At 59.1% G+C, this 57,671-nt stretch carries 54 protein-coding genes (2 of these 54 only partly in view); 17 read left to right on the plus strand and 37 right to left on the minus strand.

Annotated elements, in window-relative coordinates; all coding sequences use genetic code 11:
- A protein-coding gene (locus OOT43_RS15025) for a macrolide family glycosyltransferase (protein ID WP_266021372.1) crosses the window boundary here: on the plus strand, positions 1-1,197 show its 3' portion. 24 nt of this gene lie to the left of the window's left edge; only the last 1,197 of its 1,221 coding nucleotides appear in the window; its start codon lies beyond the left edge, outside the window; its stop codon occupies positions 1,195-1,197.
- Positions 1,198-1,277: 80 nt separating this feature from the next.
- On the opposite strand, the gene OOT43_RS15030 is transcribed toward OOT43_RS15025, so the two are convergent.
- From OOT43_RS15030 to uvrA, 5 genes are all read right to left on the minus strand, one after another.
- Entirely contained in the window at positions 1,278-1,652 is a 375-nt protein-coding gene (locus OOT43_RS15030; protein ID WP_266021373.1) for a hypothetical protein, read from the minus strand.
- A gap of 88 nt (positions 1,653-1,740) precedes the next feature.
- Positions 1,741-1,962: a (2Fe-2S)-binding protein gene (locus tag OOT43_RS15035; RefSeq protein WP_317134004.1), complete on the minus strand. Its 222-nt coding sequence runs from the start codon at positions 1,960-1,962 to the stop codon at positions 1,741-1,743.
- Positions 1,963-2,141: 179 nt separating this feature from the next.
- Positions 2,142-2,672: an REP-associated tyrosine transposase gene (locus tag OOT43_RS15040; RefSeq protein ID WP_266021374.1), complete on the minus strand. Its 531-nt coding sequence runs from the start codon at positions 2,670-2,672 to the stop codon at positions 2,142-2,144.
- 84 nt (positions 2,673-2,756) lie between these two features.
- Positions 2,757-3,809 (minus strand): FRG domain-containing protein, encoded by a 1,053-nt coding sequence (locus OOT43_RS15045; RefSeq protein WP_266021375.1) that lies wholly within the window; start codon positions 3,807-3,809, stop codon positions 2,757-2,759.
- A gap of 228 nt (positions 3,810-4,037) precedes the next feature.
- Positions 4,038-6,881, minus strand: a complete 2,844-nt coding sequence (gene uvrA / locus OOT43_RS15050) for an excinuclease ABC subunit UvrA (RefSeq protein ID WP_266021376.1) — start codon at positions 6,879-6,881, stop codon at positions 4,038-4,040.
- 167 nt (positions 6,882-7,048) lie between these two features.
- Here uvrA and OOT43_RS15055 point away from each other — a divergent pair, with 167 nt between their 5' ends.
- The 4 genes from OOT43_RS15055 (at position 7,049) to ssb (ending at position 12,759) form a co-directional block, all read left to right on the plus strand.
- Positions 7,049-9,766, plus strand: a complete 2,718-nt coding sequence (locus OOT43_RS15055; protein WP_266021377.1) for a cation-transporting P-type ATPase — start codon at positions 7,049-7,051, stop codon at positions 9,764-9,766.
- Positions 9,763-10,710: a bestrophin family protein gene (locus OOT43_RS15060; protein ID WP_266021378.1), complete on the plus strand. Its 948-nt coding sequence runs from the start codon at positions 9,763-9,765 to the stop codon at positions 10,708-10,710. The genes OOT43_RS15055 and OOT43_RS15060 overlap by 4 nt, the downstream gene beginning before the upstream one ends.
- 94 nt (positions 10,711-10,804) lie before the next feature.
- Positions 10,805-12,199 carry an MFS transporter gene (locus OOT43_RS15065; protein WP_317134005.1) on the plus strand — a complete coding sequence of 465 codons (1,395 nt, stop codon included), beginning with the start codon at positions 10,805-10,807 and terminating at the stop codon, positions 12,197-12,199.
- Between the two features lie 35 nt (positions 12,200-12,234).
- Complete coding sequence (ssb, locus tag OOT43_RS15070) at positions 12,235-12,759, plus strand: single-stranded DNA-binding protein (protein WP_266021379.1); 525 nt, start codon at positions 12,235-12,237, stop codon at positions 12,757-12,759.
- Between the two features lie 30 nt (positions 12,760-12,789).
- On the opposite strand, the gene OOT43_RS15075 is transcribed toward ssb, so the two are convergent.
- Both OOT43_RS15075 and OOT43_RS15080 read right to left on the minus strand, forming a co-directional pair.
- The gene (locus OOT43_RS15075; RefSeq protein WP_266021380.1) at positions 12,790-14,001 is read right to left on the minus strand and encodes a glycosyltransferase; all 1,212 of its coding nucleotides are present in this window, start codon (positions 13,999-14,001) and stop codon (positions 12,790-12,792) included.
- 270 nt (positions 14,002-14,271) lie between these two features.
- On the minus strand, positions 14,272-14,988 hold the full coding sequence (locus tag OOT43_RS15080) for a DUF2490 domain-containing protein (RefSeq protein WP_266021381.1): 717 nt from the start codon (positions 14,986-14,988) through the stop codon (positions 14,272-14,274).
- 1,155 nt (positions 14,989-16,143) lie between these two features.
- Here OOT43_RS15080 and zwf point away from each other — a divergent pair.
- Positions 16,144-17,625 (plus strand): glucose-6-phosphate dehydrogenase, encoded by a 1,482-nt coding sequence (zwf, locus tag OOT43_RS15085; protein WP_266021382.1) that lies wholly within the window; start codon positions 16,144-16,146, stop codon positions 17,623-17,625.
- A gap of 132 nt (positions 17,626-17,757) precedes the next feature.
- Here the strand turns inward: zwf and OOT43_RS15090 are convergent, their stop codons facing one another.
- From OOT43_RS15090 to OOT43_RS15100, 3 genes are all read right to left on the minus strand, one after another.
- The gene (locus tag OOT43_RS15090; protein ID WP_266021383.1) at positions 17,758-18,855 is read right to left on the minus strand and encodes a thaumatin family protein; all 1,098 of its coding nucleotides are present in this window, start codon (positions 18,853-18,855) and stop codon (positions 17,758-17,760) included.
- A 234-nt stretch (positions 18,856-19,089) separates the two neighbouring features.
- Positions 19,090-20,055 (minus strand): hypothetical protein, encoded by a 966-nt coding sequence (locus OOT43_RS15095; protein WP_266021384.1) that lies wholly within the window; start codon positions 20,053-20,055, stop codon positions 19,090-19,092.
- An 86-nt stretch (positions 20,056-20,141) separates the two neighbouring features.
- A complete protein-coding gene (locus OOT43_RS15100; protein WP_266024943.1) occupies positions 20,142-20,264 on the minus strand; it encodes a type II toxin-antitoxin system RelE/ParE family toxin in 123 nt (40 codons plus the stop codon).
- Between the two features lie 709 nt (positions 20,265-20,973).
- On the opposite strand from OOT43_RS15100, the gene OOT43_RS15105 reads away from it, so the two are divergent.
- A complete protein-coding gene (locus OOT43_RS15105) occupies positions 20,974-21,507 on the plus strand; it encodes a type II toxin-antitoxin system YhaV family toxin (protein WP_266021385.1) in 534 nt (177 codons plus the stop codon).
- 196 nt (positions 21,508-21,703) lie between these two features.
- On the opposite strand, the gene OOT43_RS15110 is transcribed toward OOT43_RS15105, so the two are convergent.
- Together OOT43_RS15110 and OOT43_RS15115 are read right to left on the minus strand one after the other, a co-directional pair.
- Positions 21,704-22,090, minus strand: coding sequence for a type II toxin-antitoxin system VapC family toxin (locus OOT43_RS15110; protein WP_266021386.1), 387 nt, complete (start codon positions 22,088-22,090; stop codon positions 21,704-21,706).
- Positions 22,087-22,323, minus strand: coding sequence for a type II toxin-antitoxin system Phd/YefM family antitoxin (locus OOT43_RS15115; protein WP_266021387.1), 237 nt, complete (start codon positions 22,321-22,323; stop codon positions 22,087-22,089). Before OOT43_RS15115 ends, OOT43_RS15110 begins: the two co-directional genes overlap by 4 nt.
- Positions 22,324-22,468: 145 nt before the next feature.
- Here OOT43_RS15115 and OOT43_RS15120 point away from each other — a divergent pair.
- Positions 22,469-23,574, plus strand: a protein-coding gene (locus tag OOT43_RS15120; RefSeq protein ID WP_394358016.1) for an IS3 family transposase whose coding sequence is annotated in 2 segments (ribosomal slippage) — positions 22,469-22,727 and positions 22,727-23,574 — 1,107 coding nt in all. Because the reading frame shifts where the segments join, the coding sequence is not laid out codon by codon here.
- Here the strand turns inward: OOT43_RS15120 and OOT43_RS15125 are convergent.
- The 3 genes from OOT43_RS15125 to OOT43_RS15135 are packed head-to-tail and all read right to left on the minus strand — an operon-like array spanning position 23,542 to position 28,656.
- A complete protein-coding gene (locus OOT43_RS15125) occupies positions 23,542-26,505 on the minus strand; it encodes an ATP-binding protein (protein ID WP_266021389.1) in 2,964 nt (987 codons plus the stop codon). The two genes, OOT43_RS15120 and OOT43_RS15125, sit on opposite strands and share 33 nt — an antisense overlap.
- Positions 26,502-27,209, minus strand: coding sequence for a DUF4194 domain-containing protein (locus OOT43_RS15130; protein WP_266021390.1), 708 nt, complete (start codon positions 27,207-27,209; stop codon positions 26,502-26,504). Before OOT43_RS15130 ends, OOT43_RS15125 begins: the two co-directional genes overlap by 4 nt.
- Positions 27,196-28,656, minus strand: coding sequence for a DUF3375 domain-containing protein (locus tag OOT43_RS15135; RefSeq protein ID WP_266021391.1), 1,461 nt, complete (start codon positions 28,654-28,656; stop codon positions 27,196-27,198). Before OOT43_RS15135 ends, OOT43_RS15130 begins: the two co-directional genes overlap by 14 nt.
- A 139-nt stretch (positions 28,657-28,795) precedes the next feature.
- Here OOT43_RS15135 and OOT43_RS15140 point away from each other — a divergent pair, with 139 nt between their 5' ends.
- Complete coding sequence (locus tag OOT43_RS15140) at positions 28,796-29,299, plus strand: DUF3489 domain-containing protein (protein ID WP_266021392.1); 504 nt, start codon at positions 28,796-28,798, stop codon at positions 29,297-29,299.
- Positions 29,300-29,426: 127 nt separating this feature from the next.
- Here OOT43_RS15140 and OOT43_RS15145 read toward each other — a convergent pair whose 3' ends face one another.
- The 7 genes from OOT43_RS15145 to OOT43_RS15175 all read right to left on the minus strand — a co-directional run bounded on the left by OOT43_RS15145 (position 29,427) and on the right by OOT43_RS15175 (position 34,738).
- Positions 29,427-30,605 carry a Fic family protein gene (locus OOT43_RS15145; protein WP_266021393.1) on the minus strand — a complete coding sequence of 393 codons (1,179 nt, stop codon included), beginning with the start codon at positions 30,603-30,605 and terminating at the stop codon, positions 29,427-29,429.
- Between the two features lie 129 nt (positions 30,606-30,734).
- Positions 30,735-31,025, minus strand: coding sequence for a cupin domain-containing protein (locus OOT43_RS15150; RefSeq protein WP_266021394.1), 291 nt, complete (start codon positions 31,023-31,025; stop codon positions 30,735-30,737).
- Positions 31,026-31,102: 77 nt separating this feature from the next.
- Positions 31,103-31,297 carry a DNA methyltransferase gene (locus OOT43_RS15155; RefSeq protein WP_266021395.1) on the minus strand — a complete coding sequence of 65 codons (195 nt, stop codon included), beginning with the start codon at positions 31,295-31,297 and terminating at the stop codon, positions 31,103-31,105.
- A gap of 763 nt (positions 31,298-32,060) precedes the next feature.
- Entirely contained in the window at positions 32,061-33,185 is a 1,125-nt protein-coding gene (locus tag OOT43_RS15160; RefSeq protein WP_266021396.1) for a hypothetical protein, read from the minus strand.
- Positions 33,182-33,667, minus strand: a complete 486-nt coding sequence (locus tag OOT43_RS15165) for a PIN domain-containing protein (protein ID WP_266021397.1) — start codon at positions 33,665-33,667, stop codon at positions 33,182-33,184. Before OOT43_RS15165 ends, OOT43_RS15160 begins: the two co-directional genes overlap by 4 nt.
- Positions 33,668-33,685: 18 nt before the next feature.
- Positions 33,686-34,162: an ImmA/IrrE family metallo-endopeptidase gene (locus OOT43_RS15170; protein ID WP_266021398.1), complete on the minus strand. Its 477-nt coding sequence runs from the start codon at positions 34,160-34,162 to the stop codon at positions 33,686-33,688.
- Between the two features lie 27 nt (positions 34,163-34,189).
- The gene (locus OOT43_RS15175; RefSeq protein ID WP_266021399.1) at positions 34,190-34,738 is read right to left on the minus strand and encodes a helix-turn-helix domain-containing protein; all 549 of its coding nucleotides are present in this window, start codon (positions 34,736-34,738) and stop codon (positions 34,190-34,192) included.
- A 379-nt stretch (positions 34,739-35,117) separates the two neighbouring features.
- On the opposite strand from OOT43_RS15175, the gene OOT43_RS15180 reads away from it, so the two are divergent.
- Genes OOT43_RS15180 through OOT43_RS15195 form a run of 4 tightly spaced genes read left to right on the plus strand, consistent with a single transcriptional unit; the run spans position 35,118 to position 37,646 of the window.
- Positions 35,118-35,570 carry a DUF2924 domain-containing protein gene (locus OOT43_RS15180; protein ID WP_266021400.1) on the plus strand — a complete coding sequence of 151 codons (453 nt, stop codon included), beginning with the start codon at positions 35,118-35,120 and terminating at the stop codon, positions 35,568-35,570.
- The gene (locus OOT43_RS15185; protein ID WP_266021401.1) at positions 35,567-36,811 is read left to right on the plus strand and encodes a recombinase family protein; all 1,245 of its coding nucleotides are present in this window, start codon (positions 35,567-35,569) and stop codon (positions 36,809-36,811) included. Before OOT43_RS15180 ends, OOT43_RS15185 begins: the two co-directional genes overlap by 4 nt.
- Entirely contained in the window at positions 36,808-37,173 is a 366-nt protein-coding gene (locus OOT43_RS15190) for a site-specific recombinase resolvase (protein WP_266021402.1), read from the plus strand. The genes OOT43_RS15185 and OOT43_RS15190 overlap by 4 nt, the downstream gene beginning before the upstream one ends.
- 8 nt (positions 37,174-37,181) lie before the next feature.
- Entirely contained in the window at positions 37,182-37,646 is a 465-nt protein-coding gene (locus tag OOT43_RS15195; protein WP_266021403.1) for a hypothetical protein, read from the plus strand.
- Between the two features lie 106 nt (positions 37,647-37,752).
- On the opposite strand, the gene OOT43_RS15200 is transcribed toward OOT43_RS15195, so the two are convergent.
- The 4 genes from OOT43_RS15200 to rhuM form a co-directional block, all read right to left on the minus strand.
- Entirely contained in the window at positions 37,753-38,046 is a 294-nt protein-coding gene (locus OOT43_RS15200) for an antitoxin of toxin-antitoxin stability system (protein ID WP_266021404.1), read from the minus strand.
- A gap of 157 nt (positions 38,047-38,203) precedes the next feature.
- Positions 38,204-38,467, minus strand: coding sequence for a hypothetical protein (locus tag OOT43_RS15205; protein ID WP_266021405.1), 264 nt, complete (start codon positions 38,465-38,467; stop codon positions 38,204-38,206).
- Entirely contained in the window at positions 38,464-38,844 is a 381-nt protein-coding gene (locus tag OOT43_RS15210; RefSeq protein ID WP_266021406.1) for a YggL family protein, read from the minus strand. The genes OOT43_RS15205 and OOT43_RS15210 overlap by 4 nt, the downstream gene beginning before the upstream one ends.
- Before the next feature lie 17 nt (positions 38,845-38,861).
- Positions 38,862-39,170 (minus strand): RhuM family protein, encoded by a 309-nt coding sequence (gene rhuM / locus OOT43_RS15215; protein WP_266021407.1) that lies wholly within the window; start codon positions 39,168-39,170, stop codon positions 38,862-38,864.
- A gap of 485 nt (positions 39,171-39,655) precedes the next feature.
- Between rhuM and OOT43_RS15220 the strand changes: the two genes are divergently transcribed.
- The gene (locus tag OOT43_RS15220) at positions 39,656-40,000 is read left to right on the plus strand and encodes a thermonuclease family protein (RefSeq protein WP_266021408.1); all 345 of its coding nucleotides are present in this window, start codon (positions 39,656-39,658) and stop codon (positions 39,998-40,000) included.
- A 67-nt stretch (positions 40,001-40,067) separates the two neighbouring features.
- Here the strand turns inward: OOT43_RS15220 and OOT43_RS15225 are convergent, their stop codons facing one another.
- The 9 genes from OOT43_RS15225 to OOT43_RS15265 all read right to left on the minus strand — a co-directional run bounded on the left by OOT43_RS15225 (position 40,068) and on the right by OOT43_RS15265 (position 48,579).
- Entirely contained in the window at positions 40,068-40,556 is a 489-nt protein-coding gene (locus OOT43_RS15225) for a hypothetical protein (protein ID WP_266021409.1), read from the minus strand.
- 215 nt (positions 40,557-40,771) lie between these two features.
- Entirely contained in the window at positions 40,772-41,614 is an 843-nt protein-coding gene (locus tag OOT43_RS15230) for a trypsin-like serine peptidase (RefSeq protein WP_266021410.1), read from the minus strand.
- A 94-nt stretch (positions 41,615-41,708) separates the two neighbouring features.
- Positions 41,709-42,814 (minus strand): IS3 family transposase gene (locus OOT43_RS15235; protein ID WP_394358017.1). Its coding sequence is split into 2 segments (ribosomal slippage): positions 41,709-42,556 and positions 42,556-42,814, totalling 1,107 coding nucleotides; the frame shifts between segments, so codons are not numbered across the junction.
- Between the two features lie 79 nt (positions 42,815-42,893).
- Positions 42,894-43,844: a hypothetical protein gene (locus OOT43_RS15240; RefSeq protein WP_266021413.1), complete on the minus strand. Its 951-nt coding sequence runs from the start codon at positions 43,842-43,844 to the stop codon at positions 42,894-42,896.
- A gap of 71 nt (positions 43,845-43,915) precedes the next feature.
- Positions 43,916-44,731, minus strand: coding sequence for a hypothetical protein (locus tag OOT43_RS15245; RefSeq protein WP_266021414.1), 816 nt, complete (start codon positions 44,729-44,731; stop codon positions 43,916-43,918).
- A 123-nt stretch (positions 44,732-44,854) separates the two neighbouring features.
- On the minus strand, positions 44,855-46,504 hold the full coding sequence (locus OOT43_RS15250; RefSeq protein ID WP_266021415.1) for a hypothetical protein: 1,650 nt from the start codon (positions 46,502-46,504) through the stop codon (positions 44,855-44,857).
- Between the two features lie 198 nt (positions 46,505-46,702).
- Positions 46,703-47,218, minus strand: coding sequence for a metal-dependent hydrolase (locus OOT43_RS15255; RefSeq protein WP_266021416.1), 516 nt, complete (start codon positions 47,216-47,218; stop codon positions 46,703-46,705).
- Positions 47,219-47,250: 32 nt separating this feature from the next.
- Complete coding sequence (locus OOT43_RS15260; RefSeq protein WP_266021417.1) at positions 47,251-48,009, minus strand: NAD-dependent epimerase/dehydratase family protein; 759 nt, start codon at positions 48,007-48,009, stop codon at positions 47,251-47,253.
- Positions 48,010-48,102: 93 nt separating this feature from the next.
- On the minus strand, positions 48,103-48,579 hold the full coding sequence (locus tag OOT43_RS15265) for a hypothetical protein (RefSeq protein ID WP_266021418.1): 477 nt from the start codon (positions 48,577-48,579) through the stop codon (positions 48,103-48,105).
- Between the two features lie 412 nt (positions 48,580-48,991).
- Between OOT43_RS15265 and OOT43_RS15270 the strand changes: the two genes are divergently transcribed.
- Positions 48,992-50,097 (plus strand): IS3 family transposase gene (locus OOT43_RS15270; RefSeq protein WP_394358016.1). Its coding sequence is split into 2 segments (ribosomal slippage): positions 48,992-49,250 and positions 49,250-50,097, totalling 1,107 coding nucleotides; the frame shifts between segments, so codons are not numbered across the junction.
- Between the two features lie 278 nt (positions 50,098-50,375).
- Here OOT43_RS15270 and OOT43_RS15275 read toward each other — a convergent pair.
- Both OOT43_RS15275 and OOT43_RS15280 read right to left on the minus strand, forming a co-directional pair.
- Entirely contained in the window at positions 50,376-51,620 is a 1,245-nt protein-coding gene (locus OOT43_RS15275; RefSeq protein ID WP_266021419.1) for a Fic family protein, read from the minus strand.
- Between the two features lie 107 nt (positions 51,621-51,727).
- Positions 51,728-55,093, minus strand: a complete 3,366-nt coding sequence (locus OOT43_RS15280; protein WP_266021420.1) for a sacsin N-terminal ATP-binding-like domain-containing protein — start codon at positions 55,091-55,093, stop codon at positions 51,728-51,730.
- Between the two features lie 75 nt (positions 55,094-55,168).
- Between OOT43_RS15280 and mads1 the strand changes: the two genes are divergently transcribed.
- The gene (gene mads1, locus OOT43_RS15285; protein WP_266021421.1) at positions 55,169-55,381 is read left to right on the plus strand and encodes a methylation-associated defense system helix-turn-helix domain-containing protein MAD1; all 213 of its coding nucleotides are present in this window, start codon (positions 55,169-55,171) and stop codon (positions 55,379-55,381) included.
- On the plus strand, positions 55,378-57,671 hold the 5' portion of the coding sequence (locus OOT43_RS15290; protein WP_266021422.1) for an ATP-dependent helicase. 619 nt of this gene lie beyond the right edge of the window; the window shows 2,294 of its 2,913 coding nt (coding positions 1-2,294); its start codon is at positions 55,378-55,380; its stop codon lies beyond the right edge, outside the window. Before mads1 ends, OOT43_RS15290 begins: the two co-directional genes overlap by 4 nt.

Genomic DNA, 57,671 nt, shown 5'->3' on the forward strand with positions numbered 1-57,671 from the left:
ATACCCTCGACGGGACACGTCAATCCGACGCTTCCGGTCATACGCGAGCTCGTCAGCCGGGGCCACGAGGTCGTCTACGTCAACACCGAAAGCCACAGGGCCGCCATCGAGGCGACGGGAGCGAAGTTCATTCCGTACCCGGAGTCGGACTTCATGGAAAGCTATATGGATGAGAGCGCCGGTCGAGGCGATATCGTCCGGAACATGTACGATCTGGTCAGGTTGAGCGAAAAGCTTTATCCCTATTGCCAGGAATTGATCCGATCGGAAAGCCCCGACGGTTTGATACACGACTCCCTGGCAAGTTGGGGAATGCTGGCCGGAAAGCATGCCGGAATCCCCAGGGTGGCGTTCTTCACCACCTTTGTGCTGACAGCAAAAACCTATCGGCCGAAACTGAGGGTGGCGCTGGATTTGCTTGTCAAATATTGCCTTGTTATTCCCGAATATTTGCTATTTTCGGCAAGGATGAGGGCTCGGCAGGGCATATTTCCAGCCTCCCTGCCGGCTGCCGGCATGTGTATTGGCGACCTCAACATCGTTTTTACATCGCGGGAATTTCAGCCGAGCGGCTTGCTGTTTTCGGAAGATTACAAATTTGTCGGTCCGACAGTTCAGCACAGGAAAGAACATGCCGACTTCGATTACTCGAGCCTGAACAAGCGCCCGCTCGTCTACATCTCGCTGGGAACGCTGGCGCGCAATCCCGGGTTTTTCCGGACATGTTTTGAAGCGTTCGGCCAGGAAGACGGTCTTTTTATCCTGTCCGTCGGGAAGCAGGCTGACATATCGGAGCTCGGCGCCGTTCCCGGCAATTTCATAGTCAGACAGTCGGTACCTCAGCTCGGCATTCTGCAAAGAGCCGATATATTCGTGACTCATGGCGGACTCAATAGCGTGCATGAAAGCCTCATGCATGGCGTGCCGATGATCGCCATCCCCCAGCAGCCGGAACAGGCGGTGGTCGCCGTGGAAATGGAAAGGCATGGGGCAGGAATTGCGCTGCAGACGTCGCCGCCTTATGGCACGGTGGACGCCGAGAGTTTGCGGAAAGCCTTGAAAACCATCCTGTCGTCGCCGGACTATCGGAAGCGGGCCCACAGTCTGGGAAACAGCCTGGACCGTTCCGGAGGCGTGGAGGCTGCGGTCGAACATATTGCCGGATATCTGGGAGAGCGCAGGTCTGCTGCGGCTTGAGCCGAAAGTAACTTCGGCCAGCCGCGGATAAAGCTATTGCCCAGCCAGACTAGGTGGATGGATGAGCGGGGATTCTCCCGTCAGCCTTTTGCTTCCAGCAGCTCCGCAACAAGTTTGAGCTGAGCCGAATACTGAGGCATTGCCGGAATCTTCCAGGCTCTTCCCGTCACCTGGGCGAGCAGGTTATTCAGCCAGAGCCTGTTGGACCGTGCCTGCTGGATGACGAATTGATGGGACGATTCGTCGCCGACGATATAAAAGTTTTCAAGCCACACTTCAATCGTTTCCGATTCGCCCGCAAGGTTGATTGCGACGTAAGCTTTTCGTGTCTCGATGTCGAACGCAAAATAAGTCAGCTCCGCGATGCCCTTGAGAATAATGTTTGCGACCCACAAAACCAGGAATTTCGGGGTCCACTTGATCGCGAGTTTGACGAGGCTGGCTTTGTAGCTCATATCTCGAATTTATAGAGGGTGACGGGGCATTCGAATTGTAGCTGCACTTTGCTTCGGCAGGCAAGAGGGAGGCAGGGCGGTTCAGACATCAGCCCGGACAGGGGGAAACGGTTAAAAGGTATTCTTCCAGCAGCGCCATAATATCGGTATCGCAAGCCCCGCAACCGGAGCATGCGCCCGTCGCTCTCGATATCCCGTCGATATCAATAACGCCCTTATCGAATTGCCGCCTGATTTGCTGGGCGGTCGTGCCGCTGCAGCGGCAAATCACATCGTGTCTCTCGTCCGGGATTGCGTTACCCATCGCCATGCGCCAATTTCAGGTAGGTCCGATTAGCGCAGCGTAATCGGACGAATGTCATTCACCGCCACCTACCGAAACTCCAACGTCGCCGCACCAATCCGCCGAATAAACCCCTTCCGCAACGTATCGGTGAAAGGTGGAATAGTTCGCGTAGGTCCGATTAGCGCAGCGTAATCGGACGAATGTCATTCGCCGCCACCTATCGAAACTCCAACGTCGCCGCACCAATCCGCCGAATAAACCCCTTTCGCAACGTACCGGTGAAAGGTGGAATAAGGCCAATCCTGTACACGCATGACATGTCCATGTTTAAGTGGATTCACATGCACATAATCCACATGCCGTTGATAATCAGCATCATCTCGGATCAAATGCTCCCAATAATGACGCTGCCATATTCCGCGTTCCCCGGCAGCTTTGCGGATATCCGACCGGCGTTCGGTTTTGGGCAATGCACGCGAGAATCCGCTCTTGATCAAGCGCCATCGTAGGCTGAAATCGCTATCGCCGGGCGGCAAGGTCCACACACAATGCAAGTGATCCGGCAACACCACCCAGGCATCGATTCGGAAAGGGTGACGCGAACGTACTCGCCTCACCGTCTCGCGTAACAAGCCGATCTCGCGGACCAGTAGATCGTTGCCGTAGCGCTGCAGCAAATTGACCGTAAAGAACCAAGTACCGCCGGGCACGAACGCGCGTCGATAGTTTGGCATGTCCGTTTTCCGCTCTTGAAGTAAGCGTTATCGCCGACGCCGGCCATTCGTCCGATTACGCTGCGCTAATCGGACCTACGCGGGCTATCTATCAAAATTACGCTCCCGCATTTCTTCGCAAACCCCGTCAATACTTGGAAACATTGAACCTGCTGTGATACCCATGAAGCGCAAGTCTGTCATAGCAAGTTCTCGTTCATTGGCAGGTATATCTACTGCCTCGAGTAGACTAATGTCCGCCTCTGCTTCCTTCTCTAAGATATACGCTTCGATATCGTGCAAATTGGTTACAGTTGTAACCGCTTGTTGTGGGACTAGCCGTGGATTACCAATGGCGATGAACTCCATCACCGAGAGATGGGGAAAAGGTGGATCGAGGGTTTGGACTTGTCTATATCTTTTCTGCCATTCGCGATTATTGAACATATAAATACGGACCAACTCTTCTCCGCGATATCCGATTGGCCTGTCTCTAAATGCAAAAAATGCAGCCACATAAGGAGAATGTGACCAATCAAGCAAAGGTGTGGGGTAGCCGTGGTGCTGTAGCAGATTGAAAAATGCGCCATTCTGATCTGGCACCGTCAGATCGAAGAAGTGAGACGTGATCGCGCTCAGTCTTTGATGTAACTGCTTGACATCTTTGGCTATGAACTCGCTTATTCTGTAACGACCCCGGCGGTGGAACGACGTGCGGAGTCTCCATGGCTTTTGCTGGCCACGAAATAGATATCCATTTTTTGAGATCGTGGCAACGTATAATTTAAAGTCCGGCCAAGACATCCGTTGTCCTTCAATCTTTGACTCTGCGCTTTCCGGTGGCCGTTCTAAAACCGCTCTCAGAGTCACGCCGATATCAGAGACCCCATCTATAGTGAGTGTTTCGCCAGATAGGTTCAGATTAACTTCGGCTTTCGTGGAATAGGATGTGCCTGGCGGGTATAACTCCTTAATCTCATCCCAGGACGTCCGATCGCCAGTACGCGGGTCGATTGGGAAAGTATATGCAGTCGCTGAATGCTCCGTGCCTTTGGATTCGGTTCGCAGGTAGACAGCGGTACCCGGGATGTCTGGCAATTCGGGTTGCATGTATGCGACGCCTTCGTAATGATCATCGACTTCGTCGATATTGATCATTAGCTTTCCTGTAGTGCTGCCTTCATAGCTTCCGAGCCACTGACCCCTCACAAGGCACCTCCGCTTTTAGGCATAAGTTGCTACGAAAGAATTACTAATTAGAGCACTATACAGAATAGAACGCCGCGCAATGACGCTCCGTGCAATCTCTCAGTCTTTCTAAAACCATCTAAGCCGATTCGCCCCCACATGGTCGATCACTTGTTTCCACCCTTACCACCATGACCTTCAAGGCGAATCAGGTCTCCGCCCCCGCTCCAACAACGGCGCCAAAAACCTCCCCGTATGCGAATCCGGATTCGCCGCGACTTGTTCCGGCGTACCTTCCGCCACCAAGCGCCCGCCGCCTTCGCCGCCTTCGGGGCCGAGGTCGATGATCCAGTCGGCGGTCTTGATGACGTCCAGGTTGTGTTCGATGACGATGACGGTGTTGCCGCGGTCGCGCAGTTCGTGCAGGACGTTGAGGAGCTGCTGGATGTCGTGGAAATGCAGGCCGGTGGTGGGTTCGTCGAGGATGTACAGGGTCTTACCGGTGTCGCGCCGCGACAGCTCGCGGGCCAGCTTGACGCGCTGGGCTTCGCCGCCGGACAGGGTGACGGCGTTCTGGCCCAGGGTGACGTAGGAGAGGCCGACTTCCATCAGCATCTGGAGCTTGCGCGCCACCGCCGGGATGGCCGAGAAGAACGCCGCGGCTTCCTCCACCGTCATCGCCAGCACTTCGTGGATGGTCTTGCCCTTGAAGCGGATTTCCAGGGTTTCGCGGTTGTAGCGCTGGCCCTTGCAGACGTCGCAATGCACGAATACGTCGGGCAGGAAGTGCATTTCCACCTTGATGACGCCGTCGCCGGCGCAGGCTTCGCAGCGTCCGCCCTTGACGTTGAAGCTGAAACGGCCGGGCGTGTAGCCGCGCGAACGCGCTTCCGGTGTCGCCGCGAACAGCTCGCGGATCGGCGTGAACAATCCGGTGTAGGTGGCCGGATTGGAGCGGGGCGTCCGCCCGATCGGGCTCTGGTCGATGTCCACCACTTTGTCGAAGTGCTCCAGCCCTTCGATTCCGTTACAGGCCGCCGGGGTCAGCGAGGCGCCGTTGAGTTCGCGGGCGGCGGCGGGGTAGAGGGTGTCGTTGACCAGGGTGGACTTGCCCGAGCCGGATACGCCGGTCACGCAGACCAGCAGCCCGACCGGGATCGACACGTCGAGCGATTTGAGGTTGTTGGCGCCGGCGCCGCGCACCGCCAGCCGGCGCTCGGGATCGGGCGGATTGCGTTCGGCCGGTACGGCGATGCGGCGCTGGCCGGAGAGGTACTGGCCGGTAATCGATTCCGGCGCGGCCATCACATCTTCCGGCGTGCCCTGGGCGATGACCCGACCGCCGTGCACGCCGGCGCCGGGGCCGATGTCGACCACGTGGTCGGCCAGCCGGATTGCGTCCTCGTCGTGCTCGACCACGATCACGGTGTTGCCGATGTCGCGCAGCCGGATCAGGGTGTCGAGCAGCCGCTGGTTGTCGCGCTGGTGCAGGCCGATGGACGGCTCGTCCAGCACGTACATGACGCCGACCAGGCCGGCGCCGACCTGGCTGGCCAGGCGGATGCGCTGGGCCTCGCCGCCGGAGAGTGTATCGGCGCTGCGGTCCAGGCTGAGGTAGTCCAGCCCGACGTTGATGAGGAACTGCAGCCGGGCGCGGATTTCCTTGACGATCTTGGCCGCCACCTCGCCGCGCCGCCCGCTCATTTCGAGCCCGTCGAAGAACTCCAGCACGCGCCGGACCGGAAGATGGGTGAGTCCCGGCAGGTTGGTGTCGCCCACGAAAACGTGGCGGGCGCCGCGGTTGAGGCGGGTGCCTTCGCAGGCGGGGCAGGGCTTGCTCGACAGGTACTTGGCCAGCTCCTCTCGGACCAGGGTGGAATCGGTCTCGCGGTAGCGCCGCTCCATGACCGGGATCACGCCTTCGAAGGTGTAGCGCTGGACGAGGGCGGTGCCCTTCGGCGACATCAGTTTGAACGGAATCACTTCGCTGCCGCTGCCGTGTAGGATCACCTCCCGCACATGTAAGGGCAGGCTGGAAAACGGCTCCTCCGGATCGAAGCCGTAGTGCTCGGCCAGCGACTGGATCATGCCGTAGTAATAGGCATTGCGGCGGTCCCAGCCGCGCACCGCACCGCCGGCCAGGCTCAGTTCCGGATTGTGGACGATCAGGCCGGGATCGAAATACTGCTTGACCCCGAGGCCGTCGCATTCGGGACAGGCGCCGCGCGGGTTGTTGAACGAGAAGATCCGCGGCTCGAGTTCGCTCAGCGAGTAGCCGCAATGCGGGCAGGCGTACTTGTCCGAATAGACGATCTCTTGAGCCTCGTCGTCCATGGAGGCGGCGATGGCGATGCCTTCGGCCAGCTTGAGCGCGGTTTCGAACGACTCGGCCATGCGCAGGGCCAGGTCGGAGCGCACCTTGAAGCGGTCGACGATCACCTCGATGCTGTGCTTCTTGCGCAGGTCGAGCTTGGGAGGCTCGTCCAGCTCGTACACCGCGCCGTCGATACGGGCACGGATGAAGCCGCGTCCCCGCAGCTCTTCCAGCACCTGCACGTGCTCGCCCTTGCGCTCGCTTACCACCGGCGCCAGCAGCATCCAGCGCGAGCCCTCCGGCTGGGCCAGGATGTGGTCCACCATCTGGCTGATGGTCTGCGCCTCCAGCGATACCCCGTGCTCCGGGCAGCGCGGAATCCCGGCGCGGGCGAACAGCAGGCGCAGGTAGTCGTAGATTTCGGTGATGGTGCCGACGGTGGAGCGCGGATTGTGCGAGGTCGATTTCTGCTCGATGGAGATCGCCGGCGACAGCCCCTCGATGTGGTCGACGTCCGGTTTTTCCATCATGGACAGGAACTGGCGGGCGTAAGCCGACAGCGATTCGACGTAGCGCCGCTGGCCTTCCGCGTAGATCGTGTCGAAGGCGAGCGAGGACTTGCCCGAGCCCGACAGCCCGGTGATCACGATCAGCTTGTCGCGCGGAAGATCGAGGTCGATGTTCTTGAGATTGTGGGTTCTGGCGCCCCGGATGCTGATGAGGTCCATGCGCTCGCTGCGTGGTTAAACGCCCGAATATAAGGGTTTTGGTGGCGCTTTGGCAAAGCGGTGCAGCGACGGTTCGAAACCGGCTGGAACTGCCGGACGGAGGTGCTGCGCCTGGTGTAACATCAAGACTCGATCCGGCGCTTCTCGCCCCATCCTGGAGGGACGTCATGCACGAACCGAATCTGCACCCCTGGCATCATGTTCCGGCCGGCTCCGTTCCGGAGCTTCTCGGCGTCGACGCAGCACGAGGGCTCGGTGAAAGCGAAGTCGAGCGGCGGCGCGAGCGCCACGGTCCCAACCGACTTACGCCCAAGCGGGGCAAAAGCGCCATCGCCCTGTTCCTGTCCCAATTCCACCACCCGCTCATCTACATTCTCCTGGTTTCCGCCGGCGTAACGGGCTTCCTCAAGAGCTGGGTGGATTCCGCCGTCATCTTCGGCGTTGTTTTCGTCAATGCGGTAATCGGCTTCATCCAGGAGATCAACGCGCTGCGGTCCATCGATGCATTGGCGCGGGCACTCAGTCAGAGCGCGGCAGTCCTGCGGGAGGGGAGCCGGCGGGTAGTACCGGCCGAGGATCTGGTGCCCGGCGACCTCGTGTTTCTGCAGTCCGGCGACAAGGTGCCGGCGGATCTGCGCCTGCTGCGTCACAAGGAACTGCAGATCGATGAATCGACCCTGACCGGTGAATCGGTGCCGGTCGAGAAGGGATCCGCCGCTTTGCCGGTCGATACCCTCCTGGCCGACCGCAATAACATGGCCTATTCCTCCACCCTGGTGAGCTATGGGACCGGCGTCGGAATCGTCGTCGCCACCGGCGATGCCACGGAAATCGGGCGTATCAATCGGATGATCCGGGAGGCCGGCGAACTGGAAACGCCCTTGATCCGCAAGATCGGCCATTTCAGCCGGGTGCTGATGTGGTTCATCGTCGCGCTCGCGGCGCTCACCTTCCTGGCCGGCTATTGGCGCGGTGAAGACCTGGTAGGGACGTACATCGCCTCGGTGGCGCTGGCGGTTGCCGCGATTCCGGAAGGATTACCGGTGGCCGTGACCATCACCCTGGCCATCGGCGTGCGGCGCATGGCCGGCCGCCACGCCATCATCCGCAAGCTGCCGGCAGTGGAGACCCTTGGCGGCACCACCATCATCTGTTCGGACAAGACCGGAACCCTCACCCAGAACCAGATGACCGTCAAAGCCGTCCGTGCAGGCGGAGACCGGTTCGAGGTGGGCGGTTCCGGCTATGCCCCCGAGGGTGAGTTCCGCTGCGATGGCAGCGAGATCGATCCCGCCGGCTATCCGGTCCTGCTGGAAACCCTCAAAGCCGGTTTGCTTTGCAACGACGCCCGGCTGGTGCGGGAGGACGGGCTCTGGCGAATCGAAGGGGATCCCACCGAAGCGGCGCTGCTGGTCTGCGCCCACAAGGTGGGCCTGCATCAGGGGGCCACGACCGAGTCGCACCCCCGCTTGGATGCCATTCCCTTCGAATCTGCGCATCAGTTCATGGCGACCCTTCACCATAACCGGGCCGAAAATGCCCGCCACGTGTATCTGAAGGGTTCCGTGGAAAGCATTCTGAGCCGCTGCGGTTCGGCCTTCGGCAGGGGCATGGTGCCGGAACCGCTCGATCCGGACGCCATCCATCGCGAAGTGGACGCCATGGCGGCTCAAGGCCTGCGAGTTCTGGCATTCGCCCGCGGCGAGCGGTTGTCCGACGATCCCACGGTGGAGCATGTGCATGTGAGCGCCGGCCTGAGCTTTCTCGGCCTGCAAGGCATGATCGATCCGCCCCGGCCCGAGGCGGTCCGGGCCGTCGCTTCTTGCCGTGCCGCGGGCATCGGGGTGAAGATGATCACCGGCGACCACATCGGCACCGCCGTCGCGATCGCGGCGCAGATCGGCCTGAACGGCGAGGGTACGAAGGTGAATGCCATCGACGGCAGAGCCTTGGCCGCGATTCCTGACCCGGCGCTGCCCGAGGTCGCCGAGCGGACGGCGGTGTTCGCCCGAGTCGCGCCGGAGCAGAAGCTGCGCCTCGTCCAGGCGCTGCAGGAGCGCGGCCATATCGTCGCCATGACCGGGGACGGGGTGAACGATGCTCCCGCGCTGCGCCAGGCCAACATCGGCGTGGCCATGGGCATCACCGGCACCGAGGTGTCCAAGGAGGCCGCCGCCATGGTCCTCACCGACGATAACTTCGCTTCGATCGCTGCCGCCGTGGAGGAGGGGCGGGGCGTCTACGACAACCTGGTGAAATTCATTACCTGGACCCTCCCCACCAACATCGGCCAGGGCTTGGTGATTCTGATCGCGGTGTTCGCGGGTATCGCCCTGCCCATCCTTCCTGGGCAAATCCTCTGGATCAACATGACCACCGCCGTGCTTCTCGGCCTGCCCTTGGCCTTCGAGGCCAAGGAGCCGGACATCATGCGGCGGCCGCCGCGCCATCCCGAGCAGCCTATCCTCACCCGCGGACTGGTGTTCCGCACCTTCTGGGTGGGGCTGCTGCTGTGCGCGGGTTCGTTCGGCTTGTTCGAATGGGAGCTGAGCCACGAGGACAGCGTCGACAAGGCGCGTACCGCAGCGGTCAACTTCTTTTGCGTCGGCCAGGCCTTCTATCTGCTCAACTGCCGCTCCCTCAGCCATTCGATGCTGAAGTTGGGCGTGTTTTCCAACCCTTGGATCTGGGGCGGGATCGGCGCGATGCTGCTGGCGCAGGCCGGCTTCGTCTACGCGCCAGTCATGCACTGGCTGTTTCATTCCGAGCCCATCGGACCGGACGAATGGCTGCTGACCCTGGCGGGAGGCGCCGTGATCTTCTGGGCGGTAGGTCTGGAGAAACTCGCTTCCCGGTTCCTTTTCCGAGTCAGGAGACAGTCATGATCGTCCGAAGCGGCACTACCCTATGGCGGGCCTTGCGTAGCGACTGGCCCGCCTTGCTCTATTTCCTGGCGCTGGCGCTGCTGGCTGAGTTCATCTACGAGTACACCCGCCTGGAACACACCGCGCTCCCGTTGCTGCCGGTGAGCGTCCTGATCACCGCCATGTCGATCTTCCTCGGATTCCAGGTCAACCAGTGCTATGAGCGCTGGTGGGAAGCGCGGCGCCTGTGGGGGCAGCTGGTCAACGTGAGCCGGTCGTTCGGGCGCCAGGTCACGACCTTGCTGACATCAAAGCGCATCGCGGCAATCGCGGACGAGGCTCAGGCTGAGGCGTTGCAGCGGGAACTGCTCCACCGGCAGATCGCCTACGTCAATGCATTGCGCATCGGTCTGCGCTCCGGCGGCGGCCTGGCGGAGGAAGACTGGCGAATTTTCGGCGGCTGGCTCGGGGCGAGCGAACTGGAGCGGTTGCGGCATGCGCGCAATGTGCCGACACAGCTGATCCAGCGCCAGGCCGAAAGGCTGGCCGAAATCGTCGGCACCGCCTGGGCAGAGCAGCAGATTTTGTTGCAGATCGACGATTCCCTCAATCTGCTCTATGACATCCAGGGAGGCTGCGAACGCATCAAACGCACCGCGTTTCCCGACCGTTTCCGGTTTCACACCCATGCCTTCGTCTGGCTGGTCGCCAGCCTGATCCCGTTCAGTCTGATCCAGACCGACCAGCGCTTCGACGCGGTGGCCATCGTCATGGAGACGTTGCTGGCTTTCGTGTTCGTCACCATCGAGCGGCTCGGCTCGGAACTGCGCGACCCGTTCGAGAACCACGTCAACGACACGCCCATGTCGGCACTATGCCGCACCGTTGAAATCGATCTCAGGCAGCAGCTCGGCGAAACCGAAATCCCGCCGCCGCTGGATCCTGTGAAAGGCGTCCTGATGTAGACGCCAGTCCTGCCGGCGGGTTGCCGGACGCCCCAGGGTGCGGTGAAGCTGGTACCATTAGAAGTTTGGAAGCGCCCCTCAAGGAGACGCACTCGTGCGCCACACTATCGATATCGACAGCCCGATGACCCGCACCGAAATCCGGGCTGCCATTTCGCTCGCGGCGATCTATATGTTCCGCATGCTGGGCTTGTTCATGATCCTGCCCGTTTTCTCGATCTATGCGCGAGACCTGCCCGACGCGACGCCGGCCTTGATCGGCTTGGCCATCAGCGCCTACGGCCTGACCCAGGCCGTGTTCCAGATTCCCTTCGGCATCTGGTCGGACCGCTTCGGGCGCAAGCCGCTCATCGTCATCGGCCTCCTGATGTTCGCCGCCGGCAGCGTCATGGCGGCGGTGGCCGATTCGATCTACGGCATCGTCGCGGGCCGCGCGCTGCAGGGGGCGGGCGCCGTCGCCGGGGTGGTCATGGCGCTGGCCGCCGACCTCACCCAGGAGGAGCACCGCACCAAGGCGATGGCACTGATCGGTATCAGCATCGGCATCTCCTTCGCGTTTTCCATGGTAGCCGGCCCGGTACTGTCCGGCTGGATCGGCGTCAAGGGCATCTTCTGGACCGTCGCCGGCTTGGCGCTGCTGGGCATCGCCGTGCTCTACACCGCAGTGCCCACGCCGCGCTTGCTCCGCTTCCACCGCGACACCGAGGCGCAGCCTGCGCGCTTTGCCAGCGTGCTGGCCAATCCGGAACTGGTGCGTCTGGATTTCGGCATCTTCGCCCTCCACGCCATCCTGACCGCTACCTTCGTCGCTCTGCCGCTGATTCTGCGCGACGAGTTGCATATGGACACGCCGGACCACTGGAAGATCTATCTGCCGGTGTTCGTGCTGTCGCTGGTCAGCATGGTGCCGTTCGTGATCGTGGCCGAGAAGAAGCGGCAAATGAAGCCGGTTTTTCTGTTCTTCATTCTACTGACCGCCGCCGTCGACGCGGGCCTCGCCGGCCTCACGCCGACCACGCTGGGTATCGGAATACTGCTGTACCTGTTCTTCACCGGCTTCAACCTGCTGGAAGCCACCCTCCCTTCGATGATTTCCAAGGTGGCCCCGCCCGACCTCAAAGGCACGGCCATGGGCGTGTATTCCACGACCCAGTTCCTCGGGGCGTTCGTGGGCGGTGCCGGGGCGGGCTGGATTCAGGGGCATTACGGCATTCCGGCCGTGTTCCTGTTCTGTGCCGCCATCGCCCTGGCGTGGCTGGCGGTCGCCTTTGGCATGCAGAAGCCGCGGCACCTGAGCAGCCTCATGGTCAATCTCGGCGAAATCAGCGCCGCCGCGGCGGCCGATCTGTCGGCGCGCCTGCGCGGCGTCCCCGGCATCGCCGATGCCGTGGTCGTCCCCGACGACGGGGTGGCCTATCTCAAAATCGAACGCGAGCGGCTGGACCGGAGCCGGCTCGAAGCATTGCTCAACGAAACGGCGAGCGCCTAGCCGGCCCGCTTAAGGCTTACAACGGAGAATCAAACATGGCCAGTCGAGGCGTCAACAAAGTCATACTCATCGGCAATCTGGGCGCGGACCCGGAAGTGCGTTACATGCCGAACGGCGGCGCGGTCGCCAATCTGCGCATCGCCACCAGCGAATCCTGGAAAGACCAGCAGACCGGCCAGACTCAGGAACGCACCGAATGGCACAGCGTGGTCATGTACCGCCGCTTGGCCGAAATCGCCGGGGAATACCTGAAAAAAGGCAGCAAGGTCTACATCGAAGGGAGCCTTCGGACCCGAAAATGGCAGGACAAGAACACCGGCCAGGATCGCTACACCACAGAAATCATCGGCAATGAAATGCAGATGCTCGACCGCGCCGGCGGGGGCATGGGCGGCGGCGGAGGAATGGGGGCGGGCGAACCGGATTGGGACGCCCCTCCGGCCGGCGGTGGCGCCAAGCCACGCAGTTCGGGTGGCGGATATGGCGGTGGCAGTACCGGGGGGAGCGGTGCCGGAAGCAGCCAGTTCGACGAAGGATTCGACGACGACGTGCCGTTTTGAAGCGTCTGTTCTCGGCTGTGCTTCGATGGGTTATTCCGCCGGGTTTGACGGCCGGGTTACCCTGATTTCGTTGGGAGATACCACATCGTAAACGATGCCGCGCCAAGTGATGCGCCGGGTCATGCAGGAAGCGACGATATTGTACAAATAGACGAGGGTTACGAGGGGAGCGGTGGACACGAAGGCCAGGCGTGTCCGGATCAGGCTGGCACTGTAAACCTCGGGCAGGCAATATGTCGCCAGAGTGAGTCTTGACCAGAGGTGGCAGGCCGACAGCGCCATGATCGCCGCCAACAGGATTATCAGACGGCCATCAAAGGTTGCCGAAGTCATTTCGGAAACGGCAACCGCCAATCCTCCCCAGAATACCCCCGTGTACAAGGAGTGCGCCGCCACGACTTGCCACCACATGTCGCGCAAATAGAGCCGGGTCATACTGATCTGGCGGGTCGTGAACTCCAGAACCTGCCTCATATCCAGATCGGCATGCGTTGCGACCAGACACTGGGGGACGAACGTGATCCTGAGTCCGCTGCCGCGAATGGCTTTCGACAGGGACAGGTCGTCGCTCAGCGAGGTCTGCCATATCCGTTCGATCCCAAGCCGCCTGAAATCCTCGGTCCGCACCGCCATGGAGCCGCCCCATGCAAAGAGGGATCGTTCATGCAGCATGACCAGCCCTTGCGCATTCCAGCTTGCCAGAAGAACCGACCAGAAGTTGCTTGCGATGGGGATATGCCAACGGTAGCCCGTAGTCGCGCCGACCGCCGGATCTAGCAGCGGGGCGCACAGGTCGGCCAGCCAACTCGATCGCGGATGTGCGTCCGAATCCGCAAACACCAGAATGTCCGCGTCTTGCTCCACGGCATGAACTGCCGCGCAAAGATTATGTGCCTTCTGGCCGCATTCCTTCGCCAGTCCCCCCACAATCAGCCGCGCCGGCCGGGAACTCTGCGAGATGATGCGTTCTGTGATGGCGTATGCCGCGTCGTTCGAGCTCTCCGTTACAAATACCAACGAATAGTCCAAATATTCCTGATTCAGGAAGGCGCGAATATTGTCTTCGAGGCCGGGTTCGCTCCCTTTACAGGGAACGATGACCGCGGCTTTGGGTTGAAAATGTTCCCTGTCCTGCCCCCGATTTCGAGTGATCCGATAAGATGTGAGCAGCGCCGGAACAACGATTCTTACGAATTGGAGTATTACGAATGCGGTGGCGAAGGCCGTGATCAGAGAGTTCATAGCTGAGTCGCTTCGGGAAGGTGTGAGTATGGATGGATGGATGGAGTTATTCTTATGTCTGCTATCAATAGATAATGTCATCATGCGGTTCCTCTCATCTGAGAGGAGGCGAAGTGACGGATTACATTTCTCTTGCTGGCTATGGATCGGTCTTGCGCGATCATACTACACTGCGTTTGGTAAAGTCCGCAATTATAAAAAATTCTGATTTGTCGCTGCGCGGGTCGGTTGTCAAAGTATTCTTGATACTGACTGAGATCGACGCCTTGTTCAGAAGCCAACGAACAAAGACCCCATAATGAGGTTGTGCATGGTCTGATGCTGGTGGTCAGAGCTGTCTATATACTGGTTCATATAGCCGAGCTCAACCCGGAAACCGGGATCGAACGTCCATCCGCCGCCGATGAATCCGCGATTCTGATTGAACCCAGCCTGGCCGCCCCAATAGGTGCTGTTTATGTTCACAAATACTTCATCCCAGGCGATCATGCTCAATCGAGGCTCAAAATCGAAAGGACGCATATAGCGGAGCATCTGCCGAGGCCGGTAGCGCGGTTGATCCCCTCGCAGGAAGTTTGTCTCGAACATCGTCCGAAAAGTCACGGTTCCGAAATCGGTTGGCAATACATATCGGAATGCCGGCCACACATCCTGCTGTGCTACATAAGGCTGGCCCACGTTCTGAGTGGGCAGATAGGTATAGCCGAGCCATAGCGTGGCCCTGTCGCTGAGAGAATAACCCAATGCAGCGCGCGCCATACCCTGGTACCAATGTTGCCAGTCGTTATCCCAACGCATTTGACCCTCAAGCCATAAGCGTCCCTTTTCAAGACTGGGATCGATGAAGCCGAGACCGCCCTCTGCTACAACTTGTCCCCAACTGCCCCAGTCGTTCGCGGTTATTTCGGCGTTGGCTCCGTTACAAGGGAGCAGAGCAAGAAATACGGCTGAGCAGCTTGCTCGAAAGTTCTGTTTATCTATCGACATGACGTGACCTCGATTTTGAGAGATTGGCGGCTATTTTATAGTTATGTAGCAAACGCTTCGGTCGCGGCATTCGACGGTATATGAAATCTGCTTCCCACAGCCAGTGACCTGGACATCATACTCGCTGTAAAGCTCGCCTAGAGGAATTCCTGGTACTTCTTTTGGTTTTATGACTTTGGTCTGGGTGTGAGTACATTCCAAATCTGTTGCCGCGCGCCGCTCCGCAGTCTGGGTGGCAGTTTTCATGTTCTCTTTCAATAATTCGGCGTCGCTTATGCACCCGGCTGACATTCCGGATAATATGGTTGCCAGGAGCGGAGCAGCGTTCCATTTCAATGCCGGTTTCGAAATATATGTCGGCATAGGTAGTCGAGATTCAATTATTCGCATGGTTGTCCCGGTTCAGGATTTCATCCCGCTAATACGCGGGACCTCGATGGAGGTCGGCAAAGCAGCGGAAGCGCGCGAGCCCCTGGTTTAGCGCGTAAGGTGACGGCGTCATGGCCTCCGTTCTTCTAGATAAGCAGAGCCAATGCCAAGGTGCTTCGTATGGAATCACCGATGCACAGCCGGGCCGTAGTCGATTTCCCGGGCATGGATTGTGATCCCAGACATATGATTCAAAAGAGATGACGTTGTTCGTCGCGTCGGCTTCAAGGGACCGGGAGATTCTGGAGCGATCTGGCCGGTGGGGCGTAAGAACCTGATGCCATCGGAGACTGCAACCAGTATGGTGCTTCCGCCGACATGTGCCCGAGGTGAAACCGTTACTAAGGTTTTCTGGCGTACCCTCACACGTGCTGCAACGCCTTCGTGGGGCAGCCTGGGTCAGGATGAGAATATGCGATGTTGATTGATTCTGCCTCGGTGAGCACTGTATTCGAGCCGTGGTTCGTCATGCGTCTCTTCCAGGCAGTATTTGTCTGTAGCGAAACGGCCGGCCATGAAGGGAGCGTCCCGGAATAGGGGGCCGCGGTCTGGGCTCGTTGCAAACAATCCGTCGCTGAGACCGATGTCATCGATTCGATTGGACGTGCGGGATTTGGGCGAATAGCATTCGAAGTTGAAAGGAACCCGGTTTTCCGGGGAGGTCATCGGATGTCACCCAGCGAGACCGGCTGATGATCGGTCTCTCAATAACAAGAGGATCAAGCGATGAGTCAGCTCCAACTTCCCAAGTCATTCAACCTGGTGTTTTTTGGCGGTACCGGCGATTTGGTCACCCGCAAGCTTCTACCGGGCATGTATCAGTGCGACAGGAATGGTCAGTTGGTACCGGATGGGCGTATCTACTGCCTCGGCAGGCAGGACCTGACGCAGGAGATGTATGTGGCGAAAATCGAGGAAAAAGCCCGTGAGTTCATTCCGACGGTGGACTGGAACGATGAGATGTGGTCAGCATTCCTCTCCCGCTTGCAATATGTCCGGGTGGATGCCGGCGAACCGGCCGGGTATGCCGTTTTGAAGGAGGCTTTGGAGCGAAGTCCGGCAGAGGTGAATGTGTTTTTCCTGTCCGTAGCGCCATCGCTGTTCGCCACCGTCTGCGACAATCTGGCTCGGCAGGGGCTCAACCGGGCGGACTGCCGGGTAGTACTGGAGAAGCCACTGGGACACGATCTCGCCTCCAGTAACGCGATTACAGCGGCGGTGGGTAAGCATTATCGGGAAAACCAGATATACCGGATAGACCATTACCTGGGCAAGGAATCGGTACAGAACCTGATGGCGCTGCGATTTGGCAACGCACTATTCGAGCCCTTGTGGCGGCGGGAATGGATCAGCAATGTGCAGATTACCATAGCCGAAGAGGTCGGGATCGGCAGTCGCGGCGGGTTTTACGAAGGCACGGGGGCGCTGCGCGATATGGTGCAAAACCATCTGCTGCAACTACTTTGCTTTATTGCTATGGAGCCCCCCGTTAGCCTGGATTCCAACGCGATCCGCGATGAAAAACTCAAGGTGTTGGAGTCGCTGATACCATTTAAGGAAGAAGACGTATTCAAGAAGACCGTGCGCGGACAGTATCGCGCCGGCAAGTTGCAGGGAAAACCGGCAGTGGCGTATACCGCAGAAGCCGGCATACCGCCGGACAGCAAGACCGAAACCTTCGTGGCGATCAAGGCCGAGATCGCAAACTGGCGCTGGGCAGGGGTGCCGTTTTACCTCTTCACCGGCAAGCGCCTGCCTACGCGGTTGGCGGAAATCGTGATCAATTTCCGAGATGTTCCCCACCAGATATTTCCTGTGGCGCCAAGCGCTGCTGGGGCGCCAGCAAAGCTGGTGATCCGTCTGCAGCCTGATGAATACATACGTCTTTATTTGTACGCTAAGCAACCGGGCGATACGATGGAACTTCAGCCGGTGTATCTCGACCTGAATTTTGCCGGTGCGTTCAAGAACAAAACACGGCGGGCGGAAGGGTACGAACGTTTGCTGATGGACATTATCCGAGGCAATCAATCGCTGTTCGTGCGGCAGGACGAATTGGAGCAGGCTTGGCGCTGGGTGGAGCCGATCCTGAATGCTTGGGCTTCGGATCCTGCCGGGCCCGCGCTGTACGCGGCCGGTACCTGGGGACCTGCCGCCTCAGCGGAGTTGTTGTCGCGAGACGGGTTCTGTTGGCACGACGAAGAATGACGCCACGCAATAAATAATCCGCTCTTTCAGTGGGAGGCTTGGTGGTATGGCTACAACCGAGCTGCGCCGTCGACGCGTTGGATTGCAAATATCCCCCGGCATAGCCGGGGGATATTTGATAATACGATGCGCTTAAAATATAGATACTGTGTATGCGGAAACCGTTGGCTGGGTATATAGGCAAGGCGGCTGCGCATTGACATGGCCTTCTTGTGGATATGCGCTGCCCGGGCAGCCAGACCCGGTAGGTGGGTTTTGCGGGCCGGTGCAGATATCACAGCCTGCCGGGAATACGCCGGGGTTATTTTGATTATTGAATTCCGATGTAACTGTTATCGCGTTTCCGGAGGAAGGGGTGATCGTCATGCTATAGTTAAATCCGTTAACCAGGCTGATGTCATACCAGTCACTTCCTGCAGTATTCAAATTCAACTCGGCCATCGTCAATCCAGTACCTCCACCGCATGTTGACCAAGGGACGATATCGGCAGAGATCGCTACATTGAGGTTTCCTTTCGTCAATGCGAACGATTGTGAATTATTGGGGCTGGTTGCGCCGAGCTGGAATTGGCAGATATAAGGATTCGGATTCGTCCAGTTGCATACAGGGAAATCGGCGCGAGTATATGCTCCCATCGTGCCATTGTTGAAGCCAATATAAACGGTTATGGTTTTACCTGAATTATTTTCGATGGTTAGATTTTGATTGGTCGCCGATGCTGTTTCAAGCAAATTATCTGAGCAGCTGAATGTCATGCTGCTATCGTCAACTGTGGTGGAGGGGGTTTTTTTATTGGATTTATTGGCGAGAAAAGTTACAGTGTGCTCGCCTTGGCTTAAATTTTGAAATATGCAGGTATCGGCGACTGATTTTGTGTTCTTGGTCCCATCAGCCAGATCAAAATTCAGGCTCCGAACACAAGAGCCTGAAACCGGCGGGGCTTGATTGTCAATCGTGAGTGCGAAGTTATAGCTGCTGGGTCCGAGGTTATAGCGCCTATTTTTTCCTCCGATCGGTGGATAAACGTCAGCGCTTCCAGTGACCACACAGTTCGTTGAACCGGAATTCACGGTAAATTTTTGCTTGTTGATCTCTGTCCAGGTATCGGTATCGGTAATCTGAATGTTGGTAGAATTCTGTGAGCCGCCAACTCCATTCGCGAGCGCCATTGGAGTGAATAGAGCGATGAAGGTTATTGCAAAAAAATGCCCAAGGTTTCTTTTTTTCATGATCTTGGTTCCTAGGTCAGAATTTGGTGACACCGAATGGAGTCAGCCGCCTTTTCATGGGGGTCCCATCATGTGTGTGGGTTCCCCTCCCAAGGGAAACCCCCCGTGTTACAGGCGGAACATCGGGGGGCGAGCCGGCTCCTCCTGGCGAGTTTAGTCCCGCCGGCCTCAGAACGTCTATACATCAATTATGCGTAAAAATGCCATAGCCAGCCCGCCAAACAATCATCGCGATTAGCAACCGCCAGACGGCGGAGAAATGGAAAACGGGCCGTTCGGCAGTGTCACCCAGGAGGTACTGCCGCAAAAGGAAGCTTGCATTGAAAATCCTGATGGCAAATTGGTGCTCCCCGTGACCGGCCCTGAAGCCGGCAGGGTCACCCTGACTTGGATGGCGCCCTGGAACAAGCCCGTCGGATTAAAGCTTTGTCCATCAATACCGGTCGTCCCGATGAAGAGGTAGTTGCCCTCCGTGAATTCGGTCATCAGCGACCCCTGGGACAGGGTGACATTATCGAAGGACAAACCGAAAGTTCCGCCATTCGAGGTCCAGGAGATGGCGAGGGGAACCGTACCACCTGTGGCGTCGATATACAGCGAGGCGCGCCCGAAGCGCGTTGGGACGCTGCCGTCCGCACGCGCTGCCAGGGTAGCGAGCGATGCGCGGGAAGTCTGCGTCAATGGATGCACCTCGTAGCTGACGGTGTCGGACCTTCCGCGGAACTGCGGTGCTGCCAGTTCGAGCAGGATGACATTGCGGCTGGCCGGTGCGTCCGTGATCTCCAGTGCGGCGGTCGCTTTCGCCTCCCCGAAGATATCTTTCCAGCCGGAGACGAACGATACCAGCTCCCGAGAGTTGACGACCTGCTCGGGTGAGTTGCCAAAACCGGACAGCCTGGGAGCGGAACCACGCAGCGTCAGTAGCCACCGTTCGCCGTGGCGTTGCAGCAAACCGCGCTCGGCTTGATGCACATAGAGCGACGGCTTGGACGGTCCGGAGGCAAATTGGCCGGGCGGGCCGAGGGAAAAATCGGCCGCTTCGACAACAGCAGCGCCGCTGCCGAGACCGGCAACAGGCACAAGTGCGGCGGCGAGAAGTGTCCCTCTCCGCAGGGCAGAGAGGACCTGCGGTGGGAAGCGAACGACGGTGTGAAATTGTGTCAGGGTGAGACGCCACATCAGGAAGGAGCTGCCGTGCATTTTTCGTGTACCTCGGTCTGTAGTCGTAAGATTCTGCTGATTTCAATTTGAGAGGGAATTATCCGTCTTTTGCGGAGGCCCCTTTATCATCCGTCTTCGAATTGGAAGCAGATGCGCCATTGGTCGTTGATGCGGATGCGGCATTGGCTGTTCCGATCACCTCGCAGGGCTTCGAGGCAGTTGCCGGGTGGAACTCTCAAGCTCTCGATCTGTTGAGACTTGGCGCAGCCATGCCAGTTTCCGCCGTGCTACCAAGATGAACGGCTACCACTGTTCTTGCTGACAGTGTTCGGTAAGAACGAGCAGGCCAACCTTACGAAAGCGGGCCGAAGCAGTCTCGCGAAGCTGGTAGACGTGCTGGACTCACTGGCATTGGAGAAGAAACGATAAGCAATGCATTTGAAAGTATGGCGTAGGGGCTTAAGGAGGCTATTGCGCTGACTGAGGGGCAACCTGTTCCGCCGAAGACGCATCGCCTGGATGAGGTGAACGTGGCGGAGCTGCACCATAGCCTGGGTCTGACACCGATGGAGTTTGCGGCGAAGCTGCGGATCAGCGTCGGAAAACTTCGCCATTGGGAGCGGGGAGACCGTAAGCCGCACGGCCCAGCTTTGACTTTGCTACATGTAGGGGCGAAGGAACCAGGGGCGGTGTCGCGGGCTTTGGGTTGGATCATAAAACTACACAATAAAAAAGCGGCTTTTGTAAGTGGCTGTTTTTACTGGGGGGTTGGTAGATCGGTGGAACACGGAACCGAACCCGCGTCCGCTTTCAGGAGCAGATAGTAACGCCTTGGCCTTGAGAGCGTGGATTCGATGATTTGGCCGAGTCGCTGATCAATGGAGCGGATCAACAGTTGCAGTCGCTGGTCGGCGACGTCGAAGTCGATCTCGACGCCGCCTTGTCCGCAGACGATGAATGAGCAGCGGTGAGTCCGATCCGCTGATTGTCAACGGCTGGGCAGTTTTTGCCCATCCGTTGTTCCTGGATCAGCTTGAAACGCTGATCCGACAGGTCGAGGGGTTCAAGAGTAAAGACCCGAATGGTGTTACCCAGAAGAACGCCACCATGCGCCTGGCGGCCATCGCCAAGCTGACATTCGAAGTGATTCCGCAGGAGCCGGCCCGACCCGAATATCGACAAGGTGCTAGCCTCGGCGAAGACCGCAAACACTGGTTTCGTGCGAAGTTCTTCCGGCAATATCGGCTGTTTTTTCGATACCACGCGCCAAGCAAGGTGATCGTGTTCGCGTGGGTCAACGATGACGACACCAAGCACGCCTACGGGAGCAGCGACGATGCCTACCGAGTCTTCCGCAAAATGTTGGAGAGCGGCCATCCCCCTGACGATTGGGATCGGCTACTGGATGAGGCACGTGTAGAAGCGAACCGCCTTCAACAAGTGGCTTGCGCAGGCTGCAACGGCAACGTCCTGAATTTATACGACAATTGAGCAGTTGAAACTTTATTCCAACCCCATTCTTATGGCGACCTGAGGGGCCGTGGGGTACGGAATAAAGTCGGAGCTGGGGTGCAGCCAAACCCGGCTCCGGCTTGATATTCGTCCGGATCGGGCTTTACGGGTCAGCCAGTACCATTACCGGCCAGAACAATGCCTGATAGGCGGGAAGAGTTTCAATGCTGTTTTGTTACCAGAGCCGGCGGATGCCGTAACTATCGAACAGGATTTCGTTGCTGATCAGGGGCAGGTTCTCGGCTTGAGCCTGAGCAATCAACATGCGGTCGAAAGGGTCTCGGTGCGGCCCCGGCAGGCCGCCGGCGCGCAAAGCGTGGTCGGTCGAGATGGCGAGCGAGGTGAATCCCTGCTCAGCCAAGCATTCGCGAAAACTGGCCGCGACTTCTACCGCGCCTGGCAGCTTGCCGATCCGGACCTTGGTGGCGATTTCCCAGGCCGATGCGGCGCTGACTAAGACGATGTGATCCGGCACGCTGATCCATTCTCTCGCGGGGACCGACAAGCGTTCGTTGCCATCCAGCCACCACAGCAGCGCATGAGTATCCAGCAAGGCTTTCATTCAGACTCCCAAGCGCGTAGTTCCTCGTCCGGCAACGGTTCAAAAAATTCGGCCCCCACAACCGCGTGGCCACGCATGGCGCCGAAACGACGCGCTTGGCCCGCTCCACGCAGCGGAACGAGTTTGACTAGCGGCTGCTTGCCGCGAGCGATGATGACTTCCTCACCCGCGCAAGCTTCGTCGATGAGGCTGGAGAGGTGAGTCTTAGCGTTGTAAACGGTGTACGTACTCATGGATTTTGCTTGACCAACATAATTGGTCAAGAAGTATAGTGACAAAATCGGGAGGACGGTAGCATCGTGAGGCATGCGGAGGGGGTGACCTGCTCCCCGAGATTAGTCCGGTCGTGATGTAGAGTCTGCCTCGATAGGAGGCGGCATGAAGAAGCGTTTCACCGAAGAACAGATCATTGGCATCCTGAAGGAAGCCGAAGCCGGCCTAAAAGTAGCGGAGCTGTGCCGCAAGCACGGGCTCAGCGAGGCGACGTACTACAACTGGAAAGCGAAATACGGCGGCCTGACAGTGTCGGATGCGCAGCGGCTCAAGGCACTGGAGACCGAGAATGCCCGGCTCAAGCGCCTGCTGGCGGAGGCGATGCTGGACAATGCTGCGTTGAAAGAGGTTGTAGGCCGAAAGTGGTAAGCCCACAAGCCAAGAGGGCGGCGGTCTCCCATCTGATGACAAAGCACCAGATGGGCGTCACGCGGGCTTGTGGGCTGATCGGTATTTCTCGGTCGCTGTATCGCTACGAAGCTAAGCGGCCAGCAGACCAGGAGCTCAAGGAACGACTGTGCGAATTGGCAGCGCAGAAGCGGCGCTATGGGTATCGCCGGCTGCACGTGCTACTTTGCCGAGAGGGTTGGGAAATCAACCGAAAGCGCACCTATCGCGTGTATCACGAGGCCGGCCTGATGGTCCGCAAACGAAAGCGGAAGCGCATTGCCGGCGTGGAGCGCCAAATCAAGGTCGCGCCATCGGCGCCTAACGAGAGTTGGTCTATGGACTATGTTTCGGACGGTTTGGCCGATGGTCGGCGGCTGCGGTGCCTGAATATCGTCGATGACTTCACGAAGCAGTGCTTGGCCATCGAAGTCGATACTTCGCTGCCTGGCAGACGTGTAGTCGGTGTGCTGCAACGGCTGGCAGAGATCCGCGGATTGCCCAAATCAGTCACCGTCGACAACGGCCCCGAGTTTGCCGGCAAGGCTTTGGATGAATGGGCCGATAGCCAAGGACTGTGCTTGAGCTTCATCCAGCCAGGTAAGCCACAGCAGAACGCCTACATCGAAAGCTTCAACGGCAAATTCCGGGATGAATGCCTGAACGAGCATTGGTTCGTCTCGATGCGCCATGCTCGCCAAGTCATTGAGGAGTGGCGTCGGGAATACAATGAGCAACGCCCCCACAGTTCGTTGGCTTACCTGACGCCAGATCAGTTTGCAGACACATTTTTAACCGCAGACTCTATGTCCGTTTCGGACTAAATCGGGGAGCAGGTCAGTCTCACGCCAGCGTTTTTGCTCGGGCTCCTGACTGGCGAGTCGATCAACAAGTCGCCGCAGGGCCAGGAACCGCGCCTCTGCAAACGCGCGATCCTCCGTCCACGCATGGCTCAGTGCCTGTTGGATCTCCTGCTTGAATTCCTTGACGTCGACAAGCTGCCGGTCACTGGCGTCGATGTGGAGATAGGTGCGTTGATTGGTGCTCTGATTGAAGGGCACCTGGCCAAGACTGTCGTTGACCAGATCCATCCGTTCCAGGATCGCTTTACGCGCATCGTTCAGGTAGGTTGAGAGTGCTGCCAGATTCTGGTGGCTTTGGTTCTGCAGCAGTTCGAAGAATCGCTGCTCATAGGCGGGCAGACCATCCGTCTCCAGCCGAACCAGTTTGGCGAAGAAGTCTGGCGCGCTGGCAAGGCTCGTGTCCATGTCGCCCGCATCCATCGGCCATTGCCGTTTGAAATCGGCAAAGCGCGCTTCTATTTCCTTCTCGCAGGTACCGATCCCACGATTGACCTCTTCGATCTCCGCATTGAGTGCGCGTTCTACAGAAGTTGCCACCTTGTCGAGGTTGTCGAGCCGGACTGCATCTGACTGCTTGACGAAGCGCTCGTCGAGACCCGAAACCTGATGGGGCGTCAATGGAACGATAGACGCGTCCCGCAGGAGGACATCCAGTTTCTGGGTGCTGGTCTTGATCTGGTCAAGAATCGAGTCGTGCGCGCGTGTTGCCTGGCGAAGGTCCTTATCAGCATCCTCGACGAGCTTCTTTTGATCACCGATCTGCTCGCTGATTTGCAGCAGGGTGGTATTGCCCTCGCGCGCTTCGCGGATCTGCCGCTCAATGGTGGAAATGCGATCCAGCAATGGGAACACATCTACTTCCTGCCACTGGAGATTCACCAGAGTCTGGCACTGCATCGCTCGGGCCGCACGATTCTTGTCCTGGTCGGCGAGAGCATCGATCTCCCCTCCGAGCCGCGTAATCGTGGCAGCCAGTTCCTGCGCCTGGGTTTGGAAGAGCGCAAGCTTCTCGCGGTTGTCGAACCCGAGCACCCAGTTTCGCCGGTCGCCGACACTTCTACGGTCGTCTTTCTCGTGCCGGGTTTTGCTGTGCTTGACCTGGCCCTCACGGGTTATCGCGCGATCTGCGCTCCTGAACGACTGAATAGAGTCGACGCACGCGTAATCGAAGCGTTGCCGCAGTTCGGCCTGGAGCCAATCGGCGTACGTCCCTTCCTTGACGTTCAGCTTGAGGACGAGCGAATTTGCACCAATGGGCTTGGCCTGCCACGTCTCCGGGCGGCCAGTCCGGTAATACACCAGGCGCTGCCCAAGGTGGGTGTTGTTGATGTGATTGGCTAGCGCTGAATACTGGCGTTCGTCCACCAAGAGTGAGAGCGCAAATCCGTGCAGTACGCGCTCGATAGCACCTTGCCACTCAACCTCATCAGGTTTCACCTCGATGAGTTCGCCAACGAACGGCAGCGCGGACTCCGAGATCCCGATGGCGGCGGCGATGTCTCGCCGCATTTCCAGCATGTCGGCTGGAATGTTCGATGGCTGGCGCTGGAGTGCCTGCACCTCTTTCAGCGCTTGCGAAAACGCGGTTTCGGCATCCTTCTTTTCTCTGTCCAGGCGGAACTGCTCGGCGCGGCTATCGTTGCTGCGCTGCTCCCAGTTTTCGACTTCCTGACGCGCGCTGCCCAACAGTTCCGCGAAGGCTTGAGGCGAATCCGGGAGACTCCAGCCCAGCTTCTTGCACGCATCTTCGGCCTGACTGCGTTTGCGCAGGCGTTCTGTGCGCTGGCTCTCTAGCCCCGATTTTTCGGCCTCCCATTGTTCGATCTGATCACCACCTGCTTCACGGTGCTGTCGCTCCAAGTCGCGCAAGGTCGTGGAGTGGTTATCCAGGTTGCCTTGACGTCGAATCACTTCGCCTTCTGTGCCAGTGGCTTGAACCTCCAGGGATGCCACGTGCTCCTTGAGGAGTTCTATACGGCGAGTCTCACGGTAGCCATCAACTCCCAGCCGAAGCTCATCCAAGCCATTGCGCTGCAGCATCAACGAGTCCCTGCGCTGGTGCTGATCCCGCGCTGGAGCGAGCGTTTGAACCTGCTCGCGGGCCGTGACGACCGCCTGGTGGGCAGCATTGAGTTCACCAAATTCACTGACCAAGCGATCCGCTACCTCGAAGGTCTCGGGCTTGTCGAGCATGAAGTCGCGCAGGAAGGTATTGAGGTCGCCGAGGTTCTTGGCCGACTGGGTTTTGTGCAGCAAACGCAGCGCCATTTCGCTCTCGATTCCGAGCAGACGGCAGAACCGTTCGCAATAAGGGCGAAATTCGTCACGGGCGAATGCCTCCGGGAAGGACTGCTTGAGCTTCCGGATGTCGAGGTTGGATTGACCAAAGTCCTCCAGCTCGCGCAGGTCAAAAGCCCGCTCCATGACAAGGTAGTGGCGTTTGACGTCGGTGCTGCCGTTCGCATTGCCCCGCAGCCAGAACACCTGAACCAGCACCACAGACTGACCCAAGGCATTCTGGTAGGTCAGCGCCAAGGCTGACCAGGTCGTCCCCGCGCGCAGGTAGCGGGTTGCGATCTCTCCCGACTCCCCATCCTTCTGTTCAGCCCACGCACCACGTATGTAGGTGACGAGGTTCCGGTCACGACCACTGCGGTCCGCCTCGCGCGCAGCCGCGTTGAAATCGATCCATCGAGGTGGCGTCAGCAACGCCGAAAATGCATCGAGCAGCGTCGACTTCCCAGCGCCGGATCGACCCACAAACAGAAAGCCTCGCTCGCTGATCGGCACGTCGTGCAGGCCGGAGAAAGTGCCCCAGTTGTAAACCTGCAGGCGGGTCATCCGAAACTGCTCGCGGGCAAACAAGGAGGCGGTTTGGGGTTCCGAGATCATTGGTCGGCCTCCTCGTCAGAGTCAATCTGAACCAGTTGCGCTAGCGTCTCTCCGGCCGCCATGCGCTGATACAGGTGCGTCAGCGCTTGTATTTCCTCTGCCGAGAAGAGGAGCTTCAGCGTCGGCGAAATCTCGAAGCGATCCTCGCTCGAGCGAATTTTCTGCAGGATGCTGTGCTTCTTGATCTTCTCGATGGAGGCGTGAACCCGTTTCACGAACCCTGCACGGTCGGTATTGGCGGCGCGCTCATAGAGGGAGAGAAACTCCGTGATCTCGTCTGTCGACACCACGGCACGGTCGCCCTGCGAGTCCGCCTGGGTCAATCGCTGGCGAAGGTGGAGCAGCAGAATGGAGTCAATGAACGTCAGCTGGGCGCGACGCAACAGGAGAGGCACCTCAAGGTCGCCGGTATCTGCCTGACGCGTGAAAGCCACTTGTACGTCTCGGTCGATGACCAGTTGGAGAAACAGTTCGGCAAGGCGCCGACGGATCACCGCTTCGTCTCGTACCAAGATCGGCCAGAGTTTTGGATGCCGACGTCCATCGAGCGACGGCCCTGCCAGCAGTTGCACCAGGGCGCGCCGGGTATCCAGTGCCAACTCGCCGCTGTCGCCCATGAACAGGGTGTTGGCAGGTACCTGAGCAGCATCTGGTGCTTGTGCTTCGGCTGGAATTGCCGATTCGTCGTTCTCAGACCAGTTCATTTGCCCGCTCCCTCAAAAAGAAGATCTTTGGAATTCGGGCGCTACGATGCTTGTCGTCGCCTCCAACCCAGCCTACGGTTTCACTGTGGTCGGCCTTGAACCCATGCCGACTACCCAACGCAAGCAGGCCAACGATGCTGCCCAGCCCCTGTGCAGCAGGGAACTGCTCCAGCACGTCGGCAATCGATGCCTGGGAGCGTTGCTCCAGGACTGCCAGCACGTTGGCCTTCAGTGTTCGGAAGTCGATCTCGGACTGTGCGACCAGTTCGCTCACAGACTCCAGGTCGATTGGCGGCGCGTCCCCTTCTGCCATCTGTCCGGGTAATGCTTGCAGGGATGGGTCGTGCAGCACCCATTGAGACAAGGAGCGCAACCGACTGCTCGTGAGCTCAAGCGTGTACTGGAGGGTGTCAGTGGCCCTGACTTCATCCTTCAGGCTCAGTGCTGTGCGCTGAGCGTCTTTCAGCAGGTGATTGAGTCGGCGTTGCTCGAGGTATTCACGACTCTGGACGAAGTGTTTCAGGCTGCGTGCGAAGGTCTGGAGCACCTCGTGAACCATGCCGCCCTGCTCGAGAAGAGTTCGCGTCAGCCGCAGGAGGAATCGTCGCTCCTTGGCTTCGAGCTGCCCCACGAACTCACGTGACATCACGCTATCAAGCGCCTGATCCAGCGTGGCAGCCTGCTCCGGGTCCGTAAGTAATCGCCAGAAAGCAGAGAAAGTCCTTCCGGCGTCGCTCTCTGAAATCAGGTCGATTCCGGCGAACAGCGAATCCAGCACATCCCCACGATTGCCATCGTTGTCCATGATGCGTTCACGAAGATTGCGATTGAGCTGGTCGAACTGATCTCGGACACGACGGAAATCACCGGCCAGATCGTCGGCCAGCGTGATGATCTCCCGCGTGCGCTCGAGCGCCGTTGTGTGAGGCAGCACGCGCATCTGCCCCTTCTGGATGGCGTCAATCTCCTTGTCGATGCGGGCTTGCTCAGCCATGAGCCGGTCGATGCGGCGGAACTTGTCGGTGTCAGTGTCGTCTGCAAGTCTGGCCAAGGCCTCGATGACCAGCGTCAGGCGGCTTTCGGTGGCGGCGGAGTGCGGCTGTGCCAGGCCAGAGACAAACCGAATGGCTTCGACGGCCGCCGTGGAGAGTTCATATTCCTCCTCTGAAGCTCCAGCCGGGAAACGTCGCTCCAGGTAACCATCGGCGAGCCAGCTGGCGACATACGCTTGTGCCGTTTGAGGGAAGTCTTCGCCTTGGGCGCGCAGCTCTTCCAGATCTCTTGCGATTCGTTCGTGAAAAATGGAAGCAGGAAGGCTTCGCTCGCTCTCGTAGAGATGGGCTTGAAGCAGGCCAATGGCGGTCGGCCCGTTATCCGAGGCCAGCAGGCGCCACAGCGGCTGCGTCCGCATGCGCCGGTAGGTCGCGATGGCTTTGTCTGCTTTCACTCCCGTGCTCCGAAGTGCAGGCGTTGCCTGTCATATGATAATCACAATACAACAATCGCACGCCTGGCGGATCCCGCCGAGCGTCCACTGATCGAGGGGCGCGACGCTGCCCAAGACCCAAGCACTGAGGACCATCGACATGAATACACTCTCCCTGACCGACACCCAGCGCCGGATCCTCGAGCATGCGATCGAGCACACGGCGGGACGTATCGACTGGTTCCCGGACAACATCAAAGGGGGCGCCCGCCGGAAAGTCCTCGAGGGACTTTCGAAACGCGGTTTGATCGTCCTACAAGGCGAAGGAGCATGCGTGACCGCCGAAGGCTATGCCGCCGTGGGGCAAACACCTCCCGCTTCGGTATCCCCAAGCGCAGAAACCGAACGCGAGGCGGTAGTCGGCACTGCCGAATTCCCCAGCGAGGGAGAATCCCCGAACGGAGCACCACGCACCCGCGACAACAGCAAACAAGCCAACGTGCTACGGATGTTGAAGAGGCCCGAAGGGACGACGATCCCGCAGATCTGCGCGGATACAGGGTGGCAAGCCCACACCGTGCGGGGCTTGTTTGCCGGCGCCTTCAAGAAGAAGCTCGGGCTCACCCTGGTGTCGGAGAAGCCGGAAGGGGGCGATCGCATCTAGAAGATCGGTTGATCGAGCGGGCGTGGGAGTGCCTGTGCACTTCCTCCTCGATCCTCGGCATCGGCAGGAAATAGGTTCGGCTGAATCGCCTGGGGTGTCATGTCGAACACGAGGACTTCCGTCCCCGTCAATCGCACAGGGCGTAGGAGGTACTGCGTCCGCCGGCTTCGGTTTTGCGCAGCATCCCGAGTGCAATCAGCTCATTGATGTCGCGTAGCGCCGTATCGGGTGAACACTTGGCGATGGTCGCCCACTTGCGGTTGGTCAGCTCGCCTTCGAAGCCGTCGAGCAGACGGTTGAGCAGTTTGATCTGGCGCGGATTCAAAGGCGTGGCGGCCCGGCGTTGCCAGAACTGTGCTTTTGCCAGTACGGCGCCGAGGGTATGCTGGGCCTCGTCCACCGCCCGATGCAGGGCGCCGAGAAACCAGCCCAGCCAGGCGCTGACCTCAAGCGTGCCTTTCTGCGTCCGCTCCAGTATGTCGTAATAATCGCCGCGTTCGCGCTGGATCTGCGCCGAAAGGCTGTAGAATCGCTGCGGGCTGGCGTCGGCGCGGGCCAGCAGCAAATCTCCCAGGGCTCGGGCCATGCGACCGTTGCCATCGTCGAACGGATGCAGCGTCACGAACCACAGATGGGCAAGTCCCGCCTTGAGCACCGGCGGCTCTCCGCTATCGGCATTGATCCAGTCGAGCAAGCGCGCCATTTCGGCATCGAGCCGCGCCGCGGGGAGCGCCTCGAAATGGACGCGCTGCCGGCCGATGGGACCGGACACCACCTGCATCGGACCGTCGGTATCATCGCGCCAGGCTCCGACTCGAATCCGCGCCATCCCGCTGTAACCGGTGGGATACAGCGCCGCGTGCCAGCCGAACAGCCGCTCGGTCGTCACCGGCGCCTCACAGCGCGTGGTGGCATCGAGTACCATCTCCACCACTCCTTCGACATGGCGGTCGACCGGCGCCAGCGCCCCGATGTCCACGCCGAGACGGCGGGCGATGGAGGAGCGCACCGACTCGGCATCGAGCCGTTCGCCCTCGATCTCGGACGTCTTGAGTACATCCTCGGTCAGCGTGGCCAGGCTCGCCTGATCACGCAGCGCCAGGCCGACGTCGGCCAGCCGGCCCAGCAACAGCCCCTGGGCCCGGCATACCTCGGCCAGCGGACTGGCCAGGCGCGTTAAGTCGTATTGCCAGACCGGCCAGTCGGGCGTCTGCCAGATGTATTTACAATCGCCGCTTTCCATGCGGTGATAGTGGCGCGGAATCGCCGCGATGACAAGCGGTCCACTGCAGCAAGAGCTCGCCATCGGATTCGCGAGCCGTAGTCCTCCCAGTCCAATCCTGCCAGCGCCGCATGATCGCATCGCAGTATTCGGGAGCGAGAGCCATCAAAAAAGGCATCCGAAGATGCCTTTTTGCGGATTCAGAGCGGCGGATCAGACCCCGTTTGGATAGTCGTAGCTATAGTGCTTGCGCAACGGCTTGACGACTTCCCATTCGCTATCCAGCCCGGCATGGAACGAGACCAGGTCGCCCGGGACGATCCGTACCGGTTCTCCGTCGGCAGGCGTCACGAGAATCTCGCCTTCTAACACATAGGCGGTTTCGGTTTCGTCGAAATCGATCGGGAACGTGGAGATTTCCTTTTCCCAGATCGGCCACCCGGAAACGCCGAGTTCCTTCAGACGGTCTTCACTGGGATTGTGTTCAATCGTGATTTTGCTCATGTTTGGTTTGGCTTCTCAATTCATAAGCGGGAAATCTTATCACCGCTGCTTTCAGGGGAGCCACATGAAAGTGCCGTTTATGGAGACATCGGGTCCAGGTTATCGAATGCGATGCCATCGGCAATACGCGTGGCAGTTTTGCCGCTGTACCCTTGCCATCTTCGCACGATGACATCGACGTATTTCGGGTCCAGCTCGATCAAGCGCGCCACCCGTCCCGACTTCTCCGCGGCGATCAGCGTCGTGCCCGAACCACCGAAGGGGTCGAGCACGCGGTCGCCGGGCCGGCTGGAGTTGCGGAGGGATGAATTCGGCCAGTGGAGGACTCGACGTCAGGACCAGCCCCTGGTCGGGGAGGGGCATCGCATGGAAATATCGAAAGATGTCTGCAAGCCTTCGGGTCAGTCCGCGGGCGAACCAGACGTCGGTGTGCGACGACCCGATCCGGGCGCTGCCGAGACACCAAAGTGCGCCTTCGATGGCCGGTCGGTGGATAGCGCCCTGGAGCGCCCGTGGAATGTCGAGCAGATCGGCGATCGTGCTCAGGAATCTTGCCGGTATGACTTCGTAGATCGCCACCTGGCTGGCAGGGACCGATTTCATCCGGAACGTCTCCGGGCAACGGTAGCGATACCACTTCGGGTCGTCGTCCTCTTCGAGTTCGACGGGCAGGAATTCTTCGCCGCGCTTGGCTGGATAATGGCCTGCAAAGCCGATGCGCTGGATCCACTGTGTCTGTGCCTCTCTGGAGAGCGCGGCGTCCGCCCGGAGCCACCATGCGGGGACGCCGTGCAGTGGCCGGCCTTCGCTGTCGAGGATGGGGTGGCTGGCGCGTTCGAACAGTTCGATCAGCTCAAGCAGCGACGGCGTGGAGAGGCTTGTGGTCATCGCCACCGAGCTCTTTCACGAGTTTCCACTGGGCGAGCAGACGATCGCGCAGGGCGCCGTCTTTCCCCCGTTTGGTCTTGATGTTGCACTTGTTGGCGTCGCGTAAGACGATGGAGATCGTGCGAGCGCGCTCCCGGCCTACCTTCTTCAGCCGGAGGGGGAAAGTTTGGCGTAGTTGAGGTGGTAGTGGCGGAAGTCGAAGGCCGGGCCGATCAGCGATTGCGCGGCGGTGTAGATATCGTCGATGTCCTTGCTCCAGATTCTGACCAACAGGGAGCGATGGTTCGAAGCCGTATAGCCGAGTTCCACGGCCTTGAAGGAGGCCACGATCTCCTCGCCGGACAAATCGAAGGTGCGTGGCGCGGCCAAGCTTTGGTAGTCGTATTGCTTGATGGGGATCCGCTCGCCGGTGATCGGCGATTGGAGCAGCGACTGAGCCGCAATCAGGGACAGTGCTTCCCGGTCGCTGCCGTGCTTCGACAGGACTTCCAGGTGCCCGTTGGCAGGTTCGTAGGTGATTTGGGAAGGCTCAGACCGGACGATGTGCTGGGCGATGAGTTCGCTCGATTGGACGCAGTCGATGGTTTCAGGCGGCCTATTGCAATGGATGCTGATCTGATAGAGATCGACCTCCTCCCCGGATTCGGTATCCGGACGCAGCCGAAGGAATATCTGGATGGCGACCTCTGTGGGCAAACAGCTCAGGTGCTCTGCCGCCGCCCCAAGGAAGGCTTGCCGGCTCTCAGCGTCGGTTGCCACTGCAAGATTGGCCGGCGCCATGAAGCCGGAATAGCACGCCGTACTCTGGCGGAACACGTCCGCCTGACGGGCGTCCAATGCTTCCTTGAAGACGGTCGGAGCGTGCCTATAGAGCCATAGGGCACGTTCGTACTGATCCTTCAGGGCGTCGAAAGCTTTGCGGTCCGTCTCGTCGAAGATTCCTTCGCGGAAGCCTTCGACGACATCCTGTCCAGGGCCGTCCGTAAGTAGAACGATCTTCTCGGCGATCTCCTCGATCTTCTGGCGGGTGGGTACGGGGAGAGTGGCCAACGCGTTTGCCATTCGTTCGCGCTGTTTTCGCTTGCGTTCCTGATCTTCCGGAGGCGGTAGATCGATTTCGAACTCGTCCTTGATGAATACGCGGAACAGGTCAGGGTGGAGATGGTTTAGGAGCTTGGCCAGATTTTCGGCGTCGTTCCTGCGTTCGAACTCTCCATGGGGATGAAAGGTGCGGCTTGCGCAGTGATAACCGGTGTCAGAGCCGAGACTCACACTAAGCGTGTCAAGCGCTTGTGGATCTCGGCGTGTGGTAGATGCGTTCGTGGCGCATCCAGCATGCCGCGGAGTACCGCGCCTAGCCGAGAGCCGTTTACGACGGCGTATTCGGCCAGCGCGTCGATCACCCAGAGTACGCCATGAACCTCGACCCGTTCTTCCTCGGCCAGAGCCCGCATGCGCTTGTCCCCTGTCAGCAGCGGCCAGCCGTGGGTGACCGCCAGCGTCACGGCGAAGCAGTCATGGATGGTCAGTTTGGGTTTGGCTGAGCGGTAGGCCAACGCCTGCGCCATTCCGGCCGGGTCCAGGACTTCTACGCGTAGGCCAAGCCTCTTGAGCCGTTCGCGATGGACCGCACTGAGGTCCAGCAGTTCGTCTTCGTACAAGGCGTCAGGGACAGCAAACTCCAAGGGCAACTGGAAGATGTCTTCCAGCAGGGACCAGTTCGCAAGCTCAATCAGAATCGGCGCATCGCGCACCAGGACCCGCCCGCTCGATCACTCCAGCGGGCCTGACATGGTTCGGCTTACTTCGGCAGTACTCTTGCCCAGCAACTCCGCAGCTTTCGGCAGTGAGATGACGTCTTCTGCCAGGGCGCGGAGCACCAGCCGTTGGAACCGTTTGGGCGTTTCATCCTCCGTCAGCGGTTCGGGTTCGCGCTTGCGCCAAGTGCGGCCGATGCCCCGAAACAGGGTTTGCACCGTACCATCGCCGATGATCCCGAGATCCCGCAGTCGCACGACCAGCGCGGCGGTACTGACGCCGTACATGCGTTTGATCTGGACGATCTCGGTGTAGCCGAAAGCGTGGCGGCGCTGGCCGACCTCGAACGAAAGGTCCTGCTTCGGAATCAACAGGGCGCTGGCGAAACGCTGGCAGGCCTTCTCTTCATCGATTTCGCCAACGATTGCCATGACCATGTGGCCAAGTTCGTGCGCCAGAGTAGAGCGGCGCCGCTCCACCGATTTCCCCATCGCGCCAACGATGACCGGGACTTTTTTCTAACCCGGCCGGGCGACCAAGCAGGTCAAGCCGTCGACCGATAAAGGAAAGTCGAGCTTGAGCACCTTGATGCCGTGCTCTTCGAGCAGTTCGGTCATATGCGGGATGGCATCTCCACCGAGATTCCAGGCCGTCCGGATCTGATCAGCAGCGTCCTCGGCCTCCTCTAGGGTGGATACAGGGATCGGTGCTCCCGTCGGTTTGTCCCATTCGTGGCTGCCGATCTCGAGCAGGTCCTCGATCAGCAGGTAACGGTCGACGTGGTCGAGGACGGCAGCTTCCACCATGGCGCGCTCTCGCGCCCGGGTTGCCGTCGTTTTACGGAACTCTACCCCCTCGAGGCGGATCTCCGAGGGGCTGAACAGGTAACTCAGCGTGACCCCCAGAGCCTGGGCGAGCTTCAGTGCCACGCTCGATCCGGGCAGCATCTCGCCACGTTCGTAACGGCCGATGGCCTGAGCGCTGACCGCATGATCGACGGCTTCGGCCAGTCCCCGCAGGGACAAGCCGGCACGCTTGCGGGCCAGTTTCAATCGCTCACCGAACATGGGGTTCCTCCATGTTTACAATGTACTTATTGATGCTTTATATGTAAACCTAGCGAGCGCTGGGCGAATGTCCGATTCTCGTCTCTCGCATCAGCCCTCAGGACACCGCAGTTGCCCTCACCTTCCTCATGGCGCGGGGAGGGGACGCATCAGAGAATGGTTCGCGGAATTATTTGCACCTCAGGAACGGTATGCTTGCCACTTACCTTCCGTCGGAACGCCTGTCCCCCGCCCAACGGGCCCACGAGATCACTACAATCCTGGCCGCCGCGATTGTCCGCACGCTCCAGAAAGAATTCGAGAAAAAGGCTGGGTTGGACCTTGGCTCAACGCCCGGGAAGCGCGTCCATACCACTCCCTCTCAACCGGAGTGTGTGTGATGAACGACTTGAAACTCTCGGTGGCGGCCCAAGTGGCCTCGCTCCCGACCCTGCCGATCAAAGACCTCTGGGCACTGTGGGATAATTATTTCCCGCGCCGTCCGGCCCAACCCAACCGCCACTACCTGGAATCCCGGATCGCCTACAAGATCCAGGAAGCCGCCTACGGCGGCCTCGCGCCCGAGACCCGCTGGCGCCTCGAGCTGATCGGCCAGCGCCATTCCAGGATCAAGTTCCGGCGGGTGTCGCCGGCGATTCACCTACCGCCCGGCACCGTGCTGGTACGGGAATGGGGCGAGCAGGACCACAAGGTAACCGTCACCGCCGAAGGGCGGTTCGACTACGCCGGGCAATCGTTCAAGAGCCTGACCGCGGTGGCGCGCCACATCACCGGCACCGCCTGGTCCGGCCCGCTCTTCTTCGGGTTGCGCCAAGCCGGGGAGGGGGCATGAGGGCATCGAACCGTATGGAAGTGCAAACCGGCGCCCCGTCCAAGCCCCGCCAACGCTGTGCAGTCTACTGCCGGGTGTCCTCCGACGAACGGCTGGACCAGGAGTTCAACTCCATCGACGCCCAGAAAGAGGCCGGCCACGCCTACATCCCCAGCCGGCGGATCGAAGGCTGGACCCCGGTGGCCGACGACTACGACGATCCCGGCTACTCCGGCGGCAACACCAAGCGGCCGGCGCTGCGGCGCTTGCTGGCCGACATCGAGGCCGGCCGGATCGACATCGTGGTGGTGTACAAGATCGACCGGCTGACCCGGAGCCTGGCGGATTTCTCCCGCATGGTCGAAGTGTTCGAGCGCCAGGGCGTCTCTTTCGTCTCGGTCACCCAGCAGTTCAACACCACCACCTCGATGGGACGGCTGATGCTGAACGTGCTGTTGTCCTTCGCCCAGTTCGAACGCGAAGTTACCGGCGAGCGCATCCGCGACAAGATCGCCGCGGCGCTGAATGTCGAAGGCATCACCACCAAGGCCTGGATCACCCAGGACGGCAGACAGCGCCCCGGCGCCCGGATCGACAAGAAACACCTGCACCACCTGCTGCGCAACCGGATCTACCTCGGCGAAATCTCTCACAAGGGCAGTTGGCATCCCGGCGCCCACCCGCCGACCATCGAACTGGCATTGTGGGAGGCTGTCCACGCTGTCCTGGCCCGGGATGCCCGCAGCCGCGCCATTGAAACCCGGCTGCGGGAGCGAACCGACGCGCTCCTGCGCGGCCTGCTCTACGACGCCGAGGGGGAGAAGATGTACCCGACCTACGTGAAGAAAAACGGTCGCCAATACCGCTATTACTTCTCCAAGGCCGAGGCGCGTTTCGGCGCCGGCCACAAGACCAGCGTCCGGCTCCCGGCCGAAGAAATCGAGGCGGCGACTGTCGTCCAGATCCGGACCGTCCTGACCAGTCCCGAAGCCATTGCGGCCATATGGCAGGCGGTGCAGGCGCAAACGGCCGACCTCGACGAAGCCCAGGTCGTGGTTGCCCTGGGACAGCTCGGTGCTGTCTGGGAGCAACTGTTCCCGGCCGAGCGGCACCGCATCGTTCAGCTCATGATCGAGCGGGTCGAACTCGCCGACGGCGGTCTCAGGATCCGATGGCGGGCTTTGGGTTGGAAAGAACTGCTCAGCGAATTCGCGCCCAGGACGATAGGGGCCGAGTTGGTAGAGATGGAGACGGCAGCATGAAAACCGACGCCTGGGAATCCTTCGTGCCGCTGACCTTCCGACGACGTGGAGTGCAACGGCTGGTAGCGACGGCCGCCCCGGCGCATGATCTCCCGTTCCTGGTCGGCCTGGGCCGGGCGTTGTACTGGCAGCATCTCCTCGACACCGGTGTCGTCCACAGCGGGTCCGACATCGCCCGCCAGGAAGACTTGCACCCCTCCACGGTGAACGAACTGCTGCGCCTCACCCTGTTGGCGCCCGACCTCATCGAACGGCTGATGGCCGGACGACAACCCCGGCCCCTGACCTTGATGTGGTTCCAGCGGCATCCACTGCCGGTCGATTGGGCAGAGCAGCGGGATCTCATGGTGAGTTTCGAGTAGAGGCGACGATGGCGAAGAAAGACCGCGGGATCATCATTGGCAAACCCCGCACCGTATCCCTTCCCCAGCCGGCAGGCGGGGTTCAGTTGGAAACCTTTCTGCCCTGGACGCTGGTGAAGCGAGGGCTGAAACGGGAGATCCTGACGCCCTTGGGAACTCCGGCGGCGTTTCAGGAAGAAGCCAAGCGGGAAGTGGAAAAGCGTAGAGGCGAGCAGGACACGCCGCTCATCCGAGCACTCGGCCTCGCGCATTACTGGCAGCGGTTATTGGATGAGGGGAAGTTCGAATCGTTGTCAGAACTCGCGGCGGCGGAGGGCATCGATATAGCGCAGGTCAGCCGGATTGCGCGGCTGGTGCGCTTGGCGCCGGGAATCGTGGAGGCTTGCGTAGCCGAGATGGCTCCGGTTCTGACGCTGGAAGACTTGAATCGGCGGGCGAAATCTGTCCACTGGGATGTGCGGCAGCGTGTTTAGATGGCTTGACAAGGAGCGACAGTTACGGCGGCGAGCGGGTTGTCCTGGCTGATGTAGTCGATGATGTCGGCGCGGTCTTGCTCTGCAGCAGCGGCCCAGAAGACCCTCATTCGCCAGCACGCCCTGCCTTGGCCAGCAACTGCGCACGTCGTGCAGCGAACCGGGCCTCCACATCGTCAGCGCTGGCGCACTCTCCGGCACGGATCTGTTCCCGAGCATCGGCAACCTTACCGCGCAGAAACTCGTCGTACTCCCGCGCCTCACGCTGGTGCTGCACGAACTCGCGCATCAATTCACGCAGGATCTGTGAGGCGGGTCGATGGCTGGCCTTTGCCTCGGCCATGAACTCGGCACGTAGTTCTGGCTTCAGCTTCATGGTGAAAACAGATTCTTTGGACATGGCGGAACCTCCGGCACTTGACGCAGTGATTGAGCATATACGTTGTCAGTATGCTTGTCTCTGAAGTGACCCATCGCCACACATCACTCCCTGCCGATGGATTATTGTGCCCGCCACTTGGCTAGCAGCCGGGCCTCTAGCGTTTTGCGACCAGCTTCTACGGGCTACGGCGGGTGGCGATACGTTCCGCCATCTCACGTTGGCGGCGCGGATCGAACCAGTGTTTTCCATCCTTGGCCATATCCCAAGTGCTCGATACGGCTTGGCGATGCACCGGCAACGGATCGCCGTCTGGACCGAGGGACGCCAGTTGATCGCGTTCGCGCGAGCGCCAGCGCTTGTGCCACAAGCGTTTGTCATCGGCTTCCGAGCGGGCGGTGGTATGGCCGAAAATCGGTGTCTTGCGGCGGCTGCGACTCATGGCGCATCGTCCCAGCCGTACCAGCCATCCATGAAATCACCGGCTTCTGCGCTGGCCACACAGGGGTGGCGCCGCAGCCAATCGAGCAGGGCCTGCCGGTCCTCTTCGGTGGGCGAACCACGCCCCCAAGCGGACACGATGCCATCCGTTTCCATCAAGGGAAGTTGGCCGCCCAGCCCACCAACGGCGAGGTGGCGCGACTCGATCAGCGCAATGAACCCATCCAGAAAATCATCGTGGGCGGCATCATCCATGGGTTTGTGGAATCGCATTCGGACCTCAAACACCCGTTCCTGGAACTCGCCAACGCGCAGCTTTTTGCGTTGTCGGCGATTCATGCGCAGAAGTTTTTCGGCAGAAGGCAAGCGGTTCAACATTCGGGTCTCCTCCGGGCTTACGGCTGCAGTACGGTGTCCAGCAGCAACCGGTCCAAGATCGAAAAGTTGGTGGCTTGCGCCGTCACGTCGTAATCAATCGCCGTGGCGTAGATGTTGGTGATCTTCTGATAAAACTTGCGCTCCGAGAGGCGAATCTCGCGGATGCGCTGCAACTGCTCTTCAAAATACTGCTCAGTGAGCACGGAACCACCGGCCTTGATGCGCTCGTCATCCATCACGTAGGCTTTGATGGTGAACTGCTCGATGATGCCAGTGGCCCATTTGCGGAACTGCACTGCGCGCTCGGAATTGACCTTGTAGCCCACTGCGATGATGGCGGGCAGTTATCCGGAATTTCCGGATAACTGAATCTTCCTGCAGTTCGCTCTCGGCAAAGATTTTTTTCAGGTGCCCATTCACTGTGCGCACGTTCACATCGTAGAGCATGCCCATCATCTTCTGGGTCAGCCAGATGCTTTCATCGGCATACACCGCTTCCGCTCCCCCTTGGCCGCTGGCGGCGACGAAGGTCAGGTACTCGGTCGCTGAGGAACGGGCAAGGGAGGCCTCGGATCTCTTGGACGGCTGCGGTAGTTTGACTGACTTCATGCTCTGCCTCGATAGGTTGCTGCACTTGCAAACAGGTCATCAAGCTGTGGATTGCTGGTGATCAGTAACAGCCTCTTAATCGTGGCGGCCAGATTGATCTCCAGTCGCGCGAAATGCTCACCACCGGCGGATGACCTGGCTAGACTATCCCGGACACACAACCTGAAGTGAGATCATAGAAGAATCGAGGTTTTGTGTTGAGATGGTTTACCGCCAGTACGCTCACGATCCCCCCTATTTCGGCGCCGAGGACGAAGCCCGGACCGCCCGGCGCGGGCTGTGGTCACAACCGAACCCGGTCCCGCCCTGGGAATTCCGCCACAAGACCCGTGGCCCGTCGTTCTGGGATGATTTCTTCGCAACCCGTAAACCCGCGCCGACCCCCCGTCCCTCGCCCAGCGCCGCTGTGCCCTCCTGCGGCTCGAAGCGCACCCGCAAGGACATGACCACTTGCAAAGAAGCGCGGTTTTACCTCACCCGCTGCGGCGTCAAAAGCCTGGATCGGGACGGGGATGGGGTGCCGTGTGAGGCGCTGTGCGGACCTTAACGTGAAGTTGAGGCGCCTGCGCGGTTTTTCCCGCGGGTCCTGTGGAATGATGGGTTGGGCGTGATTGTCATTGGCGGCCCTGCAAGTTGTAAAACATGCCTCCCGAGGGCGCAGTATTGTCGATGACGCCCTCTCGAAAGGCAAACCGGATCGTTTGAGTTCCGACAGTCTGAGTTTGCGTATTGACCTGAGCGGACTTTGCGCTCAGATATTCGACGGCTAGCGAATCGGGTGATGGCCACTTAAGATTTACGCCATATGCGTTTTGATTGCGGATCGCGCCATATAGCGAAACAGCCGGAGAACCCGCAGGTTGGGCGCCGCGCTCCACGACGTAGACCTCGTATCCGAATGACGTGGTGGCGCCACCGTTGGTCTCAAGAAGTACGGCTTCGATGTTTCCAGACGGCGATACGACGCGAGCAACTTCGTCCTTGCTCGGCTCGTCCACCAGCCCGGAGACAATCGATGCCGTCAGCAATACGGCGACAGCGGCTAAGGTCAGCAGTGTTCCGACAGTCCAGAGTATCCACTTCAACGGTCGTGACATTGGCATGGCTTCAAGACTCCAAACGCGCGAACTCAACGCGATAAGGTGCGCGTAACCCACCTAGGCTGTGCCAACCAACGTGGGGCGCAATGATCGCGAGCGATGCGCTTCCTTACGTTGGCGGCATCCTATCAACGCATCTTTTCGCGTTGGACGGATGATGGACTACTCCGGGAAGCGGGCCAAGTGCCATGCCGGTGCGAGTCGGCTCCAGCGAAGGGTTAGGCGTCACCGCGCGCCTTGATGAAGGCTTCGATTGTCTCGACCACGGTGCGCGCCTTGAAGACGATGCCAAGATCAAGCATCTCTCTCTGCTGCGCCATCGGTTGATTCTGTGTTGGTACAGGTACAGCAACGATCTGATTGAGTTCGGTTCGAAAGAAGACAGCAGCCACGACCCCAACGAAGATCAGACGAGAACCAACGACAGTATTCCCGCGCTTGTCCGAGTACATACCTTGGTTCAAGATGAACACTGGACTGCCACTGGAGCCTCCGAAGACAGATGCATCGATGATGAAGCGCGGCGTGCCTTCAAAGTCGACTACGATCGGCGATGCAGTTGTGCCTCGCCGAGCGACTGGAATCAGATTCGAACGATCCCAGATTCCGTCCGGATAGCCGATAAAGGTCACAGACTCAATGGCGTCAAGTTGCTCCAGCTGCGTCGCACTTGGGAGCATGTTGGAGTCAACACATCGATAGAACAGTTCCACGCCAGCCTGTTGCTTGATGTGTGTCTCAAGCGGGATGAAGGGAACCACGGCGATGTCTATGTCCGGCGATGGATGGCCGAACCAAGCCTGAGGCCAATCGTTGATGTCTAGCCGGAACCCGGTTCCGAGATTCGGTTTGTCGTCCTTCTTCTGATGAAATGTCAGAGAGCCTGCTTGCACGCCCTGCACCACATGCTTGTTCGTCACGACGAAGATCGCGTGCTGAGACTCCGAGAGTCGGTGCGTGTATAGGAATCCGGTACCGGAACCGAGCGCGCCATTCGCTGCACGCGTGTCGATCCTCACGGTGGTGAAGAAGAGGTTTTCTGCGAGCGACTCGACGAGCATGGTTGTGACGCCTAACGTCTGAATTCACCGGCCTGCGCGGCTTTTCGCGCAAGGTCCGTGTTGACCGCAAGGTTAGGCTGACCTGCTCCCCGATTTAGTCCGAAACGGACATAGAGTCTGCGGTTAAAAATGTGTCTGCAAACTGATCTGGCGTCAGGTAAGCCAACGAACTGTGGGGGCGTTGCTCATTGTATTCCCGACGCCACTCCTCAATGACTTGGCGAGCATGGCGCATCGAGACGAACCAATGCTCGTTCAGGCATTCATCCCGGAATTTGCCGTTGAAGCTTTCGATGCAGGCGTTCTGCTGTGGCTTACCTGGCTGGATGAAGCTCAAGCACAGTCCTTGGCTATCGGCCCATTCATCCAAAGCCTTGCCGGCAAACTCGGGGCCGTTGTCGACGGTGACTGATTTGGGCAATCCGCGGATCTCTGCCAGCCGTTGCAGCACACCGACTACACGTCTGCCAGGCAGCGAAGTATCGACTTCGATGGCCAAGCACTGCTTCGTGAAGTCATCGACGATATTCAGGCACCGCAGCCGCCGACCATCGGCCAAACCGTCCGAAACATAGTCCATAGACCAACTCTCGTTAGGCGCCGATGGCGCGACCTTGATTTGGCGCTCCACGCCGGCAATGCGCTTCCGCTTTCGTTTGCGGACCATCAGGCCGGCCTCGTGATACACGCGATAGGTGCGCTTTCGGTTGATTTCCCAACCCTCTCGGCAAAGTAGCACGTGCAGCCGGCGATACCCATAGCGCCGCTTCTGCGCTGCCAATTCGCACAGTCGTTCCTTGAGCTCCTGGTCTGCTGGCCGCTTAGCTTCGTAGCGATACAGCGACCGAGAAATACCGATCAGCCCACAAGCCCGCGTGACGCCCATCTGGTGCTTTGTCATCAGATGGGAGACCGCCACCCTCTTGGCTTGTGGGCTTACCACTTTCGGCCTACAACCTCTTTCAACGCAGCATTGTCCAGCATCGCCTCCGCCAGCAGGCGCTTGAGCCGGGCATTCTCGGTCTCCAGTGCCTTGAGCCGCTGCGCATCCGACACTGTCAGGCCGCCGTATTTCGCTTTCCAGTTGTAGTACGTCGCCTCGCTGAGCCCGTGCTTGCGGCACAGCTCCGCTACTTTTAGGCCGGCTTCGGCTTCCTTCAGGATGCCAATGATCTGTTCTTCGGTGAAACGCTTCTTCATGCTGCCTCCTATCGAGGCAGACTCTACATCACGACCGGACTAATCTCGGGGAGCAGGTCAAGGCCACGACATCACAGGTTCAATTGAATGAGTAGTGGCGAACGCGCAAGCGGGTTGAACCTGCAAGAGGTTCAAACGCAAGCACCAGTCGCTTAAGAGAGCTGCGAGAGTCGGAAAACCAATTCATTAGACGAAGCACTTTGGCGTCAATGCCGTTCGGAATAGGCAAGGTGACTCCGGGTGCTGGTGGTATGCCAAGACGGTGATATGTATTCAGCGTCTCGCATATAGCGCCGGCTGCGAGATCAGCGATTGCAACAAAATCCTCTACATCTCGCTTCCCCGTATCGGATGCTGTAGTGGCTATACGAAGGTGGCCAAGAGTGTGAGGTAAGTAATGACTGCTGATGCGCCCAAAGGTCGACACCAATTCACCGTGTCGTTCGACGTTGGCAGCAATATCGTCTTGATCGGTTATCCAGAGAACGTCTTGGTACTCGCGGGACAAGCCAGAAAGGAAGAAGGATGCGAAGTGGCAAACCCGGAGTAGTTTCTCGACAACATGCGGAGCCCAATGGGCAATGGACTGGATTTCAGGATCAGACGATTCAATTCTTCCGGATGACTTGAACAGGGATTCAATGCTCTTGTCCACCAGGATAACTACCAAGAGACCAGACAATAGATTGGTGGCCTCAAGAAAGCGGGGAAGCGCAGCATTCCGCTGCCGGTCGTTTAGTGCTTTGTAAGAGAGGCGGCGACCGTCAGGCAAGAACTGCTTCCGTAACGATTTCTGTGCTCTTAACCACGACCGGCTCCGATCAGCGTCCACGAACAAAAAGCAGAGAGCCTCGAACTGCGAAGTGGCATGCTGTCCGCTGTAGTCAGACCCGACAAGAATGGTCGATGCATTACGGAGATTGGGGATGGCATCAGGATCCGAGAAGTCTAGGGTGCGGATCAGAGAGTTGGCGACATTCATTGCGCCAAGTTCCGGCCGGTCTCCAAGTTTCCAGTTGTTGGACAGCATGGCACTCGTGGCCTAACGTCTGAATTCACCGGCCTGCGCGGCTTTTCGCGCAGGTCCGGTGGAATGATGGGTTAGCCACGCTCTTGGTTAAGGATGCCATATGCGTCTGCTGCGAGTTGCCGATAAGACATTCTGGTCATTCCCCCGTCGCGTAACACGACTACATGTCCAAGGTCATGCTCTCTCTCAACAGGGAAGGATTCGGTCACAGCAGGAACGTTCAGCGTGCCGATCCACTTACCCAAAACTCCGACGACAAATACGACATTCTGTGGGCCAAGCCCAGCGATCACACACGAACCGTTGATTAGCTGACAAAAAAAACTGTCCAACTCCTTCTGCTGCGCATCAGCTTCCTCAATTGGAGAAAATTCGTCATATCCGCGCAGGCCGAAGCCAGCAAAGCTGTCTCTTGTAGTTGATGCGCTGAAGTTCATCAACGCCCGCAATTCATTATGTCTGACGTGACTACGAAACAGATCACCATAGATGAAGTATCCAGCGGATAGAGCGACTTTCGCTAGGAAGCGTTTACGAACATGGATGTCGATCTTGAATTGTGAAGAGATTTTGTTACCAGAGACTTCGTCAGGATCGAGATAGCGTTTGTCCATGGCATCCCAAACAAGCGGTTCTTCTTTTCCACGCAGCGTTACCTGAATAGGCCTTTGTTCGTCTCCAAGCGTCGATTTGCGCAACAAGACCGTAGGCGGGGTGTTGCTGTGCCCTCTGGCGTCGAACTCTCGGCGGCGCATTGAAGTAAGAAAATCATTTGCCAAGACACCATCAATGCTTGAGCCAACTCTTGCATTGAAGTCTTTGTCGACGCCAAGGCAAAAGGCGTTCGACCCTCCAAGCGCCAGCGGAATGATGTGCTCGGAGTTCATTGCCTCCTCGGGCAAATCTAAGTCTGTGTATGGGCACCAGGGCATAAGTGGCTAACGTCTGAATTCACCGGTCTTGCGCGGCCTTATGCGCAAGGTCCGGTGGAATGAATGGTTGGGCACCGGCTACTCCGAGGTCTGAATATGGTTCTCAGCAAACTCTGAAAGACGCCGGCAATACTCGAGCATTGGCTCCAAGATCAACTGGCGATAGACCTCTCGCGGAGACTCATCCTCCAGCCCTCGGTCAGTAAGCAATGCAGTCAATGCGCTGCTCTTACGGTGAGCAGCCGATTTCGATCTTAGGTCTTGCAACAGGCGAAGCGAGGCTATCAAGTCCTCCGGAGGGTTGATTCCTCCATTTTGGCGGAGCCATGCCTGTAACTTATCAATCCCCCGAACCGGCTTGTCAGGATCGTTTGCCTTCATCGCTGCAATTTCTGTAGCTGCCAATTTAGCGAGCTGCGATTCGTTCAGGTAGTCAATAAAGACCTTGGTTGCGGCGATAGTACAGCGATCAAATTCGGTCCATTCATCTGAAATAGGCACCCGCAAATCTGCGAGCACACCCGTATCATCTTTGTGAAAGTCAACGTAAAGCCCAAACCCGAAAGCTTCATGCCATTTTTCCAGAAGCTTGCGACGCTCAAACTTTATAGCGAGATCGGGATTCGTAGGGTCGGCAAACTGGGCTAAAAAGGAACGCTTGAAACAAGTTTCGCTTAGTCCGCCATCAGGTCGAACATTGAACGAGCGCCAGTACTGCTGTTCCGACTCTGGGAGGTCACGCCCAAGATCACCCAGAAATACCACCACCTTATCTTCATGGTCGTTATCCATACGCAAGCCCCACATACTCCCACAACGTAGATATCCATCTTCGACTGAATAGAGACTGGGCTTTTCAAGGTACTTTTTCAGTACATCCTTGCGGAAATGAACCGGGGTGAGATAGTGAGGGTTATCAGCATTTTTACCGAAATAATCTGCGAGTTCATCTGGGTTGGACGTAAAAACTGCATCTGATCCATCATTGTGGATTCCGATGATGAAGGATTCATAAGTGCTTTCATCCTCGTATGGCCAGACACCACACTTTTCAATTGGCAGCGCCTCTATCAGTCGCTTGCCGAGAAACCGACCAAACGCGGGCTTTCCAGAAATCGAATCGTTGGTTACGTGCCGACTCGCGCAAAGCGCCGAATCGGTTATTTCTTCTGAGCTTTCTTCTTGAGGCTCATCAAAAAATTGCACCGAATCAACTTGTAGAAGAATTTTCAATCCCCGTACTGCGCAAAACTTTCGAATCGCCGCCGTATCCACCAGCATTGCGCCAGATGAATCGCAGAATACCACCTTCTGCTTAGTTCCGTCTGCTAGAACCTTGAAATAGTTATCTGTTTTTCGGTCGTGCCACAAGTTGTGGAATAAGCGGAACTCCTCCAGAAGATCGAATTGATCTTGTTCCAAGCCATGAAATTCGCGATGAATAACAAGGGGCCAAGATTCGCCCGATGCTGGATCGTAAGAATATTCCGTACGCTCTTCTCCGTCTTCCCACCACATTGAGAATCCGGTTAGCCCATCGCCCTTACTGACAGTCCAACTAGCGTCATTAAGGCAGTTGTCAGCCGTGTCTCCTCGAACAAGGCCAATGTAAACGCCCCCATTTCCGCTTCCGCTAATGTGCCAGCTCCAGTCAGCTATCAACCACTGCCTTCGCTCTCCGTCGCGCAGTAATTTCAGGGCCTCATCCATTGTCAGCATCTTGATCACGTCCTCTTAAAGGAAAAAGGATGGCAAAAAGGTTTCTTGAGGTGCCCAACTACAAATGGACGCCCTAAAAGGCGCAAGAAAGTACACCAAGCAGGTGCATAAGAGGAGCCTCTTGTCCGTATTCCTATGAATTCAAATTGTTTTCCCTATCTCATGTACCCGAATAAGGCAATCGATTACACCCCGTCGCCTCAACCTCTACAACCACCGAAACCGATTCTCCTTCCATTCCCGCCCGTCGATCAAGCCCTGTTCGTAGTACCCGCCCCAGTCGAAGAAGAACGGGGTAAAGCGGTTGTCCGGGCGGTGCCAGACGATGAGGGCGCAGATCGCCAGCACCACGCCCGAAATCATGTACTCCTCTGCGCTGCCGGTCTTGAGCCGGCCGCCGAACAGGTAGAACTTGCGGTCGGACCACCAGCCGAGCGGGATGCCGGAAATGGTCATGGCGTCGGTGAGGAGGTGGAACAGGCCGCCGAGGCTGAACGCCTGCCCGAGGTGGTGGAAGTCCCAGATCAGGAAGAAGAACAGGACGGCGGCTAGCCACAGGACCAGGTAATGGGTCACGGTGCGGTGGCGGACTTTGCGCACGGGGGTGATGAGCCATTCCAGCCAGTCCGGAGCGATGGCGCCGAGCATGGCGCCGGGGGCGAGCACCGGGTCAATCGTCGCGGTGATCACGCCGGCAATGACGATGTGGTTTTGCCACTTCACAGGCCGGCTTCGTCGTGTTGCCAGCAGGGCGTCTATTGAATGGTTTTCGAACGCTCTACAGCATCGTCCAAGGGGTGGTATCCCAGTTCGGCTGTCGCTTCCACGATCGACCAGAAACGATCCTTGTTATCCGAAACCCCGTAATAGATGCCAAATTCAACATCGGCGGAAAGGCAGCGTTCGACCAGCTGAATCAGATCACGGTGGCTCAGCCACGTCTGCAGGTGCCTGGGTTCATGGGTAGGGTCGTCATCGCGCAGGACCGAACCGATTCGCAGGCATATGGATGAGATGCCGAATCGATCGCAATAGAATCGGGCAAGCGCTTCCCCAAATGCCTTGCTGACCCCGTAATCGCTGTCCGGTCGAATTGGGTCCCGGACGGTAATTCGGGGTGGCGGGGCCAACGCTTCGCCTGCAGACTCGCCCGCCGGTTGCTCGTAGCCACCCGTGACATGATTGGAGCTCGCGAACACCACCCGCTTTACGGACGTCCTTCGGGCAGCCTCGTAAACGTTGCGGGTCCCGACTATGTTCGCGCTCAGGCAGTGCTCCCAATCGGCGTAAACCTTCGAGTCGCCTGCTAAGTGAATCACCGCATCGAGAGGGGCGAACCGCCGAAAGGTATCGCACAGCCGCTCGGCATCCGCGATGTCCACCGAGGCGATTCGGTCGGAGAAGGGACCTTCCCGGTCCAGACCAAAAAGGATGTAGGTGTCTGAAAGCTCCCGATGCAGTATGCCGCCTATCAAGCCGTTGATTCCCGTGATCAACACTCGACTTGGCAACATGATGACCTCCGGCGTCGGTTCTACCTCGTCGCCAGGGTAACCTGCCAGCGTGTCATTGGTAAGACAGGCTCTTAGGCTGGGTCCGCGCCTCTCTCACTTACGACAACCCTTGACCTCGTGCTTCTCGAAAAGATCGGGGAGCAGGACGGGCGTGCGCTGTTCGCCATAGAGAATTCCGCTCGTGGCATCGTAGCCGTCGCCGAGGGTCCCACCGATCGCTCCGGTCCAACCGCAATCATCGATCGATCGAGGGTCCAGTCCGAACACTTTCCTCACGTATTTTGCGGCATCCTTTTCACACCGGATGCCCTGATCCGAACACCAATCGACGATAGCCCACCAGGCACCGAGAAGCCAGGCGGTGCGTTCCGGGCTCCGAGGAGGCGCGCCAACCGTGGCGTCCGGCCAAGCCCTGCGCCATTCCGAGCGGAATTCGTCGAGCCGGTGGGGCGGAAAGTCGATTACCTCTGGAATGTGCGGACTGGGGCTTGGTGCTACCTTCGTGATCGGAGCGGCATGGGAGATTTCGGAAAGAGTCAAAACCGTCACTGCGGCCACCAGCGCGGACAAGAATCCGCCAAGTATGGATGAACGCATCGGTAGGATCCGGGTTAAGTGAAGTCCGGCGATTTTACCAAGCTGAGAGTGGAGTGCTTCCGAACTGCCAGACATGGGGTAATCGCCAATTCGGTCAGCACTTGTAGTTCGCGCATCCAGCCGGGATGTCGGAAATGGCGTTGGCGTGGGTTGCGATGATTCCACGTTTGCAATCCCTATCGCCCGCCAATGTCCAGTTCCAACCCGACCCGCTGGAGCCCTTGATTTTCCTGGGCTCGGCCTCTTGAGCACTCAAGAGCTCGACAGAGAACAGAGAGAGAAATTCGGCCAAATTGAGCTCGAAACAGGTGTTTTCAAGACCGGCTGACCTGCTCCCCGAGATTAGTCCGGTCGTGATGTAGAGTCTGCCTCGATAGGAGGCGGCATGAAGAAGCGTTTCACCGAAGAACAGATCATTGGCATCCTGAAGGAAGCCGAAGCCGGCCTAAAAGTAGCGGAGCTGTGCCGCAAGCACGGGCTCAGCGAGGCGACGTACTACAACTGGAAAGCGAAATACGGCGGCCTGACAGTGTCGGATGCGCAGCGGCTCAAGGCACTGGAGACCGAGAATGCCCGGCTCAAGCGCCTGCTGGCGGAGGCGATGCTGGACAATGCTGCGTTGAAAGAGGTTGTAGGCCGAAAGTGGTAAGCCCACAAGCCAAGAGGGCGGCGGTCTCCCATCTGATGACAAAGCACCAGATGGGCGTCACGCGGGCTTGTGGGCTGATCGGTATTTCTCGGTCGCTGTATCGCTACGAAGCTAAGCGGCCAGCAGACCAGGAGCTCAAGGAACGACTGTGCGAATTGGCAGCGCAGAAGCGGCGCTATGGGTATCGCCGGCTGCACGTGCTACTTTGCCGAGAGGGTTGGGAAATCAACCGAAAGCGCACCTATCGCGTGTATCACGAGGCCGGCCTGATGGTCCGCAAACGAAAGCGGAAGCGCATTGCCGGCGTGGAGCGCCAAATCAAGGTCGCGCCATCGGCGCCTAACGAGAGTTGGTCTATGGACTATGTTTCGGACGGTTTGGCCGATGGTCGGCGGCTGCGGTGCCTGAATATCGTCGATGACTTCACGAAGCAGTGCTTGGCCATCGAAGTCGATACTTCGCTGCCTGGCAGACGTGTAGTCGGTGTGCTGCAACGGCTGGCAGAGATCCGCGGATTGCCCAAATCAGTCACCGTCGACAACGGCCCCGAGTTTGCCGGCAAGGCTTTGGATGAATGGGCCGATAGCCAAGGACTGTGCTTGAGCTTCATCCAGCCAGGTAAGCCACAGCAGAACGCCTACATCGAAAGCTTCAACGGCAAATTCCGGGATGAATGCCTGAACGAGCATTGGTTCGTCTCGATGCGCCATGCTCGCCAAGTCATTGAGGAGTGGCGTCGGGAATACAATGAGCAACGCCCCCACAGTTCGTTGGCTTACCTGACGCCAGATCAGTTTGCAGACACATTTTTAACCGCAGACTCTATGTCCGTTTCGGACTAAATCGGGGAGCAGGTCACGGCCAGTCAAGAGACCAAATGCGCACACCGCGCCAGCCGTGGCCTACAGACGGGCACAAAAAAGCCAGAGAATATTCTCTGGCTTGGTGTCTGGTGGTGTATTCTGGACCTCGGTTCAAACCCACTCTTATGGCGCATGAGGAACCGTGAGGGAGTTTGTCCGGGGATTGGGAGGATTGACCAACATTTGGGATTCATGAAGGAGAGGACCGCTGGTATCTCCACTAACCGTGGGTGCCTGTTCCCGAGGGTGCACGGTCATCAGCGTGTCAGCAATTCGATGTAGGGCTGGTAGCTATAGCTGCGGTTGGTTTTCTGTCCGGTCATTTCGGTTACGATCCCAAGGTCTTCCAGTACCTTCACGGCGGCATTCGCCGTAGGGAAACTCGTGCTCAGTTTCTGCCGCACTCGCTCAATGGTGAAGCGGGGCATCATCGGTAGCGTTTCGAACAGGCGGTAGGCGACGGGTCCTGCCTTGGGCGATTCGAGCAGGCGGCGACGATCTGCCGCGACCAGACTGGCAATGGCAACGATGCCGCGCTCGGCCTCGTTGGCGGCTGTGGCGACACCTTCGAGGAAAAACGCCACCCAGCCTTCCCAATCGCCTCCGGTGCGGATGTTGGACAGGCGCCGGTAGTACTCGGCCTGATGCTGTTTCAGATAGCCGCTCAGATACATCAGCGGCTCGGACAGCAGGCCCCAGTGTTCCAGCAAAGCGGCAATCAGCAAGCGCCCGATTCGGCCGTTGCCATCCAGGAAAGGGTGGATGGTTTCGAACTGTGCGTGAACCAGAGCGATTTTCACCAGCGGCGGTAGTGTGGGCGCCGCCTCGTGGATGAATCGCTCCATGTCGCCAAGGAGCTCTGCCACCTGCTCGGCGGGTGGAGGCACGAAGACCGCATTGCCGGGCCTTGTACCGCCGATCCAGTTTTGCGAGTGGCGCAGCTCGCCCGGCTGTTTGCCGGAACCCCGCGCTCCCTCCAGCAGCAGCCCGTGGGCTCCGCATAGCAGGCGCACGCTGATGGGAAGGCCACAGGGGCTACGAAGGTTGTCCTGAACCATGCGGAAGGCGCGCAAATAATTGGTGACCTCCTGCACGTCATCGGTGTTGTCGACGGCAAAGCCGGCTTCCTCGTCGAATAGATCGGTCAACGTGGCTTGGGTGCCCTCGATTTGCGAAGTGAGCAGGGCTTCCTTGCGGATAGCGCCGTACAGCAGCCAGTCCACCGAAGGCACCAGTCCCGCTATCCCCGACAGGCGCGCCAGCGCCAGCTCCGCCATGTGGTTGACGGCAACGAATGATTCCGGAGCCAGGTCTGGATCGCCGGGCGGCAGCGGGTGAGGCACGAAGGCGCGTACGGATTCGCCCAAAGTAGAAGAGATGACGTAAGTCCCGGCTGTGCGCATTGGGTTAAAGACTTCTTGTATAGCGACGCCGGATATTAAAGCGCTCTTTAATGGCTCGCGCCACCATGAAAGAAGGCTTTCATCGAACCCGCGCGCCATTTGCCAGATCAGTGGAACACGGAACCGAACCCGCGTCCGCTTTCAGGAGCAGATAGTAACGCCTTGGCCTTGAGGGCATGGATTCGATGACTTGGCCCAGTCGCTGATCAACGGGGCGGATCAGTTCGAGCTATCTCGCTCCACCCACGGTCGAACGTGAACGTCCGGGACTGGCCGACGGGGTTCTGAATTCTCAGCACGCGGGCTTGTGCGGGATCGGTCGCGTGTTCGACCACGTACAACCAATACGCATCGCCTTTTTCGCAGGCGCAGTCGAATTGTGTGTGCGATAGTCCCACGGGGCGATCTTCCCAACTGCCCGTCATCGACTTCACTTCCACCCATCGAATCTGCCTGCCACTGCTGTCGGCCTCGTATAGGTCAAAACCGGGGTTGCCATCCGGCGTGCGTTGCAGCGTGGGTTCGAGCGAAATGATCAGGGTTATGGCCTGATCCTCGATCTTCATCCGTGTTGCCTGATCGAGGCCATCAGGATCGGGCCCTTCGTCATCAGGATGAGTGCCGAGGTAGGAAATGAACGGTCTTCCGCCAGCCGAGCCAGGAGTCCGTTTCTCCTGCCCCCCGCTGCTGGCACCGCCACTCTTACTGCCGCTACCGGTATGGCTACCAGAGCCACCGTGTACCCCGCCGTTGCCCTGACCGCCGCCGCGTGGCGCCCCTGTGCCTGCTCCACCCTGACCGCCGCGTCCTGCGCCACTCGTTGCGCCGTCGCTGTCCGGGTCGGGCGTTTTTGGCGGAATGTCCGGCATATCGTCGCCGTACAGGTCTTTCGCGTCGTCGTAGACATCCTCGCCAGGTCGATTGGTGTCGTCCGCCTCTTCTTCGGTCGGAATCTCGTCGGACGGCGCATCACCGGATGAAGCTTCGTCCTCTGGCGGTGCGTCAGTGATCCCAAGCCGTGAGGTCAGATCTGCCACGCTGGTAATGCCGAGCTTTCGCAGCAAGTCGAGGGCGGCAGGATCGATACCAACCTCTTTGGCCAGTTGGTCGATGATTGGTGGCTTGAAGGCGATCTTGCTCAGCAGAAAGGGGTTGGGTTTCCAACCGAGAGTGTCGAACACCACGAGGCCAGGGGGCACCAGTTCGCCGTTGGCATCGGGCACCCAAGCTCCTTTGTTGAGATAGCGCAGGAAGGCAGCCGGGAAAGGCGGTGTCTTGCGTTCGCCGTAGTGCGACCAGGTGTAGGAGCCATCGAAGATACCGCGCCCGCGACGCTCTTCGAGATCGCCCAGACTCTCCCAGATCAGTCGGGCGCGCTCGACGCGTTGCTCCGGGGTGAGTTTTGGCAGAAGCGCAATGAGGTCGTCGAAACCTTGAAGCAGCCAGTCGACGATCCGGTCATTGATGCCCGAGGTTCCCTCGTGGCCCGTTTGCCGACGCAGTTCCAACTTTTCATCCCGCGTTAGTGCGTGCGGAGCCTCGACCGGGCGCGGATACCGCAGCGCACCGCACGCTTCCAGCAGTTCGCGCATGCTCTCGCCGCGTAGGCAGTCGTACTTGTCATCGACGATGAAGACATCGGCCACTCCCGTGAAGAGCTGCTTCAAGCGGTCGGTGGCGACGTAAATGTCGCCGGGCTTGGCGACGTAGACTTTACCGTCGCCGGCATCGACCACCATCACGAAGGAAGTTTCGCGCAAGGCGGAACGCAGCTTTTCCCTTTGTGCTGTCGAGTCGGTGCTAAACGCCGAGCGGATGCGTTCGATGTCTGCGGCGTAGGCATCGCCGTCCACATCGACTTCTTCCTCTTGGTACTTCGGCAGGACGTTCCAGATCACGTCATCTACCGGGTCCGGTTCTGTGATGCCCAGCGAACTCAAGAAATCTCGTGCCTCGGGTGTTGCACACACCGCCCGACGCATCGTCGGGAAGCTGGTGGCGATGTCACTGGGCAGGAACGCTCTGGCGTTACCGTTCTCTCGGACGACGACGTGAGTACCGTCTTCGAGGCGGATGAGAGGAACAATGTCGAGGTGGCGGCGCAAGGCTTTCTCCTGGCCGCTCAGGAATTCGTATAGCCGCAACACCCACTCGTCCGATTGCGCCTCAAGAAACGCCTTGGTCAGGCTCGGCACCAGCTTTGTCGGGGTGATCTCGTCGATGTCGAGTTCGCGCATCAGGTACTGGCGAATCTCGGGTGCCTTGTCCTGGGTGATGTCGCCTGATAGCCAAGCGGCGACCTTCGAACCGAATAGCGCCGCAACCTGTTCCGGGCTGAACAGCTCGCGCAACTCTTGCGTGCGCGCCAGCTTGGCCTGATGGGCGGTGACATGCCTGCTGTCGAAGGTCGGAAGCAGCGCCTCTTCCTGAAATGCCTGCCGGACGGCATCAAATATTGGCGCAAACCGCGAACCCTTTGGGAACTTCTCGCGGTCAAGCGGCAAGCAGCGCAACGCTGCAACATCCAGCATTGCCTTGTCGCGCATCCAACGCATCGCCTCCACCAGCAGGCTGGAGGTCTCCTTGACCAGATGCTGGTTCCACGGCTCGCCGGGCGGAATGTTGTCGCGGCTTGGCGTGGTGCGGTACGGCCCCTGCACGAGAAAGCCAAGGTGGCTCTCAACCACTGTCGGGAAGAAAACTACCAGCGGCGACTTGGCCAGCGGCTGCACCACCCAGCGACCAGGGTCATCCTTTACCGCCACCAACGAGAAAGCAATTTCCACCCTTCCGACTTTCTGTCCCTCGGCAGAAAACACGTCGCGGTGGAACACCATCCAGTTCTGATCGACCTCCTGCCGATCATCCTCTGTGCCTATCACCGTGATGAGCTGGACATTGGGGCCAAGCGATTCGGGGATATTGCGCAAATAGAACCCGGACGCCCCGCCCTCGACGCTCCAGTTGATTTCGTCAATGTGACGCAGGAACAGCAGTGCGCCTGGGCCCAAGTGGCGGAACCCCGTCGTGATCTCCTGCGCTGCGCTCGCGTCTTCCGGTTTCAGGGGCAGGATGATCTGTGTCTCATCAGCATCGCGCGCCGACGGCTCCAACCGTTTGGGAAAGACGTAATCCTCAATGGCGAAGTCCTCGTCGCCAGAGTGGATCTCCGGAAGATCGGTGACCGTGTAGACGGACTTGAAGCCGAGGCCGAAGCGGCCAATGGAGGACTCGTTCTTGGTGCTCTCGGCGATGTCGCAGACGCTTCGGACGTCGGCCTCGTCGAACGGCTTGCCGAAATGCGAGAGCGTCAGGCGGGTCGGGTTCAGGGTGAACTCGACCTTTCGTGATTTGTGCCACTCGCCTCGCCGACCGAGCGCGTCCTCGGCGTTTTGCAGCAGTTCGAAGATGAAGTGCGTGCGGTCGTCGTACAGACCAGCTGCAAGCCTCCCGGACTTCTGAGCACCTTTGGTGCCGTAGCTCTCCCGGTTCTCCTCGCAAATTGCCTCGTAGTTGGATGCCACCACTGCTCCCTCTCGGTCAGGCACCTGCTCGATGCCAAGTTTGCCCAAGTCTGCATATTCTTGGAATATTATGACAAGATGTGGCAGTAAACCAAACACCGCGCAAATGACATGGGAAAGCCGATGAGCGACCAGCCGAACGAAATCCTCACCCTTGACGAGGTTGCCACCTACCTTAAGGCAGGCAAGCGTACGGTCTATCGCCTCGCGGCGAGCGGCAAGCTCCCGGCGTTCAAGCTGGGCGGGACGTGGCGCTTCCGACGCGGCGATCTGGACGAGTGGATTGCAAGCCGTATCGGCAAGGCGACGGTTGATGACGACGAGGTGGCGGAATGACCTCCAGCGCCACCTCACTCCAGTCCAAGGCCAATCCACAGCAGCTTGAAGCCATTCTGGCCACCGATGGCCCGGTGCTCATCATCGCCGGGCCAGGATCGGGGAAAACCTTCACCCTTGTTGAGCGGATCGTCTATCTCATCACCCACAAGGGTGTCGCACCCGAGTCTCTGCTGGTTGTCACCTTCACCGACAAGGCCGCGCGCGAGCTCACTACCCGCATCTCCAACCGGCTGGCCGCGCTGGGCATCCAGTTCAACCTGAACGAGATGTACCTCGGCACATTTCACTCCATCTGCCTTCGTCTGCTGGAGGATTACCGCGAGTTCACACGGCTCAAGCGCAGCTTCACGCTGTTCGACCAGTTCGACCAGCAGTACTTCCTCTACCAGCACATTAAGGACTTCCGCGAAATACCAGACGCCGAGCTTGTCATGGGCGATGACCAGACGGGCCGCTGGGCGCAGTCGGAGAACCTGTTGAAGTGGCTCAACAAGGTCGGAGAGGAGGCGCTTGATGGCACCTCGCTGGCGGCGGCCCCTGATCCAGAAATCCGCGCCCTGGCCAATTGCTTTGCCAAGTACCAGGCTCTGTTGCACGAGCACAACTCGCTGGACTTTTCAGGCATCCAGTACGAGGCCCTGCAACTGCTGGAAAAGCGCCCCGAGGTGCTGGGGCAACTGCGCGACAAGCTCACCCACCTGATGGTGGACGAGTACCAGGACACCAACACCATTCAGGAACGCATCCTTCTGCTGCTGGCGGGCGAGCGCCGCAATCTGTGCGTGGTGGGCGACGACGATCAGGGCTTGTACCGCTTTCGCGGGGCCACCATCCGCAACATTCTGGAGTTCCCGGCACTGTTCGACGACGGCCAGTGCAAGCAAGTCAAGCTGACCGTCAACTACCGCTCGCACCCGGACATCATCCGCTTCTACAACGAGTGGATGCGTGAACAGACCTGGGACGACGGCATGCGCGTGTTTCGCTTCGCCAAACAGATCGTTCCGCGCGAAGATGACTTTCCCGATTTGCCCACGGCGCTGCGGCTGACCGCCAGTGACGACAAGGACGACACCACCAACTGGCACGCTGAGGTTCTGGCCTTTCTCAACGGGTTGAAGTCCTCCGGCCAGCTTGCGGACTGGAATCAGGTCGCCTTCCTGTTTCGCTCGGTCAAGAACGACAAGGTGGTGGCGCTGGCGCGCTTCCTCGAAGCGCAGGGAGTGCCCGTGTTTTCTCCCCGCTCGAACATGTTCTTCGAGCGCGAGGAGATCCGCCTGATGATCGGCGCACTGATCTTCCTGTTCCCTCAGTTTCCCAAGGTGCGGGCGTGGGCCGAAGGCGTCACGCTGCCCATCTGGGACTACTATGACCACCAGTGCTTCAAGCCATTCATCGACGAGCTACGCAAGCCGGAAAACAAGCCGCTGCTGGACTGGGCACGCCCGCTTGCCAAGCGCCACGCCGTGCTGACGCAGAACACTGACTACGCCTTTTCCGGCCTGTTCTATCAGCTGCTGCAGTTCCCACTGTTTTCGCGCTTCCTCACTGATGAGGCCGTGCAAGGTGTGGACAAGGGGCGCGCCGCGCGCAACCTTGGTACCTTCTCCAAGCTGCTCACCAAGTTCGAGTACCTGCACTTTGTCAGCGTGCTCAACCCCGAGTGGCTGGAAAAGAATCTGCGTGACCTGTTCAATCAGTTCCTGCGCTTCCTGCAGGATGGCGGCATCGGCGAATACGAGGACGAGGCCGAGTACGCACCCAAGGGCTGCGTCTCGTTCCTGACTATCCACCAGTCCAAGGGGCTGGAGTTTCCGGTGGTGGTGTGCGGTTCGCTGGAAGCGGTGCCGCGCAAGCAGTACGGAACACTTGATGTGCTTCTGGAAGATGGCGGCTACCTTTCCAAGGAACGCTTTGAGCCGCTCGACCACATCAAGAACTTCGACTTCTGGCGGCTGTTCTACACCGCCTTCTCGCGTGCCCAGAACTTGCTGGTGCTGGCGGCGCAGGAAAAACAGGGGCGCGGCAAATCGCCGTCCAAATACTTCGAGCGGCTGTTCTACGAGCTGCCCCGTTGGCGTGACGTTGATCTGTCGGCGCTGACCTTCGAGGCCATCAAGCAGATCAACCTCAAGCGCGAGTATTCGTTCACCTCGCACATCACGGTGTTCGAGAACTGCGCCGAGCAATACCGCTTCTTCAAGGAGCTGGAGTTCGCGCCCATCCGCGAAAGCCCGATGCTGTTCGGTACGCTGGTGCATCAGACCATCGAGGACATCCACAAGAC

Origin of the sequence: Methylococcus mesophilus (assembly GCF_026247885.1) — a bacterium.
Taxonomy (GTDB): domain Bacteria; phylum Pseudomonadota; class Gammaproteobacteria; order Methylococcales; family Methylococcaceae; genus Methylococcus; species Methylococcus mesophilus.

Coding starts and splice junctions, on each gene's coding strand:
- OOT43_RS15030 (WP_266021373.1), bottom strand. CDS start 1,652: ATGAGCTACAAAGCCAGCCTCGTCAAACTCGCGATCAAGTGGACCCCG.
- OOT43_RS15035 (WP_317134004.1), bottom strand. CDS start 1,962: ATGGCGATGGGTAACGCAATCCCGGACGAGAGACACGATGTGATTTGC.
- OOT43_RS15040 (WP_266021374.1), bottom strand. CDS start 2,672: ATGCCAAACTATCGACGCGCGTTCGTGCCCGGCGGTACTTGGTTCTTT.
- OOT43_RS15045 (WP_266021375.1), bottom strand. CDS start 3,809: ATGATCAATATCGACGAAGTCGATGATCATTACGAAGGCGTCGCATAC.
- uvrA (WP_266021376.1), bottom strand. CDS start 6,881: ATGGACCTCATCAGCATCCGGGGCGCCAGAACCCACAATCTCAAGAAC.
- OOT43_RS15055 (WP_266021377.1), top strand. CDS start 7,049: ATGCACGAACCGAATCTGCACCCCTGGCATCATGTTCCGGCCGGCTCC.
- OOT43_RS15060 (WP_266021378.1), top strand. CDS start 9,763: ATGATCGTCCGAAGCGGCACTACCCTATGGCGGGCCTTGCGTAGCGAC.
- ssb (WP_266021379.1), top strand. CDS start 12,235: ATGGCCAGTCGAGGCGTCAACAAAGTCATACTCATCGGCAATCTGGGC.
- OOT43_RS15075 (WP_266021380.1), bottom strand. CDS start 14,001: ATGAACTCTCTGATCACGGCCTTCGCCACCGCATTCGTAATACTCCAA.
- OOT43_RS15080 (WP_266021381.1), bottom strand. CDS start 14,988: ATGTCGATAGATAAACAGAACTTTCGAGCAAGCTGCTCAGCCGTATTT.
- zwf (WP_266021382.1), top strand. CDS start 16,144: ATGAGTCAGCTCCAACTTCCCAAGTCATTCAACCTGGTGTTTTTTGGC.
- OOT43_RS15090 (WP_266021383.1), bottom strand. CDS start 18,855: ATGAAAAAAAGAAACCTTGGGCATTTTTTTGCAATAACCTTCATCGCT.
- OOT43_RS15095 (WP_266021384.1), bottom strand. CDS start 20,055: ATGCACGGCAGCTCCTTCCTGATGTGGCGTCTCACCCTGACACAATTT.
- OOT43_RS15105 (WP_266021385.1), top strand. CDS start 20,974: ATGAGCAGCGGTGAGTCCGATCCGCTGATTGTCAACGGCTGGGCAGTT.
- OOT43_RS15110 (WP_266021386.1), bottom strand. CDS start 22,090: ATGAAAGCCTTGCTGGATACTCATGCGCTGCTGTGGTGGCTGGATGGC.
- OOT43_RS15115 (WP_266021387.1), bottom strand. CDS start 22,323: ATGAGTACGTACACCGTTTACAACGCTAAGACTCACCTCTCCAGCCTC.
- OOT43_RS15125 (WP_266021389.1), bottom strand. CDS start 26,505: ATGATCTCGGAACCCCAAACCGCCTCCTTGTTTGCCCGCGAGCAGTTT.
- OOT43_RS15130 (WP_266021390.1), bottom strand. CDS start 27,209: ATGAACTGGTCTGAGAACGACGAATCGGCAATTCCAGCCGAAGCACAA.
- OOT43_RS15140 (WP_266021392.1), top strand. CDS start 28,796: ATGAATACACTCTCCCTGACCGACACCCAGCGCCGGATCCTCGAGCAT.
- OOT43_RS15145 (WP_266021393.1), bottom strand. CDS start 30,605: ATGGCGAGCTCTTGCTGCAGTGGACCGCTTGTCATCGCGGCGATTCCG.
- OOT43_RS15150 (WP_266021394.1), bottom strand. CDS start 31,025: ATGAGCAAAATCACGATTGAACACAATCCCAGTGAAGACCGTCTGAAG.
- OOT43_RS15170 (WP_266021398.1), bottom strand. CDS start 34,162: ATGGGGAAATCGGTGGAGCGGCGCCGCTCTACTCTGGCGCACGAACTT.
- OOT43_RS15175 (WP_266021399.1), bottom strand. CDS start 34,738: ATGTTCGGTGAGCGATTGAAACTGGCCCGCAAGCGTGCCGGCTTGTCC.
- OOT43_RS15180 (WP_266021400.1), top strand. CDS start 35,118: ATGAACGACTTGAAACTCTCGGTGGCGGCCCAAGTGGCCTCGCTCCCG.
- OOT43_RS15185 (WP_266021401.1), top strand. CDS start 35,567: ATGAGGGCATCGAACCGTATGGAAGTGCAAACCGGCGCCCCGTCCAAG.
- OOT43_RS15190 (WP_266021402.1), top strand. CDS start 36,808: ATGAAAACCGACGCCTGGGAATCCTTCGTGCCGCTGACCTTCCGACGA.
- OOT43_RS15195 (WP_266021403.1), top strand. CDS start 37,182: ATGGCGAAGAAAGACCGCGGGATCATCATTGGCAAACCCCGCACCGTA.
- OOT43_RS15200 (WP_266021404.1), bottom strand. CDS start 38,046: ATGTCCAAAGAATCTGTTTTCACCATGAAGCTGAAGCCAGAACTACGT.
- OOT43_RS15205 (WP_266021405.1), bottom strand. CDS start 38,467: ATGAGTCGCAGCCGCCGCAAGACACCGATTTTCGGCCATACCACCGCC.
- OOT43_RS15210 (WP_266021406.1), bottom strand. CDS start 38,844: ATGTTGAACCGCTTGCCTTCTGCCGAAAAACTTCTGCGCATGAATCGC.
- OOT43_RS15220 (WP_266021408.1), top strand. CDS start 39,656: ATGGTTTACCGCCAGTACGCTCACGATCCCCCCTATTTCGGCGCCGAG.
- OOT43_RS15225 (WP_266021409.1), bottom strand. CDS start 40,556: ATGCCAATGTCACGACCGTTGAAGTGGATACTCTGGACTGTCGGAACA.
- OOT43_RS15230 (WP_266021410.1), bottom strand. CDS start 41,614: ATGCTCGTCGAGTCGCTCGCAGAAAACCTCTTCTTCACCACCGTGAGG.
- OOT43_RS15240 (WP_266021413.1), bottom strand. CDS start 43,844: ATGCTGTCCAACAACTGGAAACTTGGAGACCGGCCGGAACTTGGCGCA.
- OOT43_RS15245 (WP_266021414.1), bottom strand. CDS start 44,731: ATGAACTCCGAGCACATCATTCCGCTGGCGCTTGGAGGGTCGAACGCC.
- OOT43_RS15260 (WP_266021417.1), bottom strand. CDS start 48,009: ATGTTGCCAAGTCGAGTGTTGATCACGGGAATCAACGGCTTGATAGGC.
- OOT43_RS15275 (WP_266021419.1), bottom strand. CDS start 51,620: ATGGCGCGCGGGTTCGATGAAAGCCTTCTTTCATGGTGGCGCGAGCCA.
- mads1 (WP_266021421.1), top strand. CDS start 55,169: ATGAGCGACCAGCCGAACGAAATCCTCACCCTTGACGAGGTTGCCACC.